The organism is Yersinia sp. Marseille-Q5920 (assembly GCF_946902935.1).
Taxonomy (GTDB): Bacteria; Pseudomonadota; Gammaproteobacteria; order Enterobacterales; family Enterobacteriaceae; genus Yersinia; species Yersinia rochesterensis.
The window spans coordinates 516,253-563,691 of sequence record NZ_CAMPQA010000001.1 but is presented as its reverse complement, the minus strand read 5'-3'; the positions used below and the strand labels follow the sequence as shown (position 1 = coordinate 563,691).

Here is a 47,439-nt window from a genome sequence, read left to right as displayed (position 1 = left end):
AGGAGATTGTTTTTAAAAAAAACATTATAATTTGTTATTTGAATGTGATGTTTTTTTATAAAACATTTTGTTGATAGTTATATTTAATTTAATTTTTATAAAGATATTAATTATTTTTTAGGGAAATAACGGCGGTGTTAAGTCATAATTAAAAATGTAAAGATGCATAAAAATGCACATTTATATTGACAGAAGGTTTATTTTATTAATAATGCCATCTATATTTGTCAGTTACAATTTACGTCTTGTATTTTATTACTTAATAGAGGAGGGTGAACTTTAATAAATGTCATAGGCTTTTTGTGTGATATTAATTTAATGCGGAGTGTGTATAAATGCATAAAGTTAGGCATGCATCTAAATTATTTCGTCCATTACTTTTATCTACAATTATCAGCCATGTTGTTTGGTCAGGTTCCAGCATAGCTGAAAGTATTGAATTGGATTACTCAGCGAGCAGTATCGGCCCCACTTCGGTGAAATTATCCGATGCTATTTATGGTGATGGCAATTACACCGCGAAGGTCAATGTTGATAATCCCAACACCTCGCTTGAGGTTTATCTTGGCGCAACGGAAGCCAGCGGTAAAAGTTATAACGTTGGAGATTACTCGGTAGATATACAGGGCAATAACACCTCACCCTTGAGTCCGTATTCCGCTTTCTTTGGTCTGGCAGTTGATAAAAATAATGCGGTTTCAATCAATAATTTCAGTTTCAACAATAACCTGAGCGTGGGTGATGGTCATCATCATAATAACACGGCGCTGTTTGCTTCTAATGGTTCACAGGTAACCATCAATGGCAAAGTGTATATCAATTCCCTGGTTGAAATGGATACCAGCGGGGCAAGTACCGGAACCACTGCAAATAATGGCCTGTATGCGACGGGAGTTGGCACTACAATTACCGCCAATGAAGGGGATGTGTATATTAACACCTACGCCAAAAACTTTTTGGAGGCGTTGGATCATAATGAACATTACCCCAGTGGTGGCTCGAAAAGTGATGCTGTTAGCGGCAAGCGCGGTGGTCAGGTAACAATTAACCAATCGGGTAATTATCAAGTTAATTTATTGGGTAATCTGGACTTAGGCAGTGAATTTGATACCGGTAGCAGAATTACCGCCGTATTAAATGGCGGCAATTCTTATTGGCACGGTACCGAGTTCAATACCTATAATGCAACCAATAATACCTGGGCGGGTAAATTGGATGTGACGTTAATGAATAAAGCGCAGTGGATACCCGATGCAGTTAATGCAGAAATCAGCGCATTAAATCTGCAAAAATACGGTATCGTTAATTTGCATGGTTTTAACCTTCACACCAATAAAAGTCAGAATGAAAGTGTCAAAATTTATGACTTACAAGGCAATGAAGGTATTTTCCTGGTTGACGTGAACACCAGTAAAACCGATGACCAGCGCAGAAATGGCAGTGATTTTATTGAAGTGGTCAGCAGTAGCACTGGCGGGACTCACTATATTGAAGCACTGAACGTCAATAAATTTAGCGATTTGAGTGAAGATATTTGGGTGGCAGATGCTGCCAATAATGTCAGCTTTAAAGCTTATGATCAGATAGATATTACCAACGAATATGTTTATGACTATAAGCCTATTCTCCGCTCGGATATTAAAGACGGAGATCCGCAAAGTCAGTTTGGGACTAACTGGTATGTTACCGGCGTGGATAAAAAACTCAGTGCCGGGAGTGATACCGCGATGGCGAATGCCAGTGTCAATTATACCACCGCAACCGCTCGCCTTGAAATTGATAGCCTTAACAAACGCTTGGGTGAATTAAGAAATGACCAACAGGAAAATGGAGTTTGGTTGCGTTATAAAGGCGGTGAGATGAAGAGTGATGAGGGCAGTTATTTTAAAAACCAATATCACTTTTATCAGCTAGGTTATGACCACAAAAATGAGAATGAGTACGGCATCTGGACAACAGGGTTGGCTGCTCATTATCTGACCGGTAAATCTACCTTTGACCAAGGTTCAGGCGATAACAAAAGCTACGGCGGCAGCCTTTATGGTTCATGGAATCGGCCTGAGAAGCAGGATTATGTCGATTTGGTATTGAAATACAGCCACCTGAAGAGCGATTTTGATTACCGAAATACACTGGGCACTGCTGATCATGGTGCGGCGAGCAACTGGGCCTGGAGTGCGAGTGGTGAATATGGTCGTGAGTTTTCAATCGGTAACGGCAATTTTATCGAGCCTCAAGGGCAACTGGTTTACACCCATATTGATAAAGCCAACTACACTACCAGCAGTGGGCTACAGATCCAGCAGGACAATATTAATAGTGTGATCGGTCGTGCTGGGGTGCGGGTAGGGCATCGCTTCGAGGAAAACAGTAAAAATGATGTTTATCTAAAAGTCGATTTACTGCATGAGTTTGCCGGTGATCGCAATGTCACTATTCGCGGGAAAGACGCCACCTTAGTCTCTAAACAAGAGGGTAAGGATAGCTGGGTAACCTACGGTGTAGGAACCAATATCCAGTTAACTGAGGATAACAATTCTCGCTTTTATTTTGATGTGGAAAAATCTTCCGGCGGTGATATCAACACTAATTGGCAAGTGAATGCTGGCCTGCGTTGGGAGTTTTAATTCAATACAGAGGGCAGGGGGGGATTCCTGCCCTTTCCCCCTATTAAGAGGTAAAGATTTGCATCGACATCAAAAATTAGTGTGATAACTAACAATAACTTTTCAATCTGACTTTTCTTATTATTCATGGCCCGTATAATCCCACTCTTTCTGTTGATTTGCCGAGGTGGTCGTGAAGCAACTTTCTGGTTTGTTGGGCGAATTACGGCAAAAGTTACGTGCCGGTTTCCCTGACCAGGCCGGTATTCGGCAAATTATCTTGCCCGCGCCGGGACAAGTGGGTAATCAATTGCTTGAATGGCTTGCCGCACAAGGCCATTTTCCTCAATTCTATTGGCATCATCGCGATGGTCATGAAGAGGCTGCCGTCTGTGGGCAAACCCGGCAATTTAATGATGTAGCATCAGCAGATCAATTTATCCAACAGCATAGTGCTGTGGCGGGTTTACGCATTTGGGGACTGAATGCGTTTGAGCCGGTCACTATTATTGTCGAAGCAACAAATATTGCCGAAACAGCAAATATTGCCACACCCGCTGCTGAAGCCCCGCAGCAAACCCAAACTAGTTTCTTATTTTTACCGCGTATTGAAATTTTGCGGCGCGGTAACAATACCCATTTGACTCTTAATCTGGTCAGTGACTATTCCCTCGCACAAGACGCCTTGCTCGCCATCGCCTTTATTGATCAACTGGTTATCGCCAAACCCCTGCCTGCATTGGACGTGGTGGTTGAAAATGCCAGCCATATGCCGGAATACCCGCAGTGGAGCCGCCTTATTCAGCAGGCTTTGGGCAATATTGAGCAACAAAAAATGGAGAAAGTGGTGCTGGCGCGGGCGACCCGCTTGCGGCTGGATAAACCGCTCTCTTGCGCGGCTTTTATGGCCGCCAGTCGGCAGGTCAATCATCACTGTTTTCACTTTATGCTGCGCTTTGATGGCTCCCGAGCATTTTTGGGCTCCAGCCCTGAGCGCCTGTATTTGCGCCAGCTTCATCACCTGGAAACAGAAGCTCTGGCGGGAACCACGTCAAATGATAACGACACGGCACAAGCCACTGCGTTGGCTGATTGGTTGATGCATGATGAAAAGAATCAGCGCGAGAATTTGCTGGTGGTTGATGACATTTGCCAGCGCTTACAAGGCGGGGTGGTGGCGGTGGATGTCATGCCACCAGAAATTATTCGCTTGCGAAAAGTGCAGCATTTGCGCCGCCGTATTCATGCGCAGCTTAACCGCGCCAATGATGCTGATTGCCTATACCGGCTGCAACCGACGGCGGCGGTGGCAGGGCTGCCACGCAATGTTGCCCGCCAGTTTATTAGCGAAAATGAGCCTTTTTCTCGTGGCTGGTATGCCGGTTCGGCGGGCTACCTCTCCCTGAAACAAACTGAATTCACTGTAACACTGCGTTCGGCATGGCTGGACGACAGCCAAATTCATCTGTATGCCGGTGCCGGTATTGTCGCCGGTTCGGATGCTGAACAGGAATGGCAAGAAATTAACAATAAATTGGCGGGGTTACATACTTTGCTGACTAATGAAAATTATAATCCTAAAATGTAATCATTAACCGCATTCACTATGTGGTCGGATTATGGCTCTTATGCCGGTTTTGGGGAGATAATGATAAGAATTTTACTATTAATCAGTCACTCCGGGCTTTTTCAGAGGAAAGCATGTTCCTCATGCTGATTATCGGGATTGCAGTGTCTGTTAACTGACTTTTGGGCGAACCATGTCGACAAGCGTTTTTAACCGTCGTTGGGCGGCATTGCTACTGGAGGCGTTAAGTCGCCACGGTGTGCGTCATATCTGTATTGCGCCGGGTTCCCGCTCGACACCGCTAACCTTAGCGGCGGCGGCAAATCCCTCGCTGGTTTGCCATACCCATTTTGATGAGCGCGGCTTAGGGCATCTGGCATTAGGATTAGCAAAAGCTTCCACTGAGCCAGTGGCGGTGATTGTCACGTCCGGCACGGCGGCGGCCAACCTTTATCCGGCCTTAATTGAAGCCGGGTTGACTGGTGAGCGCCTGATTTTATTGACCGCTGACCGCCCGCCAGAATTGATAGATTGCGGAGCTAATCAGGCCATTCGCCAGCAAGGGCTGTTTGCCAGCCACCCGACATTAAGTCTTAATTTGCCACGGCCGACGCCAGATATTCCTGCGCGTTGGCTGGTTTCCACCCTCGACAGTGCGATGGCGCAATTACACCATGGCGGGCTGCATATTAACTGCCCGTTTGCCGAACCACTCTATGGCGGTGATGAGCAACTCTATGCCGATTGGTCTGCCACCTTGGGTGACTGGTGGCAAGATTGCCATCCTTGGTTGCGCCAATCCGGTTATTTGCCGCAAATTCAGCAAGCTGACTGGTTTTTCTGGCGTCAAAAGCGCGGGGTCATTATTGCCGGGCGTATGACGGCAGAAGAGGGCGAACAGCTCGCCGAATGGGCAGAATTACTCGGCTGGCCATTGATTGGCGATGTGCTGTCACAGACCGGTCAACCGCTACCTTGTGCGGAGCTATGGATTGAACATCCGAGCGCACAGCGCGTGCTGGCGCAGGCGCAGATTGTCTTGCAGTTTGGCAGCAGCCTGACTGGCAAGCACCTGTTGAAATGGCAAGAACAATGCCAGCCGCAAGAATACTGGCTGGTCGATAACTTACCGGGCCGCCTTGATCCCGCCAATCACCGTGGGCGCAGAATTATTTCTCCGGTGAATGAATGGCTGAAACAGCATCCAGCACAGCGCCGAACCCCTTGGGCTACCGAGCTAATTATAGGGGCGGAAAATGCTCATGCGCATGTCGCCGAGGCGCTAAATGAACAATTCAGTGAGGCGGCGATTGCCCATCTGCTGGCTGAATTATTACCCGAAAATGGGCAGCTTTTTGTCGGTAACAGTTTGATTGTCCGCTTGATTGATGCGCTTGGTCAATTACCGGTGGGCTACCCGGTTTACAGTAATCGCGGTGCCAGTGGCATTGATGGTTTGTTGTCGACCGCCGCCGGTGTCCAGCGCGCCACCGCCAAGCCGACGCTGGCTATTGTCGGGGATTTATCCGCCCTCTATGACCTTAATGCGCTGGCTTTATTGCGCCAAAGTTCAGCCCCAATGGTGTTGTTGGTGGTGAACAATAATGGCGGGCAGATTTTCTCTCTGCTGCCCACCCCAGAAGCTGACCGCCAGCGTTTTTATTGCATGCCGCAAAATGTGAGTTTTGAGCATGCCGCCGCGATGTTTGGCTTAGGTTATGCCCGCCCAGAGAGCTGGCTGATGCTCCAGCAACAGGTAGAACAATGCTGGCACCACGGCGGAGTCACACTGATTGAAATACAGGTGCCGCCGAGCCAGGGGGCAGAGACGCTGCAACAACTGGCGCAACAGGTGGCTCATTTATGACGCTGGCATGCCGAAAACTCAGCCCACATCCCCAATCCTCGGCGCGGCAACATAGCGGGCCATGGTTAGTTTGGTTGCATGGTTTGTTGGGAAGCGGCGAGGATTGGCTGCCCGTAGCAGAATTATGCGGTGACATTCCCTCACTGCTCATCGACTTACCGGGCCACGGCAACTCTGTGGCTCTGACGACCACTAGCTTTGAAGATATCAGCCGCCAGTTAAGCGAAACATTGCAAGCTAATGGCATTCGCGAATATTGGCTGGCGGGCTATTCTTTAGGCGGTAGAATCGCGATGTTTCATGCTTGTTATGGAAATCCTGTTGGTCTGCAAGGGTTATTGGTCGAAGGGGGCAACCTTGGGCTGGAAAGTGATGAGCTGCGAGAAGCGCGCTTTCAGCAAGATTGCCAATGGGCGCAACGTTTTCGCCATGAACCTTTGCCACAAGTGCTCACCGACTGGTATCAGCAGGCGGTATTTGCTGACTTAGATTCGCAACAACGCGAGCAATTAGTGGCGGAGCGCGCCAATAATCATGGCCCGGCGGTGGCTGATATGCTGGAAGCTACCTCACTTGGGCATCAACCTTGGTTATTACCGGCCCTGCAACGGCTTAATGTCCCATACACCTATTTGTGCGGTGAGCGCGACCACAAATTCCAGCAATTGGCCCGCCAATACCCACTGCCATTACGCACTCTGGCTCGTGCCGGACACAATGCTCATCGGGCGAACCCCGGCGCATTTGCCGCGCAGGTGCTTTCATTTTTATCACAGTCTTCATTTTCACCACCATCCCGTTAAAGGAATGCTTACTATGCTTTATCCGAGCGAAGAACAGCTGTATGCCGCCATCGAATGGCAAGATTGCTCTGCCGGGTTTGAAGATATTCGTTATCACAAATCCAGTGATGGGATCGCCAAGATCACCATCAATCGCCCTCATGTGCGTAATGCATTCCGCCCATTGACGGTGAAAGAGATGATTCAGGCGCTGGCTGATGCCCGCTATGATGACAATATCGGCGTCATCATTTTGACCGGTGAGGGCGAAAAAGCCTTCTGTTCCGGTGGTGATCAGAAAGTTCGTGGCGACTACGGCGGCTATCAGGATGCCAGTGGTACCCATCATCTGAATGTGCTGGATTTCCAGCGCCAGATCCGCACTTGCCCGAAACCAATTGTAGCAATGGTTGCCGGTTATTCTATTGGCGGCGGGCATGTATTGCATATGATGTGCGACCTGACTGTTGCTGCTGATAATGCCATTTTCGGCCAGACTGGGCCAAAAGTCGGTTCATTTGACGGCGGCTGGGGCGCGGCTTATATGGCGCGCATTGTTGGCCAGAAAAAAGCGCGCGAAATTTGGTTCTTATGCCGCCAGTATGATGCTAAACAAGCATTGGATATGGGGCTGGTGAATACCGTGGTGCCTGTTGCCGAGCTGGAAAAAGAGACGGTGCGCTGGTGCCGTGAAATGCTGGAAAACAGCCCAATGGCGCTGCGCTGTCTGAAAGCGGCATTGAACGCCGACTGCGATGGACAGGCGGGCCTGCAAGAGTTGGCCGGCAACGCCACCATGTTGTTTTATATGACAGAAGAAGGTCAGGAAGGGCGTAATGCATTCAATGAGAAGCGCCAGCCAGACTTCAGCAAATTCAAGCGTAATCCGTAATGCGCGCGGCCACACTTTACCGCTATAGCATCCCGATGGAAGCTGGGGTGATACTGCGGCATCAGCGGCTAAAAAGCCGCGATGGATTATTGGTGAAATTGCAGCAAGGCGAGCAGACCGGCTGGGGGGAAATTGCTCCCTTACCAGAGTTCAGCCAGGAAACCTTGCCAGAGGCGCAAGCCGCCGCTATCACTGAGTTACAGCGCTGGGTAAATGGCGAAAAGCCGGAACTCAGCTCATTGCCCTCGGTGGATTTTGGCCTCAGTTGCGCACTGGCGGAGCTTGATGAATTATTGCCGTTGACGGCGGATTACCGCAAAGCCCCGCTGTGTACTGGCGATCCAGACGAGTTGTTCGCGGTGCTACAGGCTTTGCCGGGCGAGAAAGTCGCCAAGGTAAAAGTCGGGCTGTATGAAGCGGTGCGCGATGGCATGATTGTTAATGTGCTGTTGGAGGCTTTACCTGATTTGAAACTGCGGCTGGATGCCAATCGCAGTTGGACGCGGGCCAAAGCCGAGGGTTTCGCCAAGTATGTCAATCCCGAATTGCGCTCCCGCATTGCGTTTTTAGAAGAACCCTGCAAAACCCGCGCCGAATCCCGTGAGTTTGCCCGTGATACCGGCATCGCCATCGCCTGGGATGAAAGTGTGCGCGAGGCGGATTTCAAGGTAGAAGCCGAGCCAGGTGTGGTGGCGATTGTCATCAAACCGACATTGGTGGGCAGCATCGCGCGTTGCCAGCAATTGGTGCAGCAAGCACATCAAGCGGGGTTGGTGGCAGTTATCAGCTCAAGCATCGAGTCGAGCTTGGGGCTGACTCAACTGGCCCGATTGGCGGCGTGGTTAACCCCAGCAACAGTGCCGGGGTTGGACACCTTGAACCTGATGCAGGCGCAAGTTGTTCGTCAGTGGCCGGACAGCACTCTGCCGCTATTGACAGACGATCAACTGGACGTGCTATGGCACAGCTAAGTGATTGGCCTTGGAAGTATTTATTTCCACGGCAACACTTATCGCCATGGAAATACTTATCGCCATGGAAATACTGGGCCAATCTGCGGCCTCGGGCGACAGCTATTCGCTCGGGGTCGCAACGGATCAGTTGGCAACAATTAGCGGCTGATATTGATAATCTGGCGGCGAGTTTTCAACAGCAGGGAGTGACGCCCGGCTGTGGCGTAGTGCTGCGCGGCAAAAACAGTGATTCACTGCTGCTGGCCTATCTGGCGGCCTTGCAGTGCGGCGCTCGCGTATTGCCCCTCAACCCGCAATTGCCAGAGCCACTGTTGGCGCAACTTTTGCCACAGTTGAATATTGATTTTATGCTGAATCTGGCTGATCCGCTCCCTGCGCAACTCAGCTTTATTCCGTTGAATTTCAATACTGAGCATGGCGCGGTAGATTTTGTTGCCTGGGATAGCCAACGGCTGGCGACCATGACATTGACCTCTGGCTCCTCTGGTTTACCCAAAGCAGCGGTGCACACATTGGCGGCCCATCTGGCCAGCGCTCACGGCGTCTTGCGATTGATGAATTTTACGGCGGATGACAGTTGGTTGCTGTCATTACCGTTATTTCACGTATCGGGGCAGGGTATTGTCTGGCGCTGGCTAAGTGCCGGGGCGGGCTTAGTGGTGCGAGCGGGGATGCCGCTATCTGACGCGTTGGTGGGGTGCAGCCATGCTTCACTGGTGCCCACCCAACTTTGGCGTTTATTGGAGAGTCCAGACCCGGTGCTCACCTTGAAAGAGGTGTTGCTAGGGGGCGCGACTATCCCGACTGCGCTGACCGAGCAAGCCGAAGCTCGTGGGATTCGTTGCTGGTGTGGTTATGGCTTGACGGAATTAGCCTCGACCTTGTGTGCCAAACGCGCTGACGGCATGCCCGGTGTAGGTGTGGCGCTAGCAGGGCGGCAAGTGAAGTTGGTTGAGGGTGAGGTTTGGGCGAAAGCAGATTGCTTGGCTGCGGGCTATTGGCAACAGGGTGAATTGCAACCCATAACTGACAGCGAAGGTTGGTTCCATACGCGCGATCGTGGTGAATGGCAGCAAGGCGAGCTGCGGATTCTTGGGCGGCTGGATAATTTGTTTTTCAGCGGCGGCGAGGGTATTCAACCTGAGGATATTGAGCGCGTTTTGTTGCAGTATCCGGGGGTGCAGCAAGCTTTTGTTATTCCTGTTGCTGATAGTGAATTTGGTCACCGGCCCGTGGCGGTGATTGATGCCGATGAGGCCGTGGATGATGCCGTGTTAGCAAACTGGTTAGCACCACAACTGGCGACATTCCAGCGCCCGGTGGCTTTTTACCGCTTACCGGCGGAACTTAAAAAGGGTGGGATTAAGGTCTCGCGGCGGGATGTGGCTGATTTTGTGGTTAAGATGAATTGAATTGAATTGAATTGAATTGGTGATTGGGTTCGGTTGATGATTGATCGGGTTCGGTTGTTAAAATTTCACGGCTCACTTAACTTCCATAGTTTCAACCGCCAAAGGGTGCGGGCGCGCACCCTTGTGGAATCCCGCGCTGGCGCACGTATCGCTAGCCCACTGTGTGGGTTCCCTCACTCATCATTTCGCTGGCGGGACGGCTTTACGCGGGTCCCTCCGCGTGACGCCTAAATCCGCCGTTCATGGCGGATTTCCCTTGCTACACTCTTCACTCGGCGGCTCAAATGTGCTTTTAAACTTCAAAACCTAAAAACAAGGTTTTGAATTGGCTTTTGATGTTGAGCGCATTCAGGAATATTGCCGACAAGGATGGAGGGTGTAGAGTGAGCGGGCATGGACGCCCGCGAAAAGCGCGCTTGAGCATGGATTGCGAATCGCGCTGGCTCGTCAGCCCGAAGGACGCAGGCGGTTTACCCGTAGGGCAATATTTCGCGCAAGCGCGGGATTGAATAAGGGGCCACGCTTATGGCCCCTTTGCCAGTTGGTTCATAGGAGGTTAAGTAAACTCAGTTGCTTTAACAACCGAACCTGATCGCAAAACTGATATTAACCGAACCCGTCCACCTAATAGTGATAAACAAAAAACGTTAATTTAACCCCAGCGCTTTCTTCACCCCATTACCATAATCCGGGTGAACCTGTGTAAATAATGCTATCTGACGGCGTTGAATTTCTTCAGGAATTTGCGACAACTCACCCGCAATACGGGTAAACATCCGCTGATGTTCTTCTGCGCTGAGCAAGTTGAATAACGCCCGAGGTTGTGAGAAGTAATCAGTATCTTCGCGGTGATTCCAGTGATCTGCGGCCCCTTCTAATGTCAATGGCGGCTCACTGAAATCAGGTTGTTCCTGGAATAAACCAAAACTATTTGGCTCGTAAGTCGCCCCATTGCCACTGTTACCATCAACGCGCATAGCGCCGTCACGGTGATAATTATGGAACGGACATTTGGCACTGTTCACTGGGATCTGGTGATGATTAACCCCTAAACGATAACGTGCCGCGTCGCCGTAGGAAAACAGGCGGCCTTGCAACATACGGTCAGGAGAGAAACTGACCCCCGGCACCACGTTGGCAGGGTTGAATGCGGCTTGTTCTACTTCAGCAAAATAGTTCTCTGGATTGCGGTTCAGTTCGAAGAAACCAACATCAATCAGCGGATAATCGCCGTGCGGCCACACTTTGGTCAGGTCGAATGGGTTATACGGGGTTTGTGATGCTTCATGTTCTGGCATCACTTGAATTTGTAGATTCCAGCGCGGGAAGTCGCCGCGTTCTATCGCTTCATATAAATCGCGTTGAGAGCTTTCACGGTCCGCCCCAATCAGTTTTTCAGCCTCATCATCCATCATATTTTCAATGCCTTGCTGGCAGCGGAAATGGAATTTAACCCAAAAACGCTCATTGGCGGCATTGATAAAGCTGAAGGTATGGCTGCCGAATCCGTGCATGTGGCGATAAGATTTCGGCAGGCCACGGTCACTGAAATCGATAGTGAGCTGATGCAGAGCTTCGGGTAGTTGAGAGAAGAAATCCCATTTATAAATTGGGTTGCGTAGGTTGGTGCGCGGGTCGCGTTTCACTACGTGGTTCAGATCGGGGAATTTCAATGGGTCACGTAAATAGAATACTGGCGTATCATTGCCGACCAAATCCCAATTGCCTTCCTCGGTATAATATTTCATGGCAAAGCCACGAATATCACGTTCGGCATCGGCAGCACCGCGTTCGCCTGCCACTGTAGAGAACCGCACAAACATTTCAGTTTGTTTGCCTGGCTCGGCGAAAATTTTTGCGCGCGTATATTTCGTGATGTCGTGAGTGACAGTAAATGTGCCGTAAGCGCCAGAGCCTTTAGCATGCATGCGGCGCTCTGGGATAACTTCACGATCGAAATGGGCCAGTTTTTCTAAGAACCAGACATCTTGCAGTAGCATGGGGCCACGTCGGCCAGCAGTGACGACATTATTATTATCAACGACGGGGGCGCCCGCTGCGGTGGTTAATCCTTTCTTTTTGCTCATCATTTTCTCCAGTATTTCTGTTGAATTGATTGCTTTTCGGGTGTTTTAAAGCATTACATTTTGCCAAAAGTCTGATTGGTAAAATAATAACTTAAACAACATCAGCGAGTTATTCCTTGATCTCCACACTAGTTGTAGCCTTATTAGTGGTATTCGGCAAATAGGTACGCCTTATTGTTATCATTGTTTGCATATGCCCGTCATACTTCAAGCTGCATGTGCGTTGGCTACTTTCGTTACTCGGCCCGTCCATGGGCCTCGCCTCTGCGAGGCCGCTGCAAACAGCGTTCAAATCGGTTCTCGACCGATTTGTCACCGGAATCACTTACAACACAGTAAGCTCATCGGGACTCTCTCACTTGCCGCCTGCCTGAAGCTCGAATTATTTAGGGTATAACCAATTTCAATCACACAATGACTTACAATCATTTGAAATACTGTGGTATTTAATCGGTTTTTACGTGTGTTCATGCTGTTTTTTTCAGTTAAACTTGGTACAGGAAAAATCTGTCGGCCAATAGCGGGTCACGGGTGACATCACGAATCATAAGAGAACAATATGAATAAGCATTTAATCGCCTGTGCAGCTAGCTTGCTGTTTGTTGCAGGTTCCGCCAGTGCAATAAGTTTTAATGCCGAAACCGGGCGTCATTACACCAATTTAGGATTCGGCCTTGGCACTAACACCGGCGGTTTAGCCATCAGTGGTAATTGGGCTCGCAGTGACCATGACGGTGATATCTACGGTATGGGCTTGGGCTTCAATTTACCTATTGGCCCACTGATGGCCACTGTCGGCGGGAAAGGCATTTATATGTCACCGGAAGAGGGTAGCAGTGGTGGCGCAGTCGCGATTGGCGGCGGGCTAACTTACCCAATCAACAAGTCATTCAGCTTATATGGCGAGGGCTATTTCGCGCCGGAAGAATTGACCAGTGGGATGAAATCCTACAGTGAAGCCAATGGCGGCCTGCGCTGGAATGTATTCCGCCCGCTGACTGTTGATGTCGGCTATCGCTATATTAATATGGAAGGTAAAGAAGGGCGTCGCGATAACCGCCTGGCGGATGGCGTGTATATCGGCGCTGGCCTGAACTTCTGATTTAACACTATTTTCTGTAAAAAAAGGCGCACTCCTGACAGGATATGCGCCTTTTTGTATTTATTCGCTGAATTACCCGACTGCGGGTAATGCACCGGTAACAATTCCCACCTGAATACCAATGACCAGCACGCCGCAGGCAAATACCGCCGCCAGTGCGGGTTTTCCGCCCCAGACGCGATAATTTCCCTGATGGACTTTACGTGCTTTCCACGCCAGCATCGCGGGCAGAATTAAGGCTAAGACAGATAAGGCCACGGCGGCAAAGCCCAGCGCCATAATAAAACCACGGGGGTAAAACAACGAAAACAGCAGCGGCGGTACAAAGGTAATTGCGCCGGTTTGCAGACGGCCCCGCACTGAGTTACGGCGTTTAAATAAATCAGCCAGATAATCAAACAGCCCCAATGCAACGCCCAAGAATGAGGTCGCCAGCGCCAAGTCTGCAAACAGATGAACCGCCAGCTCAACATGGGGTGAGGCCACCACATCGCGCACCGCTTGTAATAACCCATTCAACCCGGCTTGCTGCGCCAATATTCCGACAAAGGTATGGGAGGATATCGCCCCTAATGTCGCTAACTGCCAGAAAATATACGCAATTAATGGGATCGCACTGCCGATAATAAACACCCAGCGCAGCTTGCGAATATTACCGCCCATATAATTAACAATACTTGGCACGCTGCCATGGAAGCCAAATGAAGTGAATATGACCGGAATAGCAGAAAGCGCTAACCCTTGTTCCAGCGGCAAGGTCAATAAGTTGGTTTTTTCGATATGCGGCATCATCAATGACAGCATGACTATCAGGAAGATAATTTTGGCGCTGAATAGGATGCGGTTAAATAAGTCAACTGAATGGGTGCCAATACAGACCACACCGCCAGCCACAAGTGTAAACAATAATACACCGAGATAGGTTGGGAATGATTGCTGAGTCCACTGGCTGATGCTGGTTGCCAGTAGCTCGCCTGCACCGCTGATATAGGCGGCAGTCAGCGCATACATCAAAAACATCATGCTGAAACCAGTGAGCCATTGACCGCGATTACCGAGATAGCGTTTGGCAAGGGTGCCCAGCCCGGTATCGGCCGCCTCATGCTGGTAGACTTCCACCAAGAGTAATGCGGTGTAACACATTAATACCCAAAGAAAAATCAATAATACGAGGGTGACGCCGAAGCCGACTCCCGCCGCCGCCAGTGGCATTGCCAACATGCCGGCACCAATAGTGGTGCCCGCAACGATAAATATACTGCCCAGAGTGCGATTCTTCACGCTTTCCTCTACTACATGATAATTTATTAGCATGATAAAGTGCAGCAGAGTAGAGGATTGCCTCATTTGTGTCAAATCGGCGTTACGCGCACTGTAAACTTATCATTACGATTCTTAAGGCGCTGAAATATCGACTTTTACCATCGTTCTTCATTCTGATAATGGATAACGATTGTGTTTATGCGGTTGGCTTCTTAAAGTGAATGCATAAGCATCGACGGAGAAGAAAATGATCAGAGTTGAGATGTTGAGTACCGGGGATGAAGTGCTGCATGGGCAGATTATTGATACCAACGCCGCATGGCTGGCAGATTATTTATTTAATCAGGGTTTGCCAATCAGCAGCCGGGAAACAGTCGGTGACTCACTCGCGTCTCTTATTGAAGTGCTGACGGAGCGGAGCCAGGTGGCTGATGTGCTGATTGTTAACGGGGGGCTTGGGCCGACCAGTGACGATTTAAGTGCTTTGGCAGCGGCGCGTGCAGCCGGAACGGAGCTTATCGAGCATCCGGAATGGATTGCGCGGATGGAAGCATTCTTTAAAGAGCGCGGCAGGGTAATGTCGTCGACCAATCGTAAACAAGCGCATATTCCGGCCAATGCCGAAATGCTGGATAACCCGGTCGGAACCGCGTGTGGTTTTGCTTTACGGCTCAATAAATGTTTGATGTTTTTCACCCCCGGTGTGCCGTCAGAATTTAAAGTGATGGTTGAGCAGCAGATTATGCCACGCTTACGTCAACATTTTGATGTGGCTGAACCGCCATTATGTTTGCGAATGACCACCTTTGGCCGCTCGGAAAGTGATTTGGCCCTTGAGTTAGATTCACTGCTACTCCCGGACGGCGCGGTGCTAGGCTATCGCTCATCCGCCCCCATTATTGAATTGAAGCTAACCGGGCCAGCTTCGCAGCAAGCGGCGATGGAGGAAATCTGGCAACAGGTCAAGGCGGTCGCGGGTGAGAGCATCATATTCGAAGGTACGCGGGGCTTACCGGCATTGTTGAGTGAACAATTGACTCAACGCGGGCTGTTATTAGCCGTCAGTGAACAATTTACCGGTGGGTTGTTGCATTGGCAGTTACAAAGCGCCGCTGCACCTTTGGCTGGGGGCGAGTTATTACCGGCGCATTGCCAGGAGTCATTAAATGAGGTTGCTGGCCGTGCGCAGTCATTATCAATGCTGTGTGGTGCTCAGGTGGTGTTAGCAGTGAGCGCCATGCAAAACGATCGCCTGAGTGTGGCACTGCATACCCCTGATGGGACTTTTGCCCAGACGGTAGCTTATCAGGCAAGTCGCCATAGTTTGCGCATCCGCCAAGAAAGCAGCGCCATGCTGGCATTAGATATGCTGCGCCGTTGGCTGAAAGGAGGGGCGGTTTGTGGTCAACACGGTTGGCTGGAAGTGGTTGAAATTCTGTAGTTTTTACTGCGGGCGGTAGCACAACACCGAAAAAGGCCGCGTCAGCCTTTTCCGGTGTTCGCGAGGTTTATTTCACCTGCGCATTTCTGACTTCATTGCCAGCTTGCCAAATCCGGTATTTCACATCAACACCTTGCGGCACATAAACCACAATCGGCAGGCGGCTGTTGTAGCGCTGCATGGCGGCATCACCCAGATTAGCGGCGATAAATTGCGGGCGACGGGTGTTATCTGGGCACCCCATCATGGTGGAGGCCGGTTCTGAGATTTTATCCATCACCAGATAATCAAAACCCCAGCCAGACAAAGTTCTGGTTTCCAGATTGCCACTGAGCATATGGCGGTTGCAGTCAACTTCAATAGTTTTGCCGATCAGTAATTCAACTTTGAAATTGTTTTCATCTTCTTGTGGATCGAGGAAAATGACCTGGCGGCTCATGCCTTTTTCTGCCGCCGGATAAGGCGCAATCTTCTCTAACGGCTGTTGCTGATTAAGCGGCGGCTCTGTAGCGGCAATAGTGCTGGCCGATGCTGCCATTAACAGACTAGTTATTGCGATTGACAGTCTTTTCATCTTTTGTCCCTATGATTTTGATTCCAGATGCAAAAATATCATCTATTCAACTAGCTGATTATAGGTGAAATCCGATTCGAGGGAAGATTCCTTTATGCCCTAAATAATTCGAGTTGCAGGAAGGCGGCAACTGAATAACAAATCGGTCTGGAACCGATTTGAACCGCATTTATGCTAGCCCGCAGGGTAAGCCTCAAGGATGAGGCTCATTAATCCCCGAGAGTCAGGATCAGTTGAAGACAGTGGCTTGCAGCTTGAAGTATGACGGGAATATTAAAGTTCGATTTCAATATCGCCCTTTGGCTGACAGCAACAGGGCAGAATCTCGCCGGCTTGAATAAACGCTAAAGGTTGCTGCGAATAGCAGACTTCGCCTTTGAGCAAACGCAGGCGACAAGAACCGCAATAACCGGAGCGGCATTGGTATTCGATTTGTACCTGATGGTGTTCAAGTGTTTCTAACAAGTTGCGGCTATTCGCTGGTGGGGTAAGTTGAGCACCGGTGGTGCTCAACTTCACAGTATCCCCGTCATCTTTCAAGTTGCAGCGGTGTTGGCTGCCATCACTTACCCAAGTCATTGAGTTATCTCAACTCCTTGGATGCATTCAGTTGCCGCCTGGCTGCAACTCGAAATCTATTGGGTATAAGCTTCATCAATTACAGCTCGAAATCACTCAGGTCGTCAGCACTGATTTCTGAATCAATTTGGCCGACCAGATAAGAACTGACTTCAACTTCCTGCGGTGCAACCTGCACGTTATCAGACACTAACCAGGAGTTGATCCATGGGATCGGGTTGGTGCGGGTATTAAATGGCACACCCAGCCCGACCGCTTGCATGCGGATATTAGTGATATATTCCACATATTGGCACAGGATCTCTTTGTTCAGACCAATCATTGAGCCGTCACGGAACAGGTATTCTGCCCATTCTTTTTCTTGTTGCGCGGCCAGAACAAACAGGTCATAGCATTGTTGCTGGCATTCTTCAGCAATTTCAGCCATTTCCGGGTCATCTTCACCTGAGCGCATTAAGTTAATAATATGCTGGGTGCCCGTCAAATGTAGGGCTTCATCGCGGGCAATCATTTTGATGATTTTGGCGTTGCCTTCCATCAGTTCGCGCTCGGCAAAGGCAAAGGAGCAGGCGAAACTGACATAGAAACGGATAGCTTCCAGCGCATTAACACTCATTACACACAGATAAAGCTGCTTTTTCAGCTCACGCAGATTGACCACCACAGTTTTACCATTGACCTGATGGGTACCTTCTCCCAGCAGATGGTAGTAACTGGTCATCTCAATCAAATCGTCGTAATACCCTGAGATATCTTTTGCGCGTTTGAGGATCTCTTCGTTGGTCACGATATCATCGAAAACAATCGAAGGATCGTTAACGATATTGCGAATGATATGAGTGTAAGAGCGCGAGTGAATAGTTTCAGAAAACGACCAGGTTTCTATCCAGGTTTCCAGCTCAGGAATGGAAACCAGCGGCAATAGGGCCACATTAGGGCTACGTCCCTGAATAGAATCCAGCAATGTTTGGTATTTCAGGTTGCTGATAAAAATGTGTTTTTCATGATCTGGCAGGGCGTTGTAGTCGATACGATCGCGGGAGACGTCAATCTCTTCCGGACGCCAGAAAAATGAGAGTTGTTTCTCAATCAGCTTTTCGAAAATAGCGTGTTTTTGTTGGTCGAAACGCGCCACGTTGACGGGTTGACCAAAAAACATGGGTTCGAGTAATTGGTTGTTTTTATTTTGCGAAAAAGTGGTATAGGCCATGATTTCCTCAGGGGCAAATGAAGAGGCCCCGCGATGAATGTATTGGCTATCATCGCGCAGGCCTTAACTCAAAATCAGATCTTACATGCACCGCCTTCGCAGTCATCATCACCCGGCTGACTTTGGATATCTTCTTGCACATCATCAGCACCATCGCGGGTGTTTTGATAGTAAAGGGTTTTTACGCCAAATTTGTAAGTGGTGAGCAAATCTTTTAGCAACTGCTTCATCGGCACTTTGCCAGACGGGAAGCGGGTCGGATCGTAATTAGTGTTGGCTGAAATCGCCTGATCGACGAATTTCTGCATCAAACCTACCAACTGTAAATAACCATCGTTATTTGGCATTTCCCACAGCAGCTCATAAGCATCTTTCAGGCGCTCATATTCAGGAACAACCTGGCGCAGAATACCATCTTTCGAGGCTTTGATACTGACATATCCACGCGGCGGCTCAATACCATTAGTGGCATTGGAGATCTGCGAGGATGTCTCGGAAGGCATCAGCGCTGACAGCGTGGAGTTACGCAGGCCGTGAGTTTGGATGTCCTTACGCAGCGTTTCCCAATCGTAATGCAGAGGTTCGTCACTGATGGCATCCAAATCTTTCTTATAGGTATCAATTGGCAAAATACCCTGTGAATAGGTGGTTTCGTTGAACCACTGGCAAGCGCCTTGCTCACGGGCCAGCGCATTGGAGGCTTTCAATAAATAATACTGAATAGCTTCAAAGGTGCGGTGAGTCAGGTTGTTGGCACTGCCATCGGAGTAACGAACGCCATTCTTCGCCAGATAATAAGCAAAGTTAATCACACCGATACCCAAGGTACGGCGGCCCATAGCACCACGCTGTGCTGCGGCAATTGGGTAATCCTGATAATCGAGCAGGGCATCCAGCGCCCGCACGGCCAACACGGCCAAATCTTCTAAATCATCAAGGCTGTCAATGGCACCCAAGTTGAATGCCGACAAAGTACAGAGCGCAATTTCACCATTTTCGTCGTTGATGTCATTCAACGGCTTGGTTGGCAAGGCAATTTCCAAACACAAGTTTGACTGGCGCACTGGCGCAACTTTCGGGTCAAACGGGCTGTGGGTGTTGCAGTGATCCACGTTTTGAATATAGATACGGCCAGTGGAAGCACGCTCTTGCATCATCAGAGAGAATAACTCGACCGCCTTCACGCGCTGCTTGCGGATGCTGCTGTCTTGCTCGTATTTGACATAAAGGCGCTCAAATTCGTCTTGATCGGCGAAGAACGCGTCATACAGGCCCGGAACATCGGACGGGCTGAACAAGGTGATGTCTTCGCCTTTCAGCAAGCGCTGATACATTAGTTTGTTGATTTGTACGCCGTAATCCATATGACGCACGCGGTTGCCTTCAACACCACGGTTGTTTTTCAGAACCAGCAGGCTTTCAACTTCCAAGTGCCACATTGGGTAGAACAACGTAGCTGCACCGCCACGTACACCGCCCTGTGAACAGGATTTCACCGCAGTTTGGAAGTGTTTGTAGAACGGAATACAACCGGTATGGAAAGCTTCGCCGCCGCGAATTGGGCTACCCAGCGCCCGGATCCGGCCTGCATTGATACCAATACCGGCGCGTTGTGACACATATTTCACAATGGCGCTGGAGGTGGCATTGATAGAATCCAGACTGTCGCCGCACTCAATCAACACGCAAGAGCTGAACTGGCGGGTTGGGGTGCGCACGCCGGACATAATTGGCGTCGGCAATGAGATTTTGAAAGTAGAAATCGCATCATAGAAGCGCTTGATGTAATCCATCCGGGTTTCGCGCGGATAGTTAGAGAACAAACAGGCGGAAACTAGAATGTACAGGAATTGGGCACTTTCATAGATCTCGCCGCTGACGCGGTTTTGCACCAAATATTTGCCTTCCAACTGCTTAACCGCAGCATAGGAGAAGTTCATATCGCGCCAATGGTCGATGAAAGTGTCCATCTGTTCGAATTCTTCTGCGGTGTAGTCTTCCAGCAGATGTTTGTCGTATTTACCCATATCCACCATTTTCGTCACATGGGCGAATAATTTTGGTGGTTCAAACTGACCATAGGCTTTTTTGCGCAGGTGGAAGATAGCCAGACGCGCCGCCAGATATTGGTAATCCGGTGCGTCGCGCGAGATCAAATCTGCGGCAGCTTTGATGATAGTTTCATGGATATCAGCGGTTTTAATACCATCATAAAACTGAATGTGTGAACGCAATTCTACTTGAGATACTGAGACGTTATGTAAACCTTCCGCGGCCCAGTCGATGACCCGGTGGATTTTATCCAGATTGATGCGTTCTTTACTGCCATCGCGTTTAGTAACAAGTAGACTTTGGTTCATGTATTCGTGACCTTTTTTCCCCCGACTTCGTGTCTGCACAACGCAAATTAACGCTCTCCATGACTGAAATAATCATTGAGGTCGTAGTGTGTTGTTCAGTATGTAAACACAATATATAGGGGGTGGGTAGTGGATAGATAACAAGATAGTGAGTATTGAGACTTTTGGCAAGTGAACAAAACCGCTATATTGTGTGGATAACTTGGGGGTGAATTGTTACGAAAGGCTCACAGGCAGCGCCATTACTGGCGCTCACCTCCCATCACTCTAGGGGATAAGATTTTACTGAAAATCTTAAAAATTTGATCGTTTGCCGGTTTATTAAACATTAGAAAAATCCCCTTCCTCTTTCACGCTGTAGCGGTGTTGGCAGCCCTTACTTACCCCAGTCACTTAGTGGACTAAGCATCCTGGGGATGCGTTCTGTTGCTGCCTTGCTACAACGCGAAATATATTGGGTATTGCTTGATTTTTATACACTCATTTGATGGGGTTATTCTTCATCCCGTTGAGTGTGCACCATATAGTTCACATCAACATTGCGGCCCAACTTGAAATGGTCTGTTATCGGGTTGTAATGCAAGCCAATAATATGGCGTTCGCGCAGTGGCGTTTGGTCAACCCAGCCGATAAGTTCTGATGGGCGAATAAACTTTTTCGAGTCATGGGTGCCTTTGGGCACCATCTTCAATATATATTCAGCGCCGACCACCGCCATTAGCCAGGATTTAGTATTGCGGTTGATGGTCGAAAAGAAAACATGCCCACCGGGTTTGACCAATTGTGCACAGGCGCGAATAACCGAAGAAGGGTCTGGGACGTGTTCGAGCATCTCCATGCAGGTCACCATATCGTAATATTGCGGGTGTTTTTGCGCGTGGCTTTCAACCGTTTCCTGAACATAATCGAGTTTGGTGCCGGTTTCCAATGCATGCAACCGCGCAACTTGTAGTGGCTCATAGCCCATATCCAACCCGGTAACCTGAGCACCTTCATGCGCCATGCTTTCAGCCAGAATACCGCCACCGCAACCCACATCCAGCACTTTCTTATCGAAAATACCGCCAGCGCGCTGCAAAATGTAATCAAGACGCAGCGGGTTAATACGGTGGAGAGGCTTAAACTCGCCTTCTAAATCCCACCAGCGGGAGGCAACTGCTTCAAATTTAGCAATTTCTTGTTCATCGACGTTTATCTGTTCAACAACTTGACGATGGGGGGCGGTGGTATCTATAGACATGGCGAGTTCTCTCTGTTTTATATCTTTGCGCAGATTATACATATTCCCCGTCAATTGGCGCAGTTTTGTCTATAAGGCGTGCATGCGGCGATATGCAGTAATAGTAGTTTCGACAATCATTATGTAGTTTCGCCAAAATCAGGGTTTTGTGATATAGTTTCGTACCTTTAAATCCGGTAATTAGTAGAGGGATAGCGGCTCAATGAGCGACCTTGCCAGAGAAATAACACCGGTCAACATCGAGGAAGAGCTGAAAAGCTCCTATCTGGATTACGCGATGTCCGTTATTGTCGGACGTGCATTACCAGATGTCCGGGATGGACTGAAGCCCGTTCACCGTCGCGTACTGTTTGCGATGAATGTACTGGGTAATGACTGGAATAAACCATACAAAAAATCGGCCCGTGTAGTCGGGGACGTTATCGGTAAATATCACCCGCATGGTGACAGCGCGGTCTACGACACTATCGTGCGTATGGCTCAGCCGTTCTCACTGCGCTATATGCTGGTGGATGGGCAGGGAAACTTCGGTTCCGTTGATGGCGACTCCGCCGCGGCGATGCGTTATACCGAAATCCGTATGTCTAAAATTGCTCACGAGTTGTTAGCGGATTTAGAAAAAGATACCGTCGACTTCGTGCCTAACTATGACGGTACGGAGCAAATTCCTGCCGTAATGCCGACCAAAATTCCTAACTTGCTGGTTAACGGCTCGTCAGGTATTGCCGTCGGGATGGCAACCAATATTCCGCCGCATAACCTTTCTGAGGTTATTGATGGCTGCCTGGCCTATATCGAAGATGAAAACATCACCATTGAAGGGTTGATGGAGTACATCCCTGGGCCAGATTTTCCAACCGCTGCGATTATCAATGGTCGCCGTGGTATTGAAGAAGCTTATCGTACCGGTCGCGGCAAGATTTATGTTCGCGCCCGTGCTGAAGTCGAAGCTGATGCTAAAACTGGCCGTGAAACCATTATTGTTCACGAGATCCCGTATCAGGTGAACAAAGCGCGGTTGATTGAAAAGATAGCCGAGCTGGTCAAAGAAAAACGCGTTGAAGGCATCAGTGCATTGCGTGATGAGTCTGATAAAGACGGCATGCGCATCGTGATTGAAATCAAACGCGATGCGGTCGGGGAAGTGGTGCTGAATAACCTCTACTCTCTGACGCAATTGCAGGTGACTTTCGGTATCAATATGGTGGCTCTGTCTCAAGGGCAGCCTAAATTGCTTAACCTGAAAGACATCCTGGTCGCCTTTGTTCGCCACCGCCGTGAAGTGGTAACGCGCCGGACTATTTTTGAACTGCGTAAAGCACGTGACCGCGCGCATATCCTTGAAGCGCTGGCCATTGCATTGGCTAACATCGATCCGATTATCGAATTGATTCGCCGTGCGGCAACACCAGCCGAAGCGAAAGCTGGCCTGATTGCCAGCCCATGGGAATTAGGCAACGTCGCGTCGATGCTGGAACGTGCCGGTGATGATGCTGCCCGCCCTGAATGGCTGGAAGAAGAGTTCGGGATCCGCGACGGCAAGTATTATCTCACCGAGCAGCAAGCTCAGGCCATTTTGGATCTGCGTTTGCAGAAACTGACCGGTTTGGAGCATGAAAAACTGCTGGATGAGTATAAAGAGCTACTGACCGTCATTGGTGAGTTGATCTTTATTCTGGAAAACCCAGAGCGCTTGATGGAAGTTATCCGCGAAGAGTTAGTGGCTATTAAAGAGCTATATAATGATGCGCGTCGTACAGAAATCACTGCGAACACCTCTGACATTAATATCGAAGACCTGATTAATCAGGAAGATGTGGTTGTGACACTGTCCCATCAGGGTTATGTCAAATATCAACCTCTGACTGATTACGAAGCTCAGCGTCGCGGTGGTAAAGGTAAGTCAGCTGCCCGTATCAAAGAAGAAGACTTCATTGATCGCCTGCTGGTCGCCAATACCCACGATACTATTTTGTGCTTCTCCAGCCGTGGCCGCCTCTATTGGATGAAAGTCTATCAGTTGCCGGAAGCTAGCCGTGGGGCGCGTGGTCGTCCGATCGTCAACTTATTGCCGCTTGAGCCAAATGAGCGAATCACCGCCATTCTGCCAGTGCGGGAATATGAAGAAGGCCGTCACATCTTTATGGCTACCGCCAGCGGTACTGTGAAGAAAACTGCGCTGACCGAGTTCAGTCGCCCACGCAGTGCCGGTATTATTGCCGTCAACCTGAATGAAGGCGATGAGCTGATCGGTGTCGATCTGACCGATGGCAGCAATGAAGTGATGCTGTTCTCCGCATTGGGTAAAGTGGTTCGCTTCCCTGAATCGCAGGTTCGTTCTATGGGCCGTACTGCGACCGGTGTACGTGGTATCAACCTCAATGGCGACGATCGGGTTATTTCTCTTATCATCCCACGAGGTGATGGTGAAATCCTGACAGTGACTGAAAACGGTTATGGTAAACGTACCGCAGTGGAAGAATATCCAACTAAGTCGCGTGCGACTCAGGGGGTTATCTCCATTAAAGTCAGTGAACGTAATGGTAAGGTTGTTGGGGCTGTGCAAGTGGCACCGACCGACCAGATCATGATGATCACCGATGCCGGTACATTGGTGCGTACCCGCGTATCTGAAGTGAGCGTCGTGGGCCGAAATACCCAGGGTGTGACACTGATCCGTACCGCTGAAGACGAACATGTCGTCGGTCTGCAACGTGTTGCAGAGCCGGAAGAGGACGATGAAATCCTTGATGGCGAATCATTAGAAGGTGAAGAGGGCAGTGAAGAAGAGACTGCGCTGAACACACCGGAAGATGAAGATGTTGCTGACGAAGCAGAAGACGGTGAAGACGAGGACGACAACGTATAATGCGTTGTTGATACTGATTCATTGTCAAAACCAAGAGCCAGCTTACGAGCTGGCTTTTTTATGCGTCATGGGTAGTGTATTCTGTAGACCACGCAGCCTGCCAGGCGATGCTTTCACCATGGTATCAGATTGAAATATCTTTCTTCATTTCGCACGACACTGAAAATCTCCCGTTACCTATTTCGGGTATTGGCCGTCATGTTATGGTCTCTTGGCGCACTGCTGACCACTTTTTATATCCTGAACATCCTTAACGAGAAAAAATCTGATATTCGTCAGGAATATAATACTAACTTCGATTTAGCACAGAGTTACATTCGCCATTCTTCCGATATTATCCGTGATATCAAATATATGGCGGAAAACAGGTTAAACCACAATACAGCGAGCAGTGATATCGCGGCTGGCGCATTTATTAAAAATAACGCTACGCCCAAATATTACCCACTTAATTCAGCGGCCGATTGCACCACACTTAATGCATCCCGTCACTCATCATTAGATTCTCTCAGCAACCTTATCTTGTATTGGAAAGAGAATTTTGCAGCCGCCTATGACCTTAATCGGATATTTTTTATTGGCAGCGACACCATGTGTATGGTGGATTTCGACATTCGAAATGTTCCGATGGATCAAGAGAGTCTGCTCAAGTCTTTGAATGAACACATTGCAAAATATCGTGAGGTAAATAATCAGGATAAAGACAGCCCACTGTATTGGGTTGTTCCCGGTGTGCGGCCTGAAATTGGCACTTTATATGTGCTAAGCCCGCTTTATGTGGGTAATAAATTAGAAGCATTGGTGGGGACAGAACAGACTATCCGGCTGGAGGATTTCATCTCTCCTGGACCATTACCCGTTGGTGTGACTTTGCTGGATGAAAGTAATGAGCCTGTATTGCGCCTGGCAACTGGGGAGCGCTACGCTTCAATGTTGGATGATTATCCTGATTCAGCCTCTTATTTCGGTTATGTAGATGATTATAATTATCTGATTCTGAAAAAGAACTTACTGCCGTCCCCTCTCAGTATTGCTTATTCCTTGCCGGTCAGGACCATAATAGACATATTCAAGCTATTAATTTTTAATGCATTATTGCTGAATGCATTATCTGCTGTGGTGATATTCACTCTGGCCTGGTTATTTGAACGGAAAATGTTCCATCCGGCTGAAGATAATGCTTTGCGGCTGGAAGAACATGAACAATTTAACCGTAAAATTGTTGCTTCTGCGCCGGTGGGTATTTCTATATTACGCATTAGCGATGGCACCAATATCCTCAGTAACGAACTAGCGCATAACTATATTAATTTACTGACAAATGAGGATCGTGAACGTATTACCCGCATTATTTGTGAGCAGCAGGCAAACTTTGTTGATGTGATGACCAGTAATAATAACAATCTACAAATCAGCTTTGTTCACTCCCGCTATCGTAATGAAAATGTGGCGATTTGTGTGCTGGTGGATGTCAGTTCACGAGTGAAAATGGAAGAGTCATTGCAGGAAATGGCGGCGGCGGCAGAGCAGGCCAGCCAATCGAAATCCATGTTTTTGGCGACCGTCAGTCACGAGCTGCGCACCCCATTGTATGGCATTATCGGCAATCTCGATTTATTACAAACTAAAGAGTTACCACAGGGGGTTGACCGGCTGGTGACAGCAATGAACAATTCGTCCGGACTACTACTCAAAATTATCAGTGATATTCTCGATTTCTCTAAAATAGAATCTGAGCAACTGAAAATTGAGCCGAGCGAATTTTCTACTGTCGAGGTAATAACACATATCACGGCGAACTATTTACCGCTGGTGGTGAAGAAGCGCTTAGGTTTGTACTGTTTTATTGAACCGAATGTTCCACGGATGATGGTGGGTGATGCAGTTCGTCTGCAACAAGTTATTTCTAACTTGCTGAATAACGCTATTAAATTTACCGATACTGGCTGCATTATTTTGCAAGTCAGGGTGCGCGGTTATTATCTGGAATTCCGTGTGCGGGATACCGGTGTGGGTATTAACTCACGTGAGATAAATCAGTTATTTGATCCTTTCTTCCAGGTAGGAACCGGGGTGCAGCGCCATTTCCAAGGAACCGGTTTAGGGTTGGCAATTTGTGAGAAATTGATCAACTTGATGGACGGCGATGTCGAGGTGGTTTCTGAACTGGGAATAGGCAGCATTTTTGCTATTCGTATTCCTTTGTATTTGAAAGAAAATCAGTATCAGGCCCAAAATGCAGTTTTGCCGGAGAGTGATCGCTGGCAAGGAAAAATATTGTGGTTGGATATTCGCAATGCCCGCTTGGAAAGCTATTTACTCGATCTTTTAAGCCATTTCGGTGCCACTATTCAACGCTATAGCAATGAGCAAACGCTACAGGATCAAGTGCTTATTTGTGATTACTTGCCACAAATAAACGCGCCATTATCGACCTGGATTCAGATATCCATTGATCATATTGGTTTGCCACAAGAAACACGGCCCGGTTATTGGCTATTGAGTACCGCCACATTGCTGGAAATTATCCCGTTATTGGACCGTATATTGCTGGAACCGCAACTAGTTGAAGAAGCACCACTTGCGTTACCACCAGTGAAAACCAATCAGGATGATAATGATGATCTGCAAATCCTAGTGGTGGATGACCATCCGATTAATCGGCGGTTATTGGCTGATCAGCTGACGACCTTAGGTTATCGGGTCATAACGGCGAATGATGGGTTGGATGCTTTGGCAGTGTTGAGTGCCAATAGAGTTGATATTGTGCTGACTGATGTGAATATGCCGAATATGGATGGTTATCGTCTGACACAGCGCTTGCGGCAACTGAATCATAATTTCCCAGTAATCGGTGTCACTGCCAATGCATTGGCGGAAGGTAAACAGCGCTGTATTGAAGCCGGTATGGATAACTGTTTATCTAAGCCAGTCACATTGGATACTTTGCGCCAGATGCTGCGATATTATGGCGATAAGGTGCGAAAAACCCGTTAAAGCCTTTGTACTTGAAGCTGTAGGGTTGTTAGCTACACTCGCTCACCCAAATCACTTACTAGCCATTGACCTTAAAATAAATAGGCTCATTGGGATTTGCTCCTTGGCTGCCTACCTGCAACTCCAATTACTTTGGCTTATGGTGTCGAGCTTGAAGTTGTAGTTTCAAATATGAAAGGGATAATAAACCCGGCGCTGCTGAGCAATGCCGGGTTGGGGAACAGAAGTTATTCTTTATCTTGTCCAATAGTGACAGATGAAAGGTAGTTTAACAGGGCAATATCATTATCCACGCCCAGTTTCAGCATCGCCGACTTTTTCTGGCTGCTGATAGTTTTAATGCTGCGATTAAGTTTTCTGGCAATCTCAGTAACCAGGAAACCTTCAGCAAATAACCGTAAAACCTCACTTTCTTTCGGTGATAAACGTTTATCACCGTAGCCATTAGCGCTGATTTTCTCCAGCAGTTTGGCCACACTTTCAGGAGTGAATTTTTTCCCTTTCTGTAATGCTGCCAAAGCCTTAGGTAAATCAGCGGGAGCACCTTGTTTTAATACAATCCCGTCAATGTCCAAGTCCAAAACTGAACTGAGAATAGCCGGGTTATTATTCATCGTTAGTACAATTATGGCTAAATCCGGGTAATGTCGTTTTATATATTTTATCAATGTGATGCCATCACCGTACTTATCTCCAGGCATGGAGAGGTCGGTAATTAGCACGTTGGCATCAAGCTTAGACAAATTATTAATAAGCGCTGTTGAGTCTTCAAACTCCCCAACAACATTTACCCACTCAATTTGTTCGAGCGATTTTCGGATGCCAAACAAAACAATTGGATGGTCATCAGCAATAATTACATTAAGGTTGTTCATGGTTATGGGTTACCTTGCTGCAACAGTCTGGTGACGAAAGAATCAATTTGACTGATGCTATTTTCGATCTTCAACCGATCGCCATCTGCGATATGCTGTTCTAATGTTTCACATAGTTGTTTGCCGAGATGCAAGTTCAACATAGCAAATACGCCTTTCAATCGATGCGCGGTCTGCGAAAGCGATATGAAATCACGTTGCTGAAGTTCAGTATACAGTTTCTTCAGATCTACCGGTACTGTCTCAACAAATAAGGAATAATAGTCACTGGACTTTAGTTGTTGTTTGTATGTGTTTATATCACCATCAGCAATGGATTCAGACTCATAGTTGGATTCGTCTGATAAAATTTGCTGTTCAATTAATAATAATATTGCATCAATGACTGCACTACCTAAATTATAATTTACCCGAATATAATTATCCTGCAACTGTTGTATTCCTATTTCGTCAGGTGCCAGTAATAAGGTAAATTTATCATAGTGTTGTGGGTTATCTGTCACGGTTACATCATAGTCTCGTCCCGGCAAGCGGTCATCAACAATGATGCAGTTAGCGCCGAATGAATTCAATAATGTTGTGATGATAGAACGCACTTCTTCCGACGTTATATCTAATAATACCGTCACACCATCCAATAATTTCTCTTGCTCCTCCTCTTGCTCATTTTGGATAGCAATAGTAACTCGGATTGTATAACGAGTACCTATATCAACTTTGCTACGGATCTCTAATTGGCCATTTAATTTCTTACATAATTGGTTACATAAAAAGAAGGTTAACCCCGAGCTGTGATTGTATCTGTCGGCCAATGTTTGGCTGAGGAAAGGATAATTAAGATTACTAATCTCTTCATCAGAAATACCTGCGCCGGTATCGGTTATTTGGATAATCAGTTGTTCTGGATGTCCAGGTTCATGGCCGACATTAAGGGTAATCTTGCCGTAAGCCGTCGTAATAACAGAATAATGCAGCAGTAATGAAAGTATTTTCCGTAATACTTTTTCATCGCCTATATAATTTTGCTCAAGATCAACAAGATAGTGATTAAACAGAGTTAAACCTTTCTGATTAATCGCTGGGAGGATCTCCAGCAGGAGGCCATCGATTAATGCTGACAGGGAGAAACTATGTTGTTCAGGTTGCCAGTCTTGGGTTTCCAGGCGAGTAAGCAGGGTAATATTATCAACCAGCTCAATAATACTTTCAGATTGTTCTACTAATTTAGCCGCCAGTTCATATCGCAGTGCTAAGTCAGCGGTGTTTTGTAATGCTTTAGCCGTCTGATGGAGGCTAGTTAGGGGCTGATTCAGTTCAATCCCAAGGTTATGCAACATAAGCTTACGCGCTTGAAGACTTTTGTCATATTCCCGCCTTGCTTGTTGCAGGCGTTTATTGACCAAGACTTCTTTATCTTGATCATGAAGCAAGAACAGGTAGGTTTCGGGCGAAAACTGGCTGCGGAATATTCGGATTTCGTAAACTTCATTGTTCACGGTGCCCTGAATTACCCCATGGTGTTGTTCCGCCATGTGAGCAATTTTTTGCAGGTTAAGGTGCGGCATCAGGTTATCAGCTATCTGATTACTGGCGACAACGGCATTATTGCTGAAGTTATAGACTAATAGCCCTTGCGGTAAGCTGGTAATGATTTCCTGACTCAGTAATTTTTGGGCCTCTAATTGCTCAATCATATCTGAACTTGGGCGAACAAATTGGCGGCGAGCTAAATAGGCCCCTAAGATTGCCAGGAATAACAGTAAAATATTGGTCAGGATCAACCAGAAGTTATTCCTCAATAAATCAATGGCTAACACTGTAACAGGAACACGATAAACAATTTTCAGTGAGGTGTTAGCCAGTGGTGCAGAAACTTCAACCCAATAGCCATTTAACGCTACACTGGCCGTGGCGGTGTCCTCAGGTGCCACACCTTCATTAATAGGGGTATTGTCGGGTTGGAGGAGAAAGTTCGCTCGTGCCATATTCGGCGGGATTAAGTCATTAATTGGCAGATCAAAGGCAATGACCGTGGCCAAATGGCCGGGATGGTTAAAGGTGGTCCGGATAGTAAAATAGTAAGCATTCTGGAAGCGTAATTTTCTCAATGGCGAGAAACTCTCACGCTCATCTAATGTATTGGCCTGTTGTAGCATTTCTGCACGCCGAGACTCGGCGGCGGCGGTCAGGTAACTCTCTTTAAAACGCGATGTAATTTCTTTTAACGGCTGTGTGGTAATGAGCGCCAGGCTATTGTCCTGGCCATTAAGGTAATACATCGAGTAAGTATCATTCTGCGCTCCCCAATGGTTGTCGAGATAGTCCGACAACTGCAAGGTCATGGCCAGTGTCGCGGGGGTATGATTACCAAAAATAACGGCATCAGTTTTTTTGCGTGGTTTTTCAATATAATAAATATCAGGACGCAGACGGGTTTCTTGGACGTTGAGAATACTCTTGTCCGAAATATCTGGATTATTGGCAAAATCGTATATCTGGTAGGTATGGTAACGATAATCATCAATACGCTGCTGCAAACCGGTAGCAATATAGGCCAATGTGTGTTTTTTTTCTGTCAGGTAAGCATTGGTATAGTTGTAACCATACAGCCCAATCGAGATGAGCAGCAATACGATAAACAGCCAGAAACACCGTGTAATGTTAGCTGAACTGGGTGATAACGAGTTATTTTGCATAAAGATAATGCAGTTCCCTTGGTTAGCGCGTGACGGCTCTGGCGCTGGCAGTGACGGTCAGCAACAACAGCGCCACGCAGCCAAAAGCGACCGATAAATTACTGACCTGGGCGACAAAACCAATTGCCGCAGGGCCTGCCAGAATACCGGCATAACCGATGGTGGTGATGGATGCGACGGCTAAATTAGCTGGCATCACGGTTTGGTTACCCGCAGCGGTAAACAGGATAGGCACCACATTTGATGCGCCTAACCCCACGAGCATAAAGCCAATAAGGGCCGCAATTGAGTTATCAATGCTTATCGCGGTAATAATCCCCACTGCTGCACATAAGCTCCCTCCTAATAATACCTTGTATCGGCCCAATCCGTTGACTATCCGATCACCATTTAAACGGCCCAGTGTCATGGCAATGGCAAATACCGCATAACCCATACCGGCTTGCGAGGGATCCATACCGCGCAGTGTGGTCAGGAAGACTGCACTCCAGTCGAGCATTGAGCCTTCAGCCAGGAACATCACAAAGCATAAAAAGCCGATAAACATCACCCATCCACGAGGGAGGACAAAGAGGGGGCCATCATGTGGCTCTCCGCTGCCCTGTAACAGGTTTTTATTGGCAGTCAGTAATAAGATAATCATTAACGCGACAGTGGCAAGAATGGCTGTCAGGGGGCTTAAACCGAGCCACAATAATGCGCTCACACCGCCCGCGCCAGCAATTCCGCCGACGCTGAATAACCCGTGGAAGCCGGACATCATCGCCCGGCCACTCGCTTTCTCAACAATGACCGCCTGAATATTCATCGCGACATCTATTATGCCCATCGCCGCACCGAAGACTAACAAGGCGAACGCCATCGTGACGGGAGTATTCATCAAAACCAGCAAGGGAAGGTCAAGACACAGAACCGCCCCAGCCAATAAAATCACCGCCCGACACCCCCATTTGGCGGTTAGCACACCAGTCAAGGGCATTGCGAGCATCGAACCGACACCAATACACAATAACAGTAGACCCAGTGAAGCATCATTCAGACCAATACGTTCCTTGGCAAAGGGGACTAACGGCGCCCAGGCGGCCATCCCTAATCCAGAGATAAAAAATGCGAGCCGAGTCGAGATTTGCTGTGCAACACCTGGCTGCAATGTGGATTGACGTGTTTTGGCGGTCATGAGGTATAGGATCTGCGATTGATACAAATAATAAATATAGACAGACGTTTCTATCACAAAGAGAAATGCGGGTCGAAGGGATTTATCTGGATTATCACAATACTTGGTCATCTTATGTATGAGTTTGCCCGTTACAGCGCCACATAGTTCAAATATTAATCAATCGAAAGATTCATCATAACAATCCAATAAATCTTAACTATGCTTGAATTCATACAGGCCGATGTTGCTAAAATGTTAATCAAATTCATTAATTTCATTTATCATTTATATTTGTTAATTATAAGAGTGGCTTTGTTTTTCTTATGCATCACGGCTTCTGGCTGAAACGATTAATTTACTTGTTTATCAATATATTTTGTTTTTTTAATTGAGTGGTTACTTCGTTTTTTTTCGTGTGTTTATTATTTGGTTTATTAATGCTTACAGCATAAATGAAAAATTTTATTTTACAGTTTTAAAAATATCTACTTATATTTAAATCGTGTCCGCCAGCTTGTTGTTCAAGATCACATTAAAAAAATAAGTATAAAGATAGGTCGCACTGATTTTTTTGCTGTTACTCATCACACCAGAAATAAGCTTAAGCCCTCTTGACTGAGGTGTTTATTGACCCTCCTACGTCCGACTTATCAGGCTCCCCCGATAAGCTCTTACGCGGAGATAGCGTCTTGCTTGATTTTTGAGGTTATCCATGGCGAATTCAACGGTTGGCGCAATTGATATTATTTCGCGGCAAAATGGGGCATTGATTGCAGAGGTTGCTAGCAACCCGTCAGTTGTGGCGCTTAACGGGCTGAGCATTGTGCGGATTCATGGCACGGCCGAAAGCGTCGCCCGCTATGAGCGTCAGGGCAATGACCTGATTTTGCACATGAAAAACGGCACTACTACGCGCTATCAGCACTTTTTTACCATGGACGCAGAAGGGCATTACAGTGAGTTAGTGTTTGATGACGGCGTTAATCCGCCGGTGCAGGTCACTTTCCCGCTAGCCATGGGGGCTGGCGCGGGTGATGCTATCCTGGTTCCGCAATTGACAGTCATCGACAGTGTGGCTGGCTTGGCGTTAAACAGCAGTGCCGGTTCCGCCGGGCTATTGGCGGGGGCTTTGGGCTTCCTCGCGATTGCGGGCGGGATTGGTATCGCCGCATCACACAGCAGTAATAGTCACTCAGGTGGCAGCAGTTCAGGCGGTAATATCGATCCGCCTGCCGGCCCGACCTTGAAAGTTAACCCATTGACGGGCGATAACCTCCTCAATGGCAATGAAGTGAAAACCAGCCAAACATTGAGCGGCACGACAACTGGCATCGCGGCAGGGCAAGTGGTTAATATACAAATTAACGGCACGACCTACACGGCGAAAGTCGAAGCGGATGGTTCGTGGCGTGTTTTGCTCCCCTCTTCCGTGTTGCAAGGCTTGCATGATGGCAACTATAACGTCGTCGTCACCGTCGCGAATGGTAGCGGTCAGACTGTAGAGCAAACTATCACTGTGGTGGTTGATACTACCGCGCCCACATTGACTCTTTCCCCGGTCGCCGGTGACGGCATTATTAATGCTTCCGAGGCCAAAATGCCGGTCGCCATTAGCGGGACATCATCAGCCATTGGCGCAACGGTGACGGTGACATTTCACGGAAAAACCTATACCGGCACAGTGCAAAGTGATGGTCGCTGGAGTGTCAATGTTCCGGCCAGTGCATTGGTTGGGTTAGCTGACGGCTCACAATCTATATCCGCCACGGTGAGCGACAGTGCCGGTAACCGCACCAGTGTTAGCGGGAATGTCATTATTGATGCCGATCCTGCCAACTTGCCAACCTTGCTGATAAATACTTTCGCCAATGACAATCATCTGAATGGTGCAGAGCAGAAAGTCAGCCAAACACTAAGTGGCGAAACTACCCATATTGAAGCGGGTCGGCTGGTGCTCATCACACTGAATAATAAGACCTATGCCGCCACTGTTGGGGCCGACGGTAAATGGAGCACTCAGATACCACCCGCCGATTTGGCCATGCTCGCCAATGGTTCCGCCACTATTCATGCACAAGTCACTGATGCGGCCGGTAATCTTGCCAGCAAAGACGGCTCTTTTATTGTCGATAGCACACAGGGTGGTTTGGGGATAAATCCCGTCGCGGGCGATAACCTGATTAATGCCAATGAAGCGCAGACTGACCTGACGGTCACTGGCACCTCGGCAGGTTTGGCGGTGAATACGCCGGTAACCGTGGTGCTAAATGGGGTTTCTTATACCGGCATCGTGGATGCCAATGGCAACTGGAGCGTCCTTATTCCGAAAGGGAATTTAGCGCAACTCGCGGATGGGGCCATCACCTTAACAGTACAAGCCGCCGGTTTGCCAGACGCCAGCTTACCACTAGGGATTTACATCCATAATCTGCCGGTCGCCACCTTTAGTACGCCTTTTGGTGATGGAAAACTGAATAGCGCAGAGGTCAATGCCGATCAAATACTTCACGGAACCACGGGGGTCAAGGGGGCCGGTCAGACCGTGACGGTGAGTTTTAATGGCGTGACTTACCATCCGAAAGTGGCCCTGGATGGCAGTTGGTCACTGACTTTCCCCGCGGCGGCTTTGCAAGCGATCGGGCAGGGAAATATCCCTCTACTGGTGACTGCCAGTGATGTGGCGGGCAACAGTAATACACATTCATTAACCGTCAAGGTGGATACTCAAGCGCCGACACTGACACTCAATACTGTGGCCGGTGACGGCATCATTAATGCCATTGAAACCGCAGCTCCGATAACCCTCAGTGGCCGCAGTTCTGAAATTGGTGCCACCGTCACTATCACTTACAAAGGGAAAACCTATTCAGCGGTGGTGATGGCGAATGGTTCCTGGCATGTCGATATTCCTGCCGGTGCGTTATCGGGCATAGCTGATGGCCGCTATCCCTTAACGGCCACTGTCACTGATGCGGCTGGCAACACAACCCACGTCACCACCAATGTGACGTTGGATGCCAATCCGGCTAATTTCCCCACAATCGCCATCAATACCTTTGCGGGTAACAATATTTTGGATGGCGCAGAACAGCGGGTTGACCAAATAATCAGCGGCACGACCACCAAAGTGGAAGCGGGCCGGGTGGTGACTATATTGCTGAATGGCAAAACTTACACCGCCGCTGTCGCCGCAGATGGTAGTTGGAGTGCTAAAGTCAGCGCCGCTGATTTGGCTCTGCTGGCGAACGGCAATGCCAATATCACCGCCACCGTCACCGATGTCAGCGGTAATTTTGCCACTGAAACTCATGTCATTACCGTCAATGATAAGTTAGCGGGGCTGGGCATTAATCCAATTACTGGCGATAACCTGATTAATGCGGCTGAAGCCGCAGCAGGGGTCACTGTCAGTGGTACGACTTTCAATGTGAATAGCGGGCAAACTATCACCCTGACATTGAATGGTAAAACTTATACAGCGAAGGTCGGGGCCGGTGGTCTTTGGCATGCGCAGATCCCCGCGGGCGATCTGGCTCAATTAGCCGATGGCAAAGTGACATTATCCGCCAGCACCACGGATGCCACGGGCCACGCGATAAATAGCTCGGCAACATTGGGGATTTACACCCATACATTGCCGACGACCAGTCTGGCGCTTCCTTTTGGCGACGGCACCCTCAATATTGCGGAAGCGGCCCTCGGCCAGACCTTGAAAGGCAGCACCGGCGTGACGGGCAGTGGTCAGCAGGTGAGTGTGAAATTCGGCGGTGTGACTTACTCTGCCACAGTTGCTGCCGACGGCACTTGGTCATTGTCTGTGCCGGTCAATGTGCTGCAAGGATTGGGGCAAGGCAATCAACCGCTGGTGATAACCGCCAGTGACGCCGCGGGGAATAGCAATACGCTGAGCACCCAATTTAAAGTGGATACTCAAGCGCCCAGTTTGTCGGTATTGCCTATCGCGACTGACAACATTATCAATGGCACTGAAGCTGCCGCAAGTGTTGCGATTAATGGCAACAGCACGGAAATTGGCGCTACCGTAAAAGTGACTTTCGCGGGGCAGACATACTCCGCGCTGGTGCAGCCCAATGGTAGCTGGAGTGTCGCTATCCCCGCCGGCGCGCTGTCATCCCTCAGTGATGGGCGCTATGTGGTCAGCACGCAAGTTCAGGATGCGGCGGGCAATAGCACGACGGTGACACAGAATGTCACCTTGGATGCTGACCCACGTAATTTCCCAACACTGATGATTAATACTTTTGCCGGTAATAATATTCTGGATGGTGCTGAACAGAAAGTGAGCCAGACTGTCAGCGGCAGCACGACCGGAATTGAAGCCGGGCGCGTGATTACTGTCACTCTTAATGGCAAAACTTACAGCGCAACTGTCGATTCTGCGGGTCATTGGAGCACCAATATCCCCGTCGGAGATTTAGCTTTGCTGACCAATGGCATGGCGAACATTACTGCGACGGTCAGTGACATCAATGGGAATTCGGCCAGCGCTAACCACAGTATTATTGTCAACAATGCTCAAAGTGGGATTGGTATCAGCCCACTGACTGGCGACAACCTGATCAATGCGCAAGAAGCGGCGGCGGGCATCACGGTGAATGGCACCTCTAGTAATTTGAATGCCAATCAGACGATTATTCTGACGCTGAATGGAAAAACTTACACCACGACCACCGGCGCGGAGGGGAACTGGAGTCTGAAATTGCCCGCCGGAGATTTAGTTTTGCTAGCTGATGGCAACGCCACTCTGACCGCAACCGCGACAGACAGCGCGGGCAACACGGTGTCCTCCAGCAGTTCTCTCGGGATCTATATCCATAATCTGCCCGCCGCAGTGACCAACCAGCCCTTTGGGGATGGCACTCTCACCCAAACAGAGGCGAATGTCAGCCAAAGCATCAATGGGAGCACCGGTGTCACGGGTGCTGGGCAGACGGTGACAGTGACCGTGGGCGGCAAAACTTATCCGGCGTCAGTCGGCAATGACGGCCAGTGGTCATTGACTTTACCACCCGCAGTGCTGCAAGGCGGGCAGTCAATTACAGTGCAAGTTACTGATGTGGCGGGCAATACTAATAGCGTATCCACGGCCATTTCCGTCGATACGTTGCCGCCGGAACTGTCGGTGGGGCCGATTGCCACTGATGGCGTGATAAATGCCAATGAAGCGGCAGCCAATGTCCCGGTATTTGGTACCTCCAATGAAGTCGGAGCGGTGGTGAGTGTCACGGTAAATGGGCAAACTTACCCCACCACGGTGGGTAACTCCGGGAGTTGGAGTGTCAATATCCCGGCCAATACGCTCAATTTGCTGGCCGATGGCACTTACCCCATCACGATTTCCATTCAGGATAGCGTCGGCAACACCACCGCCGTGACCGAGAATATCAAGTTGGTCACTCAATCGGTGCCAAATCCAATCCTGAATACGCCATTTGCTGATGGCTATCTCAATGCGGCGGAAGTGACCGCCAGCCAAACATTAACCGGCAGCACCGGTGTTAGTGGCGCGGGGCAACGGGTGGTGGTGACGGTGGGTGGGGTGGCCCATACCCTGGCGGCGGATAACAATGGCAACTGGCAATTAACCTTACAACCGGCGGAATTACAAAATCTGCCCAATGGCAATCTGGTGATTTCGGTCGCGGCGACGGATAGCGCGGGCAACAGCAATACCTTTACCGGTAGCGCCACGGTGGATAAAGTCGCGCCAAACTTGTTGGTCGACTCCATCAGTGGCGATAACATTATTAATGCTTCCGAGGCATTAAGTACCGTCAATGTTACCGGTACCGCGTCAGTATCCGATGCAGGGCGGACGGTCTCAATCCAACTGAATGGCGTGACTTACAGCGCTCTGGTTCAACCCAATGGCAGTTGGAGCATTCCGTTGAGCAGCAGCGTGTTGCAAGGGCTGGCTGATGGAAGTTACCCGGTGAGTATCACTCTCAGTGATAGCGCCGGTAACCAAACCGCCGTTGACCGGACTCTGACTATTGATGCTGCTCCGGCGAATCTCCCGACAGTCACCATCAGCGCCATCTCCGGCGATAACTTTATCAGTCGGAATGAATCTACGCAGGACGTGCTGCTCACCGGGGTTTCCAGTCATGTCGAGTCCGGGCGCACCGTCAGTGTGACACTGAATAGCAAAACCTACAGCGGTACAGTGCAAAGTGATGGGAACTGGCAAGTGACGATTCCAGCAGCCGAGGTCAGTAAATTGCCGGAAGGGGCTTCCACGGCACAGGCGGCGGTCACGGATGTGGCGGGGAACCCAGCGAGTGATACCCATCAGGTCACGGTGATTGCGACTCTGGCGGACCAACCCACATTGACTGTCTCCACGGTGACCAGTGACGACATCATCAATTATCAGGAAAGTCAGTCAGCGCTGACCATCAGCGGCAATAGTCAGCGGGTGCAAGCTGGGCAAACCGTGACGGTCAATTTGCACGGAAAAAACTATCAAGGAATGGTGCAGGCCGACGGCAGTTGGAGTGTTTCGGTTCCGGCCGCAGATGTGCAAACGCTGCCGCAGGGCAATAATGTGATTAACGCCAGTGTTAATGATGTGGCGCAAAACCCTGCCAGCGCCACCCATAATGTGACGGTGGATACTCAACCGCCATTGCTCACTGTGGATGTGCAAACCCACCTCGATAATGTATTGAATTTGGACGACGCCTTGCTCGGCGTGGTGGTGAAAGGCTCCTGTGCCGGTGATGCGGGGCTGACGGTGACTGTCACCGTCAATGGGCATGACTATAAAACTCAAGTTCAAAGTGATGGGAGCTGGAGTCTGACACTTCCTTCCGCTGATCTTTTACTGCTGGGGGATGGCCCCTTAGCGGGCGGGGTGAAAGTCAGTGTGACGGATAGCGCGGGCAATGAAAGTCACGATATCACCAACCTCAATGTGGCTATTCATACTCTGCCGACCCTGACGGTAGCGCCGTTATTTGGCGATAACATATTAAGTGTCAGTGAAATTGGGGCCAACGCCACCCTGACGGGCGGCTGTAGCAATTTAGATATCGGCACGGCGGTGGTGGTGTCGATTAATGGCAAAAATTACAGCGGCAGTGTCACCTCAGCCGGTATCTGGTCGGTCAATATCAGCGCCACAGACCTGCAAAGCTTGAGTGACGGTATGACCAAAGTCACTGTCAACGCCACGGATGCGGATTCAGGTAACAAAGCTTCGATCAGCGCCGATCTGGATATCTTAATTCATAATGTGCCGCACATTACACTACCGGCCTTGCCGTTCGGTGATGGCTATCTTAACAAGTTGGAGGCCGCCGCCAGCCAGATTTTGACTGGGAATACCGGTGCCACCGGCAGTGGGCAAACTATTACCGTGAAAATTGATGGGGTGACTTACCCCGCCATCGTCGCATTGGATGGCACTTGGATTTGCACGTTGCCTGCGGGCGCATTAAATAATTTACCCGACGGGCCGCATACTATTTCCGTCACTGTGACTGACCGGGTGGGCAACAGTGATACCGAGTCCGTTAACTTTGATTCCCTGCTAACCCTGAGTCCCAATCCTACTTTTGATGCCGGGCCGATTATTGGCGGCATTCTGAATGCGGCTGAAGCGGCGGCGGGCGGGGAATTAACCGGCACCACCGGCATTGTGGGCGGCAAACAACAGGCCACGGTGACCATCAACGGCACGGGCTACGCAGCAGTGGTGACCGAGGACGGTAAATGGACACTAACCCTGACGCCAGAGGTGCTGAAAGCCTTGCCGGAGGGGGTATGGGATGTCACGGCCACCGCCAAAGATGCGGCGGGTAATAGCGGCTCGCTGACCAGCCAGGTCGAGGTGCTCATCCACAATTTACCGCATCCGACACTAATTTTACCGTTTGGCGATGGCGTATTGAACCACACGGAAGCTTTACTGGGGCAGACATTGAGTGGCAGCACCGGGATAACAGGTAGCGGGCAGACAGTGGCGATCTCCATTGATAACACGCTAATAAAAACCATTACCGCCAATCTCGATGGCAGTTGGTCACTGCCTCTGCTGACGGGGCAATTAACCAGCTTAGTGGCCGGCCCACATACCATTGGTATCATTGTCACGGATCGTGGCGGCAATGAAGTGGCTATTCTGCCCGACCAACCTATCATTTTCACTTCACAACAGCAGTTGCCAACGCCGTCTGTCGATACACTTTCTTTTGGTGCCAACATCAATATTGCCGAAGCCGGGGCCGTCACCACCATTACCGGTAAAACCGGAATAAAGGGCGATAATCAGGATGTGCAGTTGAGGATTGATATTGGCGGCATCAGCTATCCTGGTGTGGTGGATGCCAGCAATGGTCATTGGACGGTCACTATCCCGTCGGGCGCGCTCAATGGCCTGACGAATGGTCAACATCAAATCAATGTCACCGTCACCGACTCTGCCGGTAACAGCAATACCGGGCTGGCAAACTTTGACAGTTTCCTGACACCGCCACTGCCCACCATCAGCACCCCACCGTTTGGCGCGGTATTGAACCTGTCCGAGGCCGGAACCGACCAATTATTGACGGGCACCACCGGTTTGCTGAACACCGCGCAAACCGTGAAAGTGACATTGAATGGCGTGGAATATAACGCCGATGTCAACAGTGTGACGGGGATATGGACACTCACGGTGCTGGCGGCAGATTTAAAACTTATTCCCGATGGGCCGCAAGCTATCACCGTCGATGTGCTTGATGGCGGCGGTAACAGTGGCAGCACCTCGCTCGAGATTGGCGTACTGACTCATACATTGCCGACCGTCACCATTTTTGCCCCACCATTTGGTGTTGAGCTGGATTTCGATGAAAGCAAAACACCGCAAGTCATCAGCGGTACCACCACCAATATGGCCGTCGGGAGTCAGGTTAATATTACCTTTGGCAACCTGAATTTCACCGCCATTGTGGGGCTAAATGGCAGTTGGTCAACGACCCTGAGCAGTGCTCAGTTGGGTACTTTGCCGAACGGAAATACGCCGCTGAGTGCCACAGTGACGGATAGCGCGGGGAATGTGGGTAATACCGCCGCGCCAATTAACGTCAATGTTAATATTGTTGCTCCGACGGTGGTGCTCACCATCGACCCAATTAATCTCGATAATATTATCAATGCGGCCCATGATCCGCAGACCATTACCATCAGCGGGAAAGTCACGAATACGCTAAGTGGCGCGGTCACACTCAATATCAATGGCAGCATTATTGGGGGGCCGTTGGTGATAGGGCTGGATGGCAGTTGGTCTGTAGCATTGCCAAAAGTTAACTTCCCTGATGGTGATTATCAGATAACAGTCTCATTGGTGGGAGGCACGGCTTCCGAAGAGGTGGGGCTGCTGGTCGACCGCATCCCACCGACATTAACACTTTCGCCATTTGCCGGTGATAACACCCTGAATGCGCTGGAGTCTAAATCGCCACAGTTGGTCAGTGGGGTGGCTTCAATTGATGACATTGGGCGCACGGTGACAGTGACGCTGAATAATAAAAATTACTCGGCTCTGGTCGGGGCACAGGGCAAATGGAGTGTCAGTATCCCAACGGCTGATTTGCAGGCGCTGCCGCCGGGAGATAACACCCTGACGGCGACCCTCACCGACTTGGCGGGGAACAGTCTTAGCCAAAAACCCATCATTCATGTTGATACCACCCCAGCACTTATCACTCTGGATGTCACTGCGCCGATACTGAACAGCAATCTCCTCGGATCAATACTGTCCGGCACGGCACTGGGAGCGGAAGGAAAAACCTTAACTCTGACATTGAATAACACCACGCTCACCACGATTGTCGGCAATGATGGCAAATGGAGCCTCAATGTATTGCCGCAAAATCTGGCGGGGATCGCCGATGGCCCACTGGTGGTGGGGTTGAGTGTGACGGACACTGCCGGTAACCCCAGCAGCACCAATGTTACAGTGAATGTGGCGCTGAATCAGGCGTTGGCACTGGTTGTTGACCCGATCTTCAATGGCGGCTATCTCAATGCCCTCGGTGCATTGGTCGATCAAACCTTGTCCGGTAGCGCATTGAGTGCGGGTTTAGGGGCTAAAGTTAAGGTCACTATTAATGGACATGAGCTGGTTGCCGACGTGGGTGCCAATGGCAAATGGACACTGACACTTCCCACCGCAGAGTTAAGCCAATTGGCTAATGGCGCGTTAACGCTGAATATCAGCGTAACGGATGCCAATAATAACGTGGTGCAGCTCCTCCCTGCGCCGGTGCTGAATGTTCTGACCCATAACTTACCGACTTTCGGCACCCTGGACTCGCTGTTTGGTGGCGATAGCATCCTTAATGGCGCGGAGTCCATCGTGACCCAAACGCTGGGTGGGGTGATAAATAATGTGGCCGCTGGGGCGACCGTCACTATCACCATCGGTACCCAAGTGCTGACCACCCAAGTGCAGGCCGGGGGGGTGTGGCATGTAGATTTACTGCCGTCATTATTGGGTGGATTGCAGGACGGTAGCTTGCAAGTGGGTATTTCGGTGAAAGATATCGCCGGTAATATCGTCAATACGCAAGTGGGAATTACGGTACTGACGCACAATCTGCCGTTGGTGACTTTGAATCCTATCTTTGGTGACGGCATCTTGAATGCGGCTGATTTGCTGTTAAATCAAACTATTAGTGGCACAGTTAAAAATATCCCCGCCAATACTTCGGTCACCATCAAACTGGGAGGCGCGGATTTAACGGCAATTGTCGGCACGGATGGCACTTTCAGTGTGCTGGTTGACCGCCTCACATTGAATGGATTGCTGGCCGGTTCACTGAATGTCACGGCCACAGTAACCGATTCTGCGGGCAACACGAATACCGCTACTCGCCCGTTACTGGTGGATGTCACTCTGCCGGTGATTACGCTGAACCCTATCTTTGGCGACGGCAAACTCAGTCTGGCGGATACCGTGATTGCGCAAATTATTGGCGGTACGGTCAGCGGGGTGGATGCGGGGACGCAGGTGAACGTCACTCTGGGAGGTAAAACATTCTTTGGCACCACGGCGGCGAATGGCAGTTTCACTGTCACCCTGCAACCGGCTGATTTAACAGCATTACTCAATGGCAATTTGAGTGTGGATGTCTCTGTAACCGATCTCGCTGGCAACACCGGGGCGGCGACGGGCAGTGTCAATGTGCTGATCAGCAATGTGCCGAAACTGATATTGGACCCTATTTTTGGTGACGGGCTGCTCAATATTAGTGACAGCAAAATTGAGCAAACCATCAGCGGGACGGTGGTCAATGGTGTTGTGGGGGCGGATGTCGTGGTGCAAGTTGGCTCCAGTCAATTGACTGCGACCGTCGGGGCTGGCGGTGTCTGGAGTGTTCAGGTACCAACCAACATATTGAATGGATTGTTGGATGGCAGCCAAACTATCAGCGCATCATTAGTTGATAGCGCCGGGAATGCCACCAGCGCCAATGGATTGGTCAATGTGCTGATCCATGCCCAGCCAACCCTGTCAGTCAATCCTATCTTTGGTGATGGCATCCTCAGTGTGGCGGATTTGCTGGTGGCACAGACCATCAGTGGCACCACCAGCAATGTGGCACTAGGGACTCAAATTAATGTCGTCCTGAATGGTAAATCTTACTTCGCGACCGTGGGGGCGGGCGGAAACTGGAGTGTGCTTATCCAGCCGATTGATTTAAAAACGCTGGTGACCGACGGCCCACTGACGGTAAATGTTTCGCTGCAAGATGCCGTGGGTAACCCGGCCAGCAATTCTGGCGTGTTGAGTGTGATAGCCAACGGCTTGCCGACGCTGACATTGGATCCTATTTTCGGTGACGGTTTACTGAATGCTGCCGATGCACTGCTCAGCCAAACTATCAGCGGACATAGCACCTTTGCCGCCGGATCCAATCTGAATGTGACTGTCGGCAATCTGACACTGAATACTACCGTGAAAGCCGATGGCAGTTGGAGCATTGCGGTGTCTCCATTGATGTTGGCGGGGTTGTTGGATGGCAGTTTCACCGCCAGCGCCAGCTTAACCAACGCCGCCGGTCACAGCGCCAATGCCACTGCGCCAGTTACCGTCGGGATCAGTTTGCCCACTTTGACGCTGAACCCATTCTTTGCGTCTGACCATTATCTCAGCGGGCTTGAATCCACCACGGCCCAAGTGCTCTCCGGCACCAGCACCCATGCTGCTGGCTCACAAATCACAGTGACGGTGGGCGGGGCGGTGTTGACTAGCACCATTGGCAGTGACGGCAGTTGGAGTGTGCCCATTACCCCGTCAGTCCTGACCGGTTTGTTGGACGGTTCCGCCAAAATTGGCGTTTCAGTTACTGATGCGGTCGGCAATAATGTCTCGGTTAACACTGATTTTACAGTGAAAACCCATGCTTTACCGCTACTGAGTGTCGATGTGTTAGGCAATGTTGGCAACTTACTGTTGTTGCCAGTCAACGGGCTGATGGTTTCTGGCTCCAGCTTAAATCTGCTGACCAATACCAAAGTCAGTGTGACTTTACTTGGGCAAACCCTCGAGGGCACGGTCGACAGTAGCGGTCACTGGAATGTTAAATTTTTCGGCTCTTTCCTCAAGGCGCTGAATGTCGTCAGCATTTTAACCACCACGGTGGCGGTATCGGCCACCGACGAAGCCGGTAACTACAAAGGAATCTCTGTTGGCTTGCTTTCCGGCGGCTCCGGCACTCAATTATTGTCAGCTGACCATGATATTCAAGCTGCCAGCATGATGGTCACCAATGATACGAATATCGCCCATTCAGCCAGTGTGGAAAACCACCCACTGGCAGCCACCAGTGATCAATCAGTTTCTCCTCAGGCGAAGTCCACGTTAGTTGAGCCGCTGGCGGAGCCTATCGACAGCATTCTCACCACCAAGGTTACAGAGGGCGGCTATACCATCGGCGGCGTCACGCTGAACTTGGCGGATGGCGCAGTGATCTCTGGAGAAACACTGACCGGCAGCAGCGGCGCAGATACTTTCACCGTTAACTCTTTGAATTTCAGTCATCTGGATGGCGGGCTGGGAATGGATACCTTGCTGCTAGACGGATCGCATCAAACACTGAACCTGACCAGTTTGGGGCTGAAAGTGGAGCATATCGAAATCATTGATTTAGGTAATAGCGGCACCAACAGTGTCCGGCTTGATTTGCACGATGCGTTAACGCTGACCGATAAACCGCAGGATGATTTGTTGATTAAAGGGGCGCAGGGCGGCGAAGTCACTCTCAGTAATACCCCGGAGGGCGTTTGGAGCAGTATTGGGCAGCGCAGTATTGATGGGCAGGCGTTTGACGTCTACCACAATTCATCGCTCGACAGCAGCAACACATTGGGGGATGTGTTGATTCAGCACGGTCTGCAAGTGCATTTGGTGTGAAATCACTCACACGGTAAGAGCAAAAAGACCCTAAAAATGATCGGCACGGGAGTATGTCGGCGATGAAAATAAAAATAAGGCACTTTGTGGCGGGGGGCATTCCCGGCGCATGGTGGGCGGTGATGGTGTTGTCAATCATGGCTCAGTTGCCCGTTCGGGCGGCTGAACCCCCGATGGTACCGGCATTTAAATGGCAGGCCGCACCAAGTGAGGAGCAATTGGCGGAACTCAGCTTGCGCGAAGCTATCTTGCGTGCATTTGCCCGTAATCCGCAAATCGCGCAGGCCGCGGCGCAAATAAAAGTGGGGCAAGGGGATTTGGATGTCGCCGAAAGTGCCTGGTATCCGCAGATTTCCTTGCAGGGAACCACCGGGAAATCACATCAAACTGACTCGGCTGGCAGTCTCAATAGCAATGCATCCGCTGGGGTCCAACTGAGCCAGTTATTGTATGACTTTGGCAAAACCGGCGGCAGTATTGATGAGCAGGAATCTCTGTCGGATGCTTATCGATATGACCTGTTCAACACCATGACTGCCGTGGGGTTGAGCACTGTTCAGACCTACTTGCAAGTCAAGCGCTACCAGGCTTTAAGTGTGGTAGCGCGTAGCAATATTGCTTCTCTGGAGAGAGTCAAAGAGACCGCCCAACTCAGGGCTGATGCGGGCCTGAGTTCACAATCTGATGTTCTGCAAGCTGAAACCCGTATTGCCGGAATGGTGGCGACACTGGAACAATATCGGGCACAACAGCGCTCAGCTCAAGCTCAACTCACGGTACTGACGGGGGTGGTGTCCGATAATCTGCCGGATCTGCCCAAAGATCTACTCAAGCAAAAAGTCACTCTCAACGCCATTCCCTATGACGCCAGCAGCGCCGTACGCAGCGCCGAGGCCAAACAACAGGCCGCAATGCAGCGAGTGCGGCAAAGCCAGGCGCAGCACTGGCCCACCTTAAAGATTCAAGCGGGCAGGACGCGCTATGAAAATGAGTCGCGCTCTTATTGGGATGATCAGGTGCAATTGGCGGTTGAAGCACCGGTTTATCAGGGCGGTGCGGTCAGTGCCAAAGTGAGGGCAGCGCAGGGCGCGCGCGCAGCGGCACAAGCTGAAGTTGAAAAAGCCAAGCTGGATGTGAATCAAAAAGCGGCAATGGCCTACGCCGATATGATTGGCGCGATACAGCGGCAGCAGGCGGGGGAGCAGCAACTGCAAAGCGCCGAGCACACCCGCAGTGTCTATCAGGATGAATATAAACTCAGCAAACGTAGCCTGAATGATTTATTGAGTGTCGAGCAAGAAGTGCTGCAAGCCGATTCAATGCGGTTGATGGCGCTGTATGACGGCTGGGATGCTACTGCGCGTTATGCCTCGGCGGTCGATAATCTGGTGGATATGTTGGGAATTGACCGGGTTGCTCAGAGTGGTGAGCGGCTGCCAACCTTGTAATGCCGCCAGAAGAATC

At 49.6% G+C, this 47,439-nt stretch carries 23 protein-coding genes; 13 read left to right on the top strand and 10 right to left on the bottom strand.

The window, feature by feature from the left end; translation table 11 throughout:
• Window positions 1-335 precede the first annotated feature (335 nt).
• The 7 genes from OVO64_RS02665 (at window position 336) to menE (ending at window position 10,100) form a co-directional block, all read left to right on the top strand.
• Window positions 336-2,627: an autotransporter outer membrane beta-barrel domain-containing protein gene (locus OVO64_RS02665; RefSeq protein WP_145510239.1), complete on the top strand. Its 2,292-nt coding sequence runs from the start codon at window positions 336-338 to the stop codon at window positions 2,625-2,627.
• A 172-nt stretch (window positions 2,628-2,799) separates the two neighbouring features.
• Window positions 2,800-4,194 (top strand): isochorismate synthase, encoded by a 1,395-nt coding sequence (locus OVO64_RS02660; protein ID WP_038631858.1) that lies wholly within the window; start codon window positions 2,800-2,802, stop codon window positions 4,192-4,194.
• A 172-nt stretch (window positions 4,195-4,366) separates the two neighbouring features.
• Window positions 4,367-6,040 carry a 2-succinyl-5-enolpyruvyl-6-hydroxy-3-cyclohexene-1-carboxylic-acid synthase gene (gene menD / locus OVO64_RS02655; RefSeq protein ID WP_038631860.1) on the top strand — a complete coding sequence of 558 codons (1,674 nt, stop codon included), beginning with the start codon at window positions 4,367-4,369 and terminating at the stop codon, window positions 6,038-6,040.
• Window positions 6,037-6,843, top strand: a complete 807-nt coding sequence (gene menH, locus OVO64_RS02650) for a 2-succinyl-6-hydroxy-2,4-cyclohexadiene-1-carboxylate synthase (protein ID WP_038631862.1) — start codon at window positions 6,037-6,039, stop codon at window positions 6,841-6,843. The genes menD and menH overlap by 4 nt, the downstream gene beginning before the upstream one ends.
• A gap of 13 nt (window positions 6,844-6,856) precedes the next feature.
• Entirely contained in the window at window positions 6,857-7,714 is an 858-nt protein-coding gene (menB, locus tag OVO64_RS02645; protein ID WP_038631864.1) for a 1,4-dihydroxy-2-naphthoyl-CoA synthase, read from the top strand.
• Entirely contained in the window at window positions 7,714-8,685 is a 972-nt protein-coding gene (gene menC / locus OVO64_RS02640) for an o-succinylbenzoate synthase (RefSeq protein WP_038631866.1), read from the top strand. Before menB ends, menC begins: the two co-directional genes overlap by 1 nt.
• On the top strand, window positions 8,673-10,100 hold the full coding sequence (gene menE, locus OVO64_RS02635; protein ID WP_267248601.1) for an o-succinylbenzoate--CoA ligase: 1,428 nt from the start codon (window positions 8,673-8,675) through the stop codon (window positions 10,098-10,100). The genes menC and menE overlap by 13 nt, the downstream gene beginning before the upstream one ends.
• Window positions 10,101-10,747: 647 nt before the next feature.
• On the opposite strand, the gene OVO64_RS02630 is transcribed toward menE, so the two are convergent.
• On the bottom strand, window positions 10,748-12,187 hold the full coding sequence (locus OVO64_RS02630) for a catalase (RefSeq protein WP_172667598.1): 1,440 nt from the start codon (window positions 12,185-12,187) through the stop codon (window positions 10,748-10,750).
• Window positions 12,188-12,746: 559 nt separating this feature from the next.
• On the opposite strand from OVO64_RS02630, the gene OVO64_RS02625 reads away from it, so the two are divergent.
• Entirely contained in the window at window positions 12,747-13,289 is a 543-nt protein-coding gene (locus tag OVO64_RS02625) for a YfaZ family protein (RefSeq protein WP_038631872.1), read from the top strand.
• Window positions 13,290-13,361: 72 nt separating this feature from the next.
• Here OVO64_RS02625 and tyrP read toward each other — a convergent pair whose 3' ends face one another.
• Window positions 13,362-14,570, bottom strand: coding sequence for a tyrosine transporter TyrP (gene tyrP / locus OVO64_RS02620; protein ID WP_267248600.1), 1,209 nt, complete (start codon window positions 14,568-14,570; stop codon window positions 13,362-13,364).
• Window positions 14,571-14,799: 229 nt separating this feature from the next.
• Between tyrP and OVO64_RS02615 the strand changes: the two genes are divergently transcribed.
• Window positions 14,800-15,993 carry a nicotinamide mononucleotide deamidase-related protein YfaY gene (locus OVO64_RS02615; protein ID WP_038631877.1) on the top strand — a complete coding sequence of 398 codons (1,194 nt, stop codon included), beginning with the start codon at window positions 14,800-14,802 and terminating at the stop codon, window positions 15,991-15,993.
• Window positions 15,994-16,060: 67 nt separating this feature from the next.
• On the opposite strand, the gene eco is transcribed toward OVO64_RS02615, so the two are convergent.
• The 5 genes from eco to ubiG all read right to left on the bottom strand — a co-directional run bounded on the left by eco (window position 16,061) and on the right by ubiG (window position 21,956).
• On the bottom strand, window positions 16,061-16,567 hold the full coding sequence (gene eco / locus OVO64_RS02610; RefSeq protein WP_038631879.1) for a serine protease inhibitor ecotin: 507 nt from the start codon (window positions 16,565-16,567) through the stop codon (window positions 16,061-16,063).
• 273 nt (window positions 16,568-16,840) lie between these two features.
• Window positions 16,841-17,146, bottom strand: a complete 306-nt coding sequence (yfaE, locus tag OVO64_RS02605; RefSeq protein ID WP_042562392.1) for a class I ribonucleotide reductase maintenance protein YfaE — start codon at window positions 17,144-17,146, stop codon at window positions 16,841-16,843.
• Window positions 17,147-17,225: 79 nt separating this feature from the next.
• On the bottom strand, window positions 17,226-18,356 hold the full coding sequence (gene nrdB / locus OVO64_RS02600; RefSeq protein ID WP_038631881.1) for a class Ia ribonucleoside-diphosphate reductase subunit beta: 1,131 nt from the start codon (window positions 18,354-18,356) through the stop codon (window positions 17,226-17,228).
• A gap of 74 nt (window positions 18,357-18,430) precedes the next feature.
• Entirely contained in the window at window positions 18,431-20,716 is a 2,286-nt protein-coding gene (gene nrdA, locus OVO64_RS02595; protein WP_038631883.1) for a class 1a ribonucleoside-diphosphate reductase subunit alpha, read from the bottom strand.
• A gap of 493 nt (window positions 20,717-21,209) precedes the next feature.
• Complete coding sequence (ubiG, locus tag OVO64_RS02590; protein WP_038639428.1) at window positions 21,210-21,956, bottom strand: bifunctional 2-polyprenyl-6-hydroxyphenol methylase/3-demethylubiquinol 3-O-methyltransferase UbiG; 747 nt, start codon at window positions 21,954-21,956, stop codon at window positions 21,210-21,212.
• 202 nt (window positions 21,957-22,158) lie between these two features.
• Here ubiG and gyrA point away from each other — a divergent pair, with 202 nt between their 5' ends.
• Both gyrA and rcsC read left to right on the top strand, forming a co-directional pair.
• Window positions 22,159-24,825: a DNA topoisomerase (ATP-hydrolyzing) subunit A gene (gyrA, locus tag OVO64_RS02585; protein ID WP_038631885.1), complete on the top strand. Its 2,667-nt coding sequence runs from the start codon at window positions 22,159-22,161 to the stop codon at window positions 24,823-24,825.
• Between the two features lie 129 nt (window positions 24,826-24,954).
• The gene (rcsC, locus tag OVO64_RS02580; RefSeq protein ID WP_038631887.1) at window positions 24,955-27,822 is read left to right on the top strand and encodes a two-component system sensor histidine kinase RcsC; all 2,868 of its coding nucleotides are present in this window, start codon (window positions 24,955-24,957) and stop codon (window positions 27,820-27,822) included.
• A gap of 227 nt (window positions 27,823-28,049) precedes the next feature.
• Here the strand turns inward: rcsC and rcsB are convergent, their stop codons facing one another.
• From rcsB to OVO64_RS02565, 3 genes are read right to left on the bottom strand one after another with little or no spacing between them, the layout of a single operon-like run.
• On the bottom strand, window positions 28,050-28,697 hold the full coding sequence (rcsB, locus tag OVO64_RS02575) for a response regulator transcription factor RcsB (protein WP_004389433.1): 648 nt from the start codon (window positions 28,695-28,697) through the stop codon (window positions 28,050-28,052).
• Window positions 28,698-28,699: 2 nt separating this feature from the next.
• Window positions 28,700-31,393, bottom strand: coding sequence for a phosphotransferase RcsD (gene rcsD / locus OVO64_RS02570; RefSeq protein ID WP_267248599.1), 2,694 nt, complete (start codon window positions 31,391-31,393; stop codon window positions 28,700-28,702).
• 22 nt (window positions 31,394-31,415) lie between these two features.
• The gene (locus OVO64_RS02565) at window positions 31,416-32,570 is read right to left on the bottom strand and encodes an MFS transporter (RefSeq protein ID WP_038631892.1); all 1,155 of its coding nucleotides are present in this window, start codon (window positions 32,568-32,570) and stop codon (window positions 31,416-31,418) included.
• Between the two features lie 694 nt (window positions 32,571-33,264).
• On the opposite strand from OVO64_RS02565, the gene OVO64_RS02560 reads away from it, so the two are divergent.
• Window positions 33,265-45,975 (top strand): Ig-like domain-containing protein, encoded by a 12,711-nt coding sequence (locus OVO64_RS02560; RefSeq protein WP_267248598.1) that lies wholly within the window; start codon window positions 33,265-33,267, stop codon window positions 45,973-45,975.
• Window positions 45,976-46,112: 137 nt separating this feature from the next.
• Complete coding sequence (locus tag OVO64_RS02555) at window positions 46,113-47,423, top strand: TolC family outer membrane protein (protein WP_050291415.1); 1,311 nt, start codon at window positions 46,113-46,115, stop codon at window positions 47,421-47,423.
• Window positions 47,424-47,439 lie beyond the last annotated feature (16 nt).

Bases quoted from the DNA above. Each gene is read 5' to 3' on its own strand.
- OVO64_RS02625 (WP_038631872.1), top strand. From the start codon at position 12,747: ATGAATAAGCATTTAATCGCCTGTGCAGCTAGCTTGCTGTTTGTTGCA.
- rcsB (WP_004389433.1), bottom strand. From the start codon at position 28,697: ATGAACAACCTTAATGTAATTATTGCTGATGACCATCCAATTGTTTTG.
- OVO64_RS02555 (WP_050291415.1), top strand. From the start codon at position 46,113: ATGGCTCAGTTGCCCGTTCGGGCGGCTGAACCCCCGATGGTACCGGCA.
- gyrA (WP_038631885.1), top strand. From the start codon at position 22,159: ATGAGCGACCTTGCCAGAGAAATAACACCGGTCAACATCGAGGAAGAG.
- OVO64_RS02560 (WP_267248598.1), top strand. From the start codon at position 33,265: ATGGCGAATTCAACGGTTGGCGCAATTGATATTATTTCGCGGCAAAAT.
- eco (WP_038631879.1), bottom strand. From the start codon at position 16,567: ATGAAAAGACTGTCAATCGCAATAACTAGTCTGTTAATGGCAGCATCG.
- OVO64_RS02665 (WP_145510239.1), top strand. From the start codon at position 336: ATGCATAAAGTTAGGCATGCATCTAAATTATTTCGTCCATTACTTTTA.
- menB (WP_038631864.1), top strand. From the start codon at position 6,857: ATGCTTTATCCGAGCGAAGAACAGCTGTATGCCGCCATCGAATGGCAA.
- OVO64_RS02630 (WP_172667598.1), bottom strand. From the start codon at position 12,187: ATGAGCAAAAAGAAAGGATTAACCACCGCAGCGGGCGCCCCCGTCGTT.
- nrdA (WP_038631883.1), bottom strand. From the start codon at position 20,716: ATGAACCAAAGTCTACTTGTTACTAAACGCGATGGCAGTAAAGAACGC.
- ubiG (WP_038639428.1), bottom strand. From the start codon at position 21,956: ATGTCTATAGATACCACCGCCCCCCATCGTCAAGTTGTTGAACAGATA.
- OVO64_RS02565 (WP_038631892.1), bottom strand. From the start codon at position 32,570: ATGACCGCCAAAACACGTCAATCCACATTGCAGCCAGGTGTTGCACAG.
- rcsD (WP_267248599.1), bottom strand. From the start codon at position 31,393: ATGCAAAATAACTCGTTATCACCCAGTTCAGCTAACATTACACGGTGT.
- menH (WP_038631862.1), top strand. From the start codon at position 6,037: ATGACGCTGGCATGCCGAAAACTCAGCCCACATCCCCAATCCTCGGCG.
- OVO64_RS02615 (WP_038631877.1), top strand. From the start codon at position 14,800: ATGATCAGAGTTGAGATGTTGAGTACCGGGGATGAAGTGCTGCATGGG.
- nrdB (WP_038631881.1), bottom strand. From the start codon at position 18,356: ATGGCCTATACCACTTTTTCGCAAAATAAAAACAACCAATTACTCGAA.
- menE (WP_267248601.1), top strand. From the start codon at position 8,673: ATGGCACAGCTAAGTGATTGGCCTTGGAAGTATTTATTTCCACGGCAA.
- yfaE (WP_042562392.1), bottom strand. From the start codon at position 17,146: ATGACTTGGGTAAGTGATGGCAGCCAACACCGCTGCAACTTGAAAGAT.
- menD (WP_038631860.1), top strand. From the start codon at position 4,367: ATGTCGACAAGCGTTTTTAACCGTCGTTGGGCGGCATTGCTACTGGAG.
- menC (WP_038631866.1), top strand. From the start codon at position 7,714: ATGCGCGCGGCCACACTTTACCGCTATAGCATCCCGATGGAAGCTGGG.